47 protein-coding genes and 2 pseudogenes (1 of these 49 running past the window's edge) are annotated in these 57671 nt (G+C 58.1%); 30 read left to right on the top strand and 19 right to left on the bottom strand.

Annotation, left to right across the window (positions count from 1 at the left end; translation table 11 throughout):
- From pgsW to L2W58_RS07255, 14 genes are all read right to left on the bottom strand, one after another.
- Positions 1 to 795: the 5' portion of a poly-gamma-glutamate system protein gene (pgsW, locus tag L2W58_RS07320; RefSeq protein ID WP_236102697.1), read on the bottom strand. The gene continues 273 nt to the left of window position 1, outside the view; only the first 795 of its 1068 coding nucleotides appear in the window; it begins with the start codon at positions 793 to 795; its stop codon lies beyond the left edge, outside the window.
- Positions 792 to 1229, bottom strand: coding sequence for a poly-gamma-glutamate biosynthesis protein PgsC/CapC (locus L2W58_RS07315; RefSeq protein ID WP_236102696.1), 438 nt, complete (start codon positions 1227 to 1229; stop codon positions 792 to 794). Before L2W58_RS07315 ends, pgsW begins: the two co-directional genes overlap by 4 nt.
- On the bottom strand, positions 1229 to 2206 hold the full coding sequence (locus L2W58_RS07310) for a Mur ligase family protein (protein ID WP_236102695.1): 978 nt from the start codon (positions 2204 to 2206) through the stop codon (positions 1229 to 1231). The genes L2W58_RS07315 and L2W58_RS07310 overlap by 1 nt, the downstream gene beginning before the upstream one ends.
- 4 nt (positions 2207 to 2210) lie before the next feature.
- On the bottom strand, positions 2211 to 4313 hold the full coding sequence (locus L2W58_RS07305; RefSeq protein ID WP_236102694.1) for an HD-GYP domain-containing protein: 2103 nt from the start codon (positions 4311 to 4313) through the stop codon (positions 2211 to 2213).
- Complete coding sequence (locus L2W58_RS07300) at positions 4310 to 5383, bottom strand: ABC transporter substrate-binding protein (RefSeq protein ID WP_236102693.1); 1074 nt, start codon at positions 5381 to 5383, stop codon at positions 4310 to 4312. The genes L2W58_RS07305 and L2W58_RS07300 overlap by 4 nt, the downstream gene beginning before the upstream one ends.
- Before the next feature lie 8 nt (positions 5384 to 5391).
- Positions 5392 to 7269, bottom strand: coding sequence for a histidine kinase dimerization/phosphoacceptor domain -containing protein (locus tag L2W58_RS07295; RefSeq protein ID WP_236102692.1), 1878 nt, complete (start codon positions 7267 to 7269; stop codon positions 5392 to 5394).
- A 116-nt stretch (positions 7270 to 7385) separates the two neighbouring features.
- Complete coding sequence (gene ggt, locus L2W58_RS07290) at positions 7386 to 9083, bottom strand: gamma-glutamyltransferase (protein ID WP_236102691.1); 1698 nt, start codon at positions 9081 to 9083, stop codon at positions 7386 to 7388.
- A gap of 24 nt (positions 9084 to 9107) precedes the next feature.
- A complete protein-coding gene (locus L2W58_RS07285; RefSeq protein WP_236102690.1) occupies positions 9108 to 10259 on the bottom strand; it encodes a succinylglutamate desuccinylase/aspartoacylase family protein in 1152 nt (383 codons plus the stop codon).
- 12 nt (positions 10260 to 10271) lie between these two features.
- On the bottom strand, positions 10272 to 10418 hold the full coding sequence (locus L2W58_RS07280; RefSeq protein ID WP_236102738.1) for a hypothetical protein: 147 nt from the start codon (positions 10416 to 10418) through the stop codon (positions 10272 to 10274).
- Positions 10419 to 10431: 13 nt separating this feature from the next.
- Positions 10432 to 11718 (bottom strand): SLC13 family permease, encoded by a 1287-nt coding sequence (locus L2W58_RS07275; protein WP_236102689.1) that lies wholly within the window; start codon positions 11716 to 11718, stop codon positions 10432 to 10434.
- 13 nt (positions 11719 to 11731) lie between these two features.
- On the bottom strand, positions 11732 to 12283 hold the full coding sequence (locus L2W58_RS07270) for a DUF6305 family protein (RefSeq protein ID WP_236102688.1): 552 nt from the start codon (positions 12281 to 12283) through the stop codon (positions 11732 to 11734).
- A 139-nt stretch (positions 12284 to 12422) separates the two neighbouring features.
- Complete coding sequence (locus L2W58_RS07265; RefSeq protein WP_236102687.1) at positions 12423 to 14105, bottom strand: methyl-accepting chemotaxis protein; 1683 nt, start codon at positions 14103 to 14105, stop codon at positions 12423 to 12425.
- A gap of 158 nt (positions 14106 to 14263) precedes the next feature.
- Complete coding sequence (locus L2W58_RS07260; protein ID WP_236102686.1) at positions 14264 to 14887, bottom strand: response regulator; 624 nt, start codon at positions 14885 to 14887, stop codon at positions 14264 to 14266.
- Complete coding sequence (locus L2W58_RS07255) at positions 14862 to 16235, bottom strand: sensor histidine kinase (protein ID WP_236102685.1); 1374 nt, start codon at positions 16233 to 16235, stop codon at positions 14862 to 14864. The genes L2W58_RS07260 and L2W58_RS07255 overlap by 26 nt, the downstream gene beginning before the upstream one ends.
- A gap of 162 nt (positions 16236 to 16397) precedes the next feature.
- On the opposite strand from L2W58_RS07255, the gene L2W58_RS07250 reads away from it, so the two are divergent.
- From L2W58_RS07250 to L2W58_RS07180, 14 genes and pseudogenes are all read left to right on the top strand, one after another.
- The gene (locus L2W58_RS07250) at positions 16398 to 17237 is read left to right on the top strand and encodes a MurR/RpiR family transcriptional regulator (RefSeq protein WP_236102684.1); all 840 of its coding nucleotides are present in this window, start codon (positions 16398 to 16400) and stop codon (positions 17235 to 17237) included.
- 31 nt (positions 17238 to 17268) lie between these two features.
- Positions 17269 to 18609: an aspartate aminotransferase family protein gene (locus L2W58_RS07245; protein WP_236102683.1), complete on the top strand. Its 1341-nt coding sequence runs from the start codon at positions 17269 to 17271 to the stop codon at positions 18607 to 18609.
- A gap of 108 nt (positions 18610 to 18717) precedes the next feature.
- Positions 18718 to 19668: pseudogene (locus tag L2W58_RS07240) on the top strand (TAXI family TRAP transporter solute-binding subunit).
- 81 nt (positions 19669 to 19749) lie between these two features.
- On the top strand, positions 19750 to 21678 hold the full coding sequence (locus L2W58_RS07235; RefSeq protein ID WP_236102682.1) for a TRAP transporter permease: 1929 nt from the start codon (positions 19750 to 19752) through the stop codon (positions 21676 to 21678).
- Between the two features lie 43 nt (positions 21679 to 21721).
- Positions 21722 to 22429 (top strand): CoA transferase subunit A, encoded by a 708-nt coding sequence (locus L2W58_RS07230; protein ID WP_236102681.1) that lies wholly within the window; start codon positions 21722 to 21724, stop codon positions 22427 to 22429.
- Complete coding sequence (locus tag L2W58_RS07225; RefSeq protein ID WP_236102680.1) at positions 22413 to 23111, top strand: 3-oxoacid CoA-transferase subunit B; 699 nt, start codon at positions 22413 to 22415, stop codon at positions 23109 to 23111. The genes L2W58_RS07230 and L2W58_RS07225 overlap by 17 nt, the downstream gene beginning before the upstream one ends.
- Positions 23111 to 24292 carry a thiolase family protein gene (locus tag L2W58_RS07220; protein WP_236102679.1) on the top strand — a complete coding sequence of 394 codons (1182 nt, stop codon included), beginning with the start codon at positions 23111 to 23113 and terminating at the stop codon, positions 24290 to 24292. Before L2W58_RS07225 ends, L2W58_RS07220 begins: the two co-directional genes overlap by 1 nt.
- Before the next feature lie 308 nt (positions 24293 to 24600).
- A complete protein-coding gene (locus L2W58_RS07215; protein WP_236102678.1) occupies positions 24601 to 27342 on the top strand; it encodes a molybdopterin-dependent aldehyde oxidoreductase in 2742 nt (913 codons plus the stop codon).
- Between the two features lie 18 nt (positions 27343 to 27360).
- The gene (locus tag L2W58_RS07210) at positions 27361 to 29574 is read left to right on the top strand and encodes a pyridine nucleotide-disulfide oxidoreductase/dicluster-binding protein (RefSeq protein ID WP_236102677.1); all 2214 of its coding nucleotides are present in this window, start codon (positions 27361 to 27363) and stop codon (positions 29572 to 29574) included.
- Entirely contained in the window at positions 29571 to 29792 is a 222-nt protein-coding gene (locus tag L2W58_RS07205; protein ID WP_236099524.1) for a DVU_1557 family redox protein, read from the top strand. The genes L2W58_RS07210 and L2W58_RS07205 overlap by 4 nt, the downstream gene beginning before the upstream one ends.
- The gene (locus L2W58_RS07200) at positions 29789 to 30421 is read left to right on the top strand and encodes a class I SAM-dependent methyltransferase (protein ID WP_236102676.1); all 633 of its coding nucleotides are present in this window, start codon (positions 29789 to 29791) and stop codon (positions 30419 to 30421) included. Before L2W58_RS07205 ends, L2W58_RS07200 begins: the two co-directional genes overlap by 4 nt.
- Entirely contained in the window at positions 30402 to 30857 is a 456-nt protein-coding gene (locus tag L2W58_RS07195; protein WP_236102675.1) for a DVU_1555 family C-GCAxxG-C-C protein, read from the top strand. Before L2W58_RS07200 ends, L2W58_RS07195 begins: the two co-directional genes overlap by 20 nt.
- A complete protein-coding gene (trsS, locus tag L2W58_RS07190; RefSeq protein ID WP_327020588.1) occupies positions 30847 to 32172 on the top strand; it encodes a radical SAM (seleno)protein TrsS in 1326 nt (441 codons plus the stop codon). Before L2W58_RS07195 ends, trsS begins: the two co-directional genes overlap by 11 nt.
- A gap of 1 nt (position 32173) precedes the next feature.
- Entirely contained in the window at positions 32174 to 33181 is a 1008-nt protein-coding gene (locus tag L2W58_RS07180; protein WP_236102672.1) for a phenylacetate--CoA ligase family protein, read from the top strand.
- On the opposite strand, the gene L2W58_RS07175 is transcribed toward L2W58_RS07180, so the two are convergent.
- Entirely contained in the window at positions 33145 to 33861 is a 717-nt protein-coding gene (locus L2W58_RS07175; RefSeq protein WP_236102671.1) for a hypothetical protein, read from the bottom strand. The genes L2W58_RS07180 and L2W58_RS07175 overlap by 37 nt on opposite strands.
- 234 nt (positions 33862 to 34095) lie before the next feature.
- On the opposite strand from L2W58_RS07175, the gene L2W58_RS07170 reads away from it, so the two are divergent.
- The 16 genes from L2W58_RS07170 to L2W58_RS07095 all read left to right on the top strand — a co-directional run bounded on the left by L2W58_RS07170 (position 34096) and on the right by L2W58_RS07095 (position 53284).
- The gene (locus tag L2W58_RS07170) at positions 34096 to 34236 is read left to right on the top strand and encodes a hypothetical protein (protein WP_236102670.1); all 141 of its coding nucleotides are present in this window, start codon (positions 34096 to 34098) and stop codon (positions 34234 to 34236) included.
- A 2-nt stretch (positions 34237 to 34238) separates the two neighbouring features.
- Entirely contained in the window at positions 34239 to 34823 is a 585-nt protein-coding gene (locus L2W58_RS07165) for a flavin reductase family protein (RefSeq protein ID WP_236102669.1), read from the top strand.
- Positions 34820 to 35185 (top strand): VOC family protein, encoded by a 366-nt coding sequence (locus tag L2W58_RS07160; protein WP_236102668.1) that lies wholly within the window; start codon positions 34820 to 34822, stop codon positions 35183 to 35185. Before L2W58_RS07165 ends, L2W58_RS07160 begins: the two co-directional genes overlap by 4 nt.
- 177 nt (positions 35186 to 35362) lie before the next feature.
- The gene (locus L2W58_RS07155; protein ID WP_236102667.1) at positions 35363 to 36130 is read left to right on the top strand and encodes an IclR family transcriptional regulator; all 768 of its coding nucleotides are present in this window, start codon (positions 35363 to 35365) and stop codon (positions 36128 to 36130) included.
- 15 nt (positions 36131 to 36145) lie between these two features.
- Positions 36146 to 36793 carry a bifunctional 2-keto-4-hydroxyglutarate aldolase/2-keto-3-deoxy-6-phosphogluconate aldolase gene (locus L2W58_RS07150; RefSeq protein WP_236102666.1) on the top strand — a complete coding sequence of 216 codons (648 nt, stop codon included), beginning with the start codon at positions 36146 to 36148 and terminating at the stop codon, positions 36791 to 36793.
- A 1-nt stretch (position 36794) separates the two neighbouring features.
- Entirely contained in the window at positions 36795 to 37826 is a 1032-nt protein-coding gene (locus L2W58_RS07145) for a sugar kinase (protein WP_236102665.1), read from the top strand.
- A 71-nt stretch (positions 37827 to 37897) separates the two neighbouring features.
- Complete coding sequence (locus L2W58_RS07140; protein WP_236102664.1) at positions 37898 to 38848, top strand: Bug family tripartite tricarboxylate transporter substrate binding protein; 951 nt, start codon at positions 37898 to 37900, stop codon at positions 38846 to 38848.
- A 57-nt stretch (positions 38849 to 38905) separates the two neighbouring features.
- Positions 38906 to 39364: a tripartite tricarboxylate transporter TctB family protein gene (locus L2W58_RS07135; RefSeq protein WP_236102663.1), complete on the top strand. Its 459-nt coding sequence runs from the start codon at positions 38906 to 38908 to the stop codon at positions 39362 to 39364.
- A gap of 18 nt (positions 39365 to 39382) precedes the next feature.
- Complete coding sequence (locus L2W58_RS07130) at positions 39383 to 40861, top strand: tripartite tricarboxylate transporter permease (RefSeq protein ID WP_236102662.1); 1479 nt, start codon at positions 39383 to 39385, stop codon at positions 40859 to 40861.
- Between the two features lie 166 nt (positions 40862 to 41027).
- Positions 41028 to 44147 (top strand): efflux RND transporter permease subunit, encoded by a 3120-nt coding sequence (locus L2W58_RS07125; protein ID WP_236102661.1) that lies wholly within the window; start codon positions 41028 to 41030, stop codon positions 44145 to 44147.
- The gene (locus L2W58_RS07120) at positions 44144 to 45451 is read left to right on the top strand and encodes a TolC family protein (RefSeq protein WP_236102660.1); all 1308 of its coding nucleotides are present in this window, start codon (positions 44144 to 44146) and stop codon (positions 45449 to 45451) included. The genes L2W58_RS07125 and L2W58_RS07120 overlap by 4 nt, the downstream gene beginning before the upstream one ends.
- Positions 45448 to 46524 (top strand): efflux RND transporter periplasmic adaptor subunit, encoded by a 1077-nt coding sequence (locus L2W58_RS07115; RefSeq protein ID WP_236102659.1) that lies wholly within the window; start codon positions 45448 to 45450, stop codon positions 46522 to 46524. The genes L2W58_RS07120 and L2W58_RS07115 overlap by 4 nt, the downstream gene beginning before the upstream one ends.
- 120 nt (positions 46525 to 46644) lie before the next feature.
- A complete protein-coding gene (locus L2W58_RS07110; RefSeq protein WP_236102658.1) occupies positions 46645 to 47487 on the top strand; it encodes a transporter substrate-binding domain-containing protein in 843 nt (280 codons plus the stop codon).
- Positions 47484 to 50870: a response regulator gene (locus tag L2W58_RS07105; protein WP_236102657.1), complete on the top strand. Its 3387-nt coding sequence runs from the start codon at positions 47484 to 47486 to the stop codon at positions 50868 to 50870. Before L2W58_RS07110 ends, L2W58_RS07105 begins: the two co-directional genes overlap by 4 nt.
- Positions 50871 to 50881: 11 nt before the next feature.
- Positions 50882 to 51952 (top strand): HD domain-containing phosphohydrolase, encoded by a 1071-nt coding sequence (locus tag L2W58_RS07100; protein ID WP_236102656.1) that lies wholly within the window; start codon positions 50882 to 50884, stop codon positions 51950 to 51952.
- A gap of 78 nt (positions 51953 to 52030) precedes the next feature.
- Complete coding sequence (locus L2W58_RS07095; RefSeq protein WP_236102655.1) at positions 52031 to 53284, top strand: hemolysin family protein; 1254 nt, start codon at positions 52031 to 52033, stop codon at positions 53282 to 53284.
- A gap of 93 nt (positions 53285 to 53377) precedes the next feature.
- Here the strand turns inward: L2W58_RS07095 and L2W58_RS07090 are convergent, their stop codons facing one another.
- From L2W58_RS07090 to L2W58_RS07075, 4 genes and pseudogenes are all read right to left on the bottom strand, one after another.
- Positions 53378 to 54100: a sulfite exporter TauE/SafE family protein gene (locus L2W58_RS07090; protein ID WP_236102654.1), complete on the bottom strand. Its 723-nt coding sequence runs from the start codon at positions 54098 to 54100 to the stop codon at positions 53378 to 53380.
- A gap of 5 nt (positions 54101 to 54105) precedes the next feature.
- A complete protein-coding gene (locus L2W58_RS07085) occupies positions 54106 to 56259 on the bottom strand; it encodes a methyl-accepting chemotaxis protein (protein ID WP_236102653.1) in 2154 nt (717 codons plus the stop codon).
- A 27-nt stretch (positions 56260 to 56286) separates the two neighbouring features.
- Complete coding sequence (tal, locus tag L2W58_RS07080) at positions 56287 to 57372, bottom strand: transaldolase (protein ID WP_236102652.1); 1086 nt, start codon at positions 57370 to 57372, stop codon at positions 56287 to 56289.
- A 58-nt stretch (positions 57373 to 57430) separates the two neighbouring features.
- Positions 57431 to 57671: pseudogene (locus tag L2W58_RS07075) on the bottom strand (methyl-accepting chemotaxis protein); the annotation flags it as partial.

Here is a 57671-nt window from a genome sequence, read left to right as displayed (position 1 = left end):
AAGAACCGCAGGATCGTCTCCCATATTGGCACTTGATCCGCCTATGGAGATCACCACCTCGGGCCTTACCCGACCGATGAAATCCATCTTCCAGTCTACGACCTCTTCCTTGGAGGACGAGGACAGCACGGGAACTCCTGCCTCTCTGGCGGAGGACGTCATTATGTCTACCCCCTCGGGGGAGATACCCGATCCCACCTCGCCGCCCCCCCCCAGGGTATAGCAGTAGGCTCTCGTGCTGAGGAATCCTCTTTTTCTGAGCTCCTTCGCCATGGTGGGCCAAGGGGCCTTGGGATCGTTGCATCCCCAGGTGGAGGATCCCAGAGAGACCACCAGATGCACGTCCAGGTCGTAGAACTCCGACGCCATCAGCATGTTCAACAGCAAGCCGGGGAAGGAGGAAGAGGACATTATCACCACCGAATCCCCCGCCGAAAGCCCAAGAGATCGAAACCATCGAAGAAAGACGACGGCCCAATCGGGATGACAGGCGGTCCTCTTGGAAGGGAGGCTGCCGAGGGTAGTCGACAGAGGGCTCCACTCCAGGCCTATGAGCCCCAGGTTCCATGGATCGTCGGAGATGGAAGGGAAGGACCCGATGGACCGCCGCCAGTCGGCCACCGACGTCGCCGCCTCTCTCACGCCGGACCAGAGCCGCTCCTCCTCCATCGAAAGCCCGTCGCCTCCGACGAGATATATCAAGGCCATGACCCCTGTAAGCATCAGCAGAGACAGTACGCGACGACGGGAGCGTCTTCTGAGTCTGTCCCTGTAGTCTCCAAGATCGAAGGTCACGACAGATAACCCCCTATCGCAGACACCACGGAGAAGGCCATGGATGTGGCGAAGGCGGCGGAGAAGGAGGATGTCAGGGTCGCAAGAGGTCCTTGCCTCTGAAAATCGGCTGCCATCAACCCAGGAACCGCCCACCCCAACCACAGGGCTCCCGGATCGGAAAAACCTCCCAGGATCATCTTTACCAGAAGGGCCACCGCCATGGAGAGGGCGATTCTCTGTCGACCGTAGACGACGAAGACCCTGGAGAGACCCTCCATGACGGTCCAGACGACGAAGGCCGCCGCCAGGGCCCATAGTATCCTAACCGGGCTCCCCAGAGACATGGCCAGGACTCCGGGAGTTATAACCCCGCCGCAGGAGAGTCCGGTCCTCTCGTAGAAGTACATGCCTAGCAGGATCCCGATCAACAGGAGCCAAAGAGAGCTTTCCATCAAGACATCCTCTCCAGAATAATTTTGGCGTCCAGTGGCAGGCCGTGGACGACGTTGCCGCATCCGAAGACCAATCCCGCCCGGGACACCAGGGCTATAAGGTCCTCCGGCCTGTCGAGACCGACATAACGGGCTCCTCCACTTCGAAAAAAAGGCCTGTCCCCTATCACTATGCGGTCCCTCCAGCTCTCTTTCTCGATCCAGGGAGCGAACACCCTGAGACGGTTGCCCCTGTCCCTTCGATGGTTGAAGAGTACCGTTACGTCCTCCCTCCTCCATCCCAGAGAGGAGAAAAGCGACTCGGTCGACACCACGTCGTTGGCGGAAAAGGCGAAGGCCAGTTTTCCCCCTCCCGCGTCCAGCACGGTGAAGTCGGCCAGATCGGGAGGAAGAGATTTTATCCCCTCCGTCACCTCCGGACCCTCTACCCCCGAAAGACGACAGGCCTCCAGAGCCAAGGCTTCGTTGGAGACCCGATAAGAACGCGGCTCCGGAAACTCCGAAACCACGGTTGTCATGCAGCCCTTATCCTTCAACAAGGCCCGAACGAGAGGCCTATCCGCATCCGACCCCAAAAGGACCCTGCCTCCTAGAATCCCCTTACAGAGGGCGACGGAGGCGGAATCCTCTTCGCCTCCCCAGGCGTCCTGATGATCCGGTCTGACGTTTGTCAAGACGGTCAAGGTCGGATCGAGCCATAGGGAGGCGAGGTGCTGAAGGTCGGGAGATACGGCGCTGTTCTCCATAACCACCGCCTCGGCGTCCGACGGCATAGAGTTTATCCACCATTCCATCTCTCCGACGTGAGCTCCGGAAGATCTATATATGGGCAGCTCCCCTTGAGGCGTAAGCGTCCTAGGTACCACTCCCGTTATCCTGCCGTAGGCCTCGATCCCACCGGACACCAGGGCCCTGTGGATAAGGCGAACGACCGAGCTCTTGCCCCGGCTTCCGGTAACCAATATCCTTATGTTCACTCTATCAGTCCTTAATCTTGTCGTATATGTCGGCGAAAACGCCGTGATGTATCCTGAATATCTCCAGTATGGCGGGATCGAAGTGCTCCGGCATGACCCGGCCGTCACCGTGCAATATGATATCCCAGGTTTTCTCATGGGAGAAGGCGGACTTGTAACCCCTCTCGCCCCTCAGGGCGTCGTATATATCGGCCAAGGCCACTATCCTGCCACAGAGGGGGATATCCCCGCCCTTCATACCTCTAGGATACCCCGATCCGTCCCATTTTTCGTGATGGGTCGTGGCTATCTGTCTAGCCATCTCCAGCCATTCGGAATCGCCGAGTATATCGACGGCGTAATCGGGATGACGGCGCATCTCGTCGAACTCCTCGTCGGTCAGAGGCCCCGGCTTGGACAGTATTCCGTGGGGAACCTTAAGCTTGCCTATATCGTGGAGCTGGCTGTATATCCTGAGGTCCTCCACGTATTCGGAGGACATACCGAGATGTTCCGCCACCAGGGCCGAATATTCTCCGACCCTTATGAGATGGCTCCCCGTCTCCTCGTGATAGCTCTCGGTAAGGGTCTGCATCCTGGTGGCAAGATAGTGAAATGAGCTTCGGACCTCCCGAACCAGTTCGTGTGCCTGAAAGATTCCTCCCAGAGGCAACACGAACCTCTCCAGTACCTCCACAATGGCCCGACCGTCGCCCTTACCACTCCGTATCAATACGACGAACCCCGCCAAGCGTCCCATAAAACGGACCGGAGCGTATATCCTGGTTCTGCCCGATTCGAAGGAGACCTCCGGATCCTCCTGATCGACGAAGCGAGACATCAGATCCATCATCGAGTCCTCCGACATATCGGTTGGGACGACTCCCTCGTGTCCCCAGAGGAAGGGGCTGCCCTCTACAATGGCGATCAGCCCGGCGAACTCGCAGGAAAAACACTTTTTAAGGTTGGAGACCATCACTGTGGCGGTCGCATCCAACGAGGCGGAGGATACCACACCTCGGGACAGGTTCATCAGGTCGGCGAGGTTGTTGTTGAGATGGGTCAATTCGTCGTTGTTCTCTCTCAACTCAAGCTCCATGGCTGTGGCCTCTTCGTAAAGGGATCCCAGGCTCTCGCTCTGTTCGGTTATGACGTCCATCATCCTCTCGAAAGCCCCCAGAAGCCTTCTGTATTCCTCGAAGGGAGCGTCGTCGACTCTGAAGCTCTCCAGCGAGGAGACCATCATAGGCATGGCCTCCAGCGGATTCTCGGCGGAGCCTATGTCGTCGGCCATGTTGGACAGGTTTCTCGCCGACCTGAGAAAAACCTCCGTTATGGCATATAAAGTTCTCCCGAAAAAAAGCAAAAGAGGAATCATAGCGCCAAAGAGCACCGCAGCCCAGACGATAGAGGTCTTCGTGGCCTGGATCAACACCGCCGACTTAGGATAGACCAGCACGAGGTGAAGTCCCATACCCATGTTGACCGACAGAGACCTCAGGGTCGTCCCTCCCCACAGGCCCTCCCCGGCCCTGGGAGTGACGAGAAAGACCGGTAGCATGCCCCCTACCGTGGAGATGTCCTTTCCCCAGGAGGCCAGAACCATGCCGTCGTCGTTCACCAGCAGAAGGGAACCGTCGGTCTCCCTCTTTCCCATGAATCCGGAGAAAAAGGTCCTGCTCTCGAAACCGGCCACCAACCATCGGTCGTTTTTCCTGACGGACAGCACCAGCCTGGGAGAGGCGGGAAGAGACAGGTGGGAGCTGGGGGTCCATCTTCCACTCAGCAGGCGGGGCGGGAAGGTCTGCCCCAGCAGAGCCTGGCCTCGGAGAACCTCGAGGATGGTCCCGTCATCGGCGCAGAGCACCAACTCGCTGACCTTCATGGCGTCCAGGGTAGGTCCGTCCACGTCCTCGATGTCCAGGGCCTTCAAAAAAACCTCCGTCGTGAGGAAACGTTCGTCCAGGTTGCCAGCGGCGTCTCCCAGGAAACGCTCTCCCTCCACGTGATAGTCCGAGGACAGCCTGAGGAAGGAGAAGAAAAAGACCGAGACGGAGACCAGGACTATAACCACGAATCCCAGCAGGACGAAACGACGCCTGATAGAGGCGAGACTGACGGGCTTCAAGGCGTCACCTCCCTGTAGGATCCCTCTTCGAACAGGAAGAACCGATTCTTCGAGAAAACGTCTCCGTAAACGTCGGTATCGAAGGTCCATCCGAGAGACTCGACGGACCTGGGGTTCGATAGGGCATCCCTCAAATCCGAGCCGGAAGCCCTTGGATCTTCGTTAAAAGCCAGAGAGAGAAGAGCCATGGCTCCATAGGTATATCTGACGGAGGCCCCGAGCTTCATAGAGGTCAGGCTTCTCCAGTAGGAATAGAAGCCGCCCTCTCCGAAATCGGTAGGATCGTAGACCTCGGAGAAATAAAATTTTATCCCGTCCATATCCTCGATATGCCCGACGCTCTCGAAAAGGCTCCAACGGGACAGGAAAAGAGCCGCATCGGGCCACCTTGCTCGGACGAAATCCATCACCCAATAGGAGACGGCAGGTTCCGCATAGACCAACACCCCGTCGGGAGGGGCCGATTCGACGAAATCCAAGTTATGGCAATCATCGGGAAAACGAAAGACGCCGACTATGGACGCAGAGATCCTGGAGATTATCGCCTTGGACGACGCCTCTGCATAGGCGGGATTGTCGCCGGACCAGAAGACGGCCAGCCTCTTAACCCCCAACCTCTCGATAAGTCGGGCCATCTGCTCCGTCTCGTAGGAAAAGTCCTCCCTCGTGCGGAAGAACCAGTCGTCCATGCCGGACAGGACCGGGGTGGAGGCTATGGTCGACAACACCGGGACCTTCAAGCCTCCGTTTGCCACCTCCGCAGCGGCGATGGCCTCCTGTGAAAATGGAAAACCCACTATTACCCTGACACCATGGGACTTCAGATATTCCATCGCCTCCTTCGGATCGTCTCTATACTCCCTGGAGAGGACCTCGTAGCGAAAACTCCCCTTCCTCGAGTTATGCCAATCTGCGTAAGCCTTGACGGAGGCCAGCATCTTGGCCTCCGGTATCATGGCGTAAGGCGCCACGTTGTAGGCCACCCCTACCCGGACCACCGGATGGAGGTAGCAGTAGACGAACCAGAAAAAGACCGCCGACGTCAAAAAAAAGACAACGGCCGAGGTCACCCTCCTTCTCACCGTCGATCACCCTCTTTCCTCTCTCCGGCTCCCCTCTTGAACGGGAAGGAGACCTCGAACGACATCCCCCGATCGGACGAGACGACCAGCTCCCCCCCTATCTGCTTTACCAGACCTCTGACGACGGTAAGACCCAGGCTGTCCTCTTTATCCAGATTGTCGCAGCCGACGCCGTCGTCGGAGACGACCAAAGACACATCTCCGTTCTCGGATCCGAAGTCGACCTTTACCGTTCCACTCTCCCTGCCCTGGAAAGCGTGTTTGTAGGAGTTGGTGACCAGCTCGTTAACTATCAGACCGCAGGGTATGGCCACGTCGACGTGGAGCCTGGTATCGTCCGCATCGACATCCAGGGAGATATCCCGGCCGTCTCCGTAGGTGGTGGAGATGGTCCCGGTCAGCTCCTCAAGATAGTCGGCAAACCTTATATCGGAGAACTGAGCGTTTCTGTAAAGAAGCTCGTGAACGTAAGCCATGGCCAGGATCCTGCTTCGGCTTTCAAGAAAAGCGCTCTCCACCGTGGGGTCGTTCGTCCTGGACGCCTGTAGGCTCATCAGGCTCGAAACCACCTGAAGGTTATTCTTGACCCTGTGATGGACCTCCTGCAACAGGATATCCTTATCGTGCAGGGACGACTTCAACTCTCTGTCCGCTATGACGAAATCGGTCCGATCCTCCACCATGGCCAATAAAATCGAAGGAGCACCTTCTTCGTCCGTTATGGGCACCCTGGTGACTCGGAAGAAACGGGCGGTCAAACCGTCGGGCCCAGCGACATCGAGGGAAAGATCGGTCACCACCGGTCTCCCCGTCTCGAAGGCCTTACGGTCGTCCCGCACCATGATTTCGGCCAGTTCCGACGGGAATATATCTTCCTCCGTCATGCCCAGGGCCTCCTCGGCGGGGATCGCTAATATATGAGAGAGCTTCGCATTCCAGATGACGTAGACCCCCCCTACAGACAGGTCCTTTGCCAAGATCCCAACCGGCAGGTTATCGACTAGCGTGGATAGAAAGACACCCTGGGAGAGAAGCTGTTCCTCCACCATCCTCTGTGAGGAGATGTCCCTTATGATTCCCAAGACGGAGATGACCTTGCTGTCGTCTGGCCCCCTCTCGGGCAAAAGGCGAACCTCCACCGTGCCTCCCTCGAGCAGGGGAACCTCCATGACCTCTTGGTCTCCCTTTTGAAACACCCTCATAAGATTTTCCCTCGAAAGGGCGATACAGAGGTTCGAGAGCCCCGACTCCTCCGGGGTCCGTCCCAGCGCCTCTCCCGGATCCGCCCCCAGCAGGGACCGAACGGCACCGGAGATGGAGCGGAAACGCCCGTCCGAGCCTATCCTGAAGACCATGTCGGGCAACCCCTCCGCCAGAGATCGGAACTCCCTCTCGCTGGCCTCTATCCTCCTCGTGGCGGCTCGGATCTCCTCGGTTCTCCTGCGTACCTGCTCCTCCAGATACTCGGCCTCCTGCATCAGAGACTCCTGGGCTATCTTCAACTTGAGATGGGCCTTCACCCTGAGCAGAAGCTCCTGAGAGAAAAAGGGTTTTACCACGTAGTCGACCGCCCCCAGGGAGAGCCCTTTTATCCTGCTCTCCATGTCGTTCATGGAGGAAACGAACATAACAGGAATATGTCTCAGACCTTGATCCGATTTTAGAACCCTACAGACGTCGAAACCGGACATACCGGGCATCTGAACGTCCATCAGAAACAGATCAGGGGCCTCCCGTTCCGCAAGAGCCAGACAGGACGGACCGTCCAGAGCGACCGAGACCCGACATATAGGCGACAGAAGCTCCACCATCAGGTCCAGAAACGCCCTGGAATCGTCTACTACCATGACAAGACTCTGAGAGATGTCCTTCATCGGATCTCCTCCAAAGGGGAATTGGTCATTAGATTATAGAGGATACCGCTAGGGATAACAAAGAAGGGGATGGGACGGAAAAACCGTCCCATCCCCTTCGGAGAGAGAAATACAGATCAGTAGCCCACCACGTCGCCGTCCCTACGGGAGTCGGCTCCTCCTATGAGGGTCGATTTATCGGGATCGAAACATATCCCCTGGGCGCCCCCGAAGTAGAGGTCGAACTCGTCCCTCACCTTTATCTGATGCCCTCTGAGCTTCAGTACGTCCAGGGTGCTCTGAGGAATTCGAGACTCCAGCTGAAGGACGTCCGGTTTGGTCCCTATGGCCCGACAGGTAAACCTGGGGGCCTCTATGGCCTCATCCATGGTCATGTCGAAATCCACGACGTTGGTCATTATCTGAGCCACAGAGGTTATGATCCTCCAGGCTCCGGGAGTTCCCAGTGCCATAAAGGGCCTTCCCTGAGGATCGACCACTATGGTCGGACTCATGGAGGAAAGAGGCCTCTTTCCCGGCTCGGGAGCGTTTACGCTCTCGGGATTGGAGGAGAAGTCGTCCATCTCGTCGTTGTAGACGAATCCGAACTCCGGGTCTATCATGCTGGCTCCAAAGAAGTAGTTGACCGTCTGGGTCATGGAGACGATGTTCCCCGAGGCGTCCGCCACGGAGACATGGGTCGTGGACCAGTGCTCGTCGACGGAGGGATCGCTCTTGGGAACCTCCTGCATGGCCTTGTCCTCGTCTATCCTGTCCGCCAGGGTCTTGGCGTACTTCTTGGACTCGAGCATACCGTAGGGAATGTTGACGAAAGACGGGTCTCCGAGGAAGTTACCCCTGTCCGAAAAGGCCATCTTGAAGGCCTCCGCCATGGTGTGAATCGTCCTGGGAGAGTTGTGGCCCCAGTCGGAGAGGGGGAAGTTCTCCAGTATGTTCAGTATCTCGACCAGAGTTATGCCACCCGACGAGGGAGGACACATCGAATATATTTTGTAGTCCCTGTAGGTTCCCTCGGAGGGAAGTCTCAACACCGGCTGATAACGCTGAAGATCGTTCATGGTCATGATGCCGCCCTGGTTGCGGATGTTGTCCACCATGGAACGACCGATGGGACCGTTGTAGAAGGCGTTCTTTCCGTCCTTCGCTATCAGGCGGAAGGCCTTGGCCAGCTTGGGCTGCTTCACTACCGATCCCGCCTCAAGGGGAAGACCGTCCTTGAGGAAGGGATTGTCCTTCTCCGGAGTGAACTTGGACAGATCGCCGAAGTGGCTTTCCACAGCTCCCGCAGTTGTCGGAGAAAGGGGAACTCCCTGCTCGGCGAGCCTAATGGCGGGCTCTATCACCTCGGCCAGGGTCATCGTGCCGTAGAGGTCCAGAGCCATCTGATAACCGGCCAGGGTTCCTGGAACTCCGACCGCCAGAGGACCGTAGGCGCTTATCTTGTCCGCCTTGGCCTTCTCCGAGGAGTACATATCCTTCGTGGCCCCGGAAGGAGCCTCCTCGCGGTAGTCCAGTGCGACGACCTTTCCGGTGTCGGCCATCCGAATCACCATGAAACCGCCTCCGCCTATGCCGGAGGCGTTGGGCTCCACCACGTTGAGAGCCAAGCCCGTCGCCACGGCAGCGTCCACCGCGTTTCCGCCCTTCTTCAGTATCTCGACTCCCGCCTCGGCCGCCAGTTTGTTGGCGGCGGCCACCATTCCCTTGGAAGCGGTTACGTCCTTCACCTCGTGAGATCCGGCTCCGAAAGCGACTCCCACCGAGATCGTCACGACCGCCACAGCGGTCGCCAAACCGATTATTCGTCTCCTCACATCTTTCCCTCCTCGTTTTTCTCTCTACTTCCCGTCGAACCGATCGTCCGATAGGGGCGACAGGAAAGCTCCTATACCGCTCTCTATCATTTCCTCGTAAGATGGGATGTTCTCCACCTCTACGGCTCCGCCCTCTTTGACGTCCCCGAGCATCTCCACGAAAAGCCTTATGGCCTCCACGTGTCTGGCGGTCCTCAGGTCCAGAGGCTGATCCCCCTCGTAAGGGATGAACAGCCTTCCCAGCTCCGCCGCCTTCAGGTAGGCCTTGTCCTCACCGGTCAGCACCAGGGCCTCGTCGGTTCGACCTCTGAGTCGTCCCTGACTTGGGTTGCCCGACTCCATGAGTATGGCCATCGTGTCGGTGTTGTCGCCCCACTCTCTGTGGCTGAGGCCTCTGAAATTGACCGGCGAAGGCTCGAGCCTCATGGGGACACCTCCCATCTCCAGTTCCATTGACACCATGGCAGCCAGCTCCATGGCCCTGTCGTGAGCCACTATTGCGTTGACCACCGGGTACTCCGGAGATGCCTCGTGAAGGTCGAAGGCCAGGTCCACCTTCTCATCTCTGAGCAGCTGAATCAGCGCATATGCAACCTGCTGGGTCAGGGCATCGTCCTTCACCCCCGGATAGGCCCTGTTGAGGTTGCTCTTGGAGCTTCCCGCCAACTGTTGCCCCGACTGAGCGTGTATGTATATGTCCGGATCGGGCCACTGATAGACCGGGTTGCTCGCCCTGGAGCCGTAACGGAACCAACGGGTCCCTCCCGGAACGTCCAGATGAAAATACTGAGGCGACGCCTCCTGAGGCGAGTTATGACCCATTGCAGTCATGTTGGCGAAGGGTATCACTATGAGCTTACCCTGGGTAACCCGAGCTCTCTCGAGGTATATGATCGCCGTCATGGTACCGGCCGGTTCGTTAGGATGGGTTCCTCCCATGATCATCACAGTACCTCCAGGAACTCCGCTGTCCTGAACGTAGACGGGGGTATCCGCCGGGGTTCCCTCGAGGGGCTCGAACCAGTCGGAGAGCATCCTCTTTACGAACCCCTCGGAGGGCTTCACTGGATCGGGCTCTCTCATCGCCAGAAAACTTTGGGCCGACAGGAAAGAGAGGACGCAAACCGCCACCAGCAGGGCTACCGCCGTAGCGGCATTTCCCTTAAAAGTCTTCACGGTCACACCTCCCTACTTGACCAAAAGGAAACGGAGCACCAGGGGAACGAGCACCATGGCAGCTGTCACCTGCTTCCAGAAGGAGCGCTCCCTGAACATACAACGGGCCACGAGAGCCATCACGAACAGGACTATAGCTCTGTATATCAAGGTCATCATCCGGCTCCACCTCCTAGAAAATCAACTTCGCCAGAGGCTTGGCCATGAGTATTACGGCTATGCCCCATCCGGCTGTGAGGACCGCGGGGAACATGCAGTGCCTCAGTACCTTGAAGTAATTTTCCTCCCCTACCACCTGGGCGGCGAATATACCGGCCAAGGCGGTGGGAGGCATCAGATCGCCCAAAGACGCCACAAGGCTGAGGGCGGAGGCCACCACTATCTCGTTCTGACCGAGCAAAGCCAGCAGGAAAGGCACCCCCAGGACCGAGGCGGATCCGAAGGACGAAACCGCACCGAAAAGGGGCATGGACGTCGCTATCCCCAGATATAGGGTCCATGAAGGTAAGGCCAGGGCCGAGACAACGACGAAGCCTCTCACCCCGGTCAAGGTCATTATCTGGATGAACATACCGACCCCCATAAGTATTCCCATGACTGGAAGGGCCTCGTCGATCGCCTCCGTCACTGTCTCAAGGGCATTCCATCTGGACCCGGAAAGCAGCCCCGTCGCGGAGGCCAGAAGAAAATCGAGGGGCATGCCCAAAGACGGCCATATATGGGGAAACATCCTCTCTCCCCCCAACAGGATCACCAACACCGCCACGGGCAGGAAGAGCCTCGGCGTCAGGGCGACTCCGCTCATCCTGGCCAGTTCGGCGTCCAGCTCGGCCTCGTCCCGATCTTTCCTGACGTAGGGGTATATGAGCAGAAGGGAGCAGATCACCGCCAGAGGAAGAGTACATACCAGCAGGGGAAAGCCGAATCCCACGTAGGGGATATCGACTCCGGCCCCTATTATCATGGCCGGTATGCTTATGGGAGGGGCTATCATCCCGAACAGAGCTCCCATGGATATGGCTGCGGCGGTCTTCACCACCGGAACCCCAAGCTTTATCAGTACCGGAGCCACCAGAGCACCGGTGGTCAGGACCGCCGCGGTGGACGAGCCGGTTATCATGCCGGGGATCATTATAAGGAACATTATCCCGAGGCTCAGAAATACGGGATAGTTCCTGAACCGCTTTATGACCCAGGCGGCCACAGAGTCGAGTAGACCTATACGCTGGACCACCTTCATGAAGATCATGGCGGTGGCTATTATCAGTATGGTATCTATGTAGCCGAACTCTCCCTCGATCAGGTGTCTTATGGGAACGCCGTTTCCGGATGCCAGAGCTCCGGACATGGCCGCCAAGGCCATGGCGACGGCTATGGGGAGCTTCCAGGCGAAGGCGGAAAAGGCGAAAACCCCTATCATCAGGAGGGTGTACATTCCCTCCGGCCAAAACCACGACATAGCGTAGATCTACCTACAGGATTTCCCAGGAGGCAAGGATCTTCTCCAGAGGAGCCTTGGTCCCTCTGACGTTGGGAACGACCTCGGGATCCACCGGTTTATCTCCGAGAAGGCTCTCGAAAAGACCGTCCTGATCAGCCCCATCCACCAGAATAAGGCCGTCCGAATAGGGAACGGCGGCGGATATGAACAGATCGGACAAGGTTCCTCTGCGCCCCGGCCCTCCGACGTGCATGACCAACACCTTGACTCCGTCGGTCTTCGCCTTGTCCAACAGGGCCTCGGCTCTGGCTACCTCCTGATCCTTGTCGATCCCGGCGGCCCCCAGTCCCTTGGAGCTGCCCCCCACCACCGCTATGAGTACCTTGTGACCCGACAGGTCGTCGGCCTTCATTAGAGGATCGTAGTCGGGCTTGACGCTCAAGGACTTGAGCACTACCTTGACCATCATGGCGTCCGGGCTCTGACCCACCGAGGTCAGGGCTACGTCCTCCGCCGACGCGAAGGACCCGGTGGTCACGGTCACTATAAAAGCCGTCACGAGACCTATAAGATATCTTTTCATCTCATTACCTCCTCGAAAATATGAAAAAACTGTAGGGCGGCGAGATCTGAAATCCATCTCGCTACCCTACAGTCTAAGCTCGAATATCCAAGGAATCCATATTTTCTATCTTTTTTATCACGGCAACCCTTTATCTACGTCACTCGTCCAAGGGAATCAAGCCGGACCGATCCTCCAACACGAAGCGATCCAGCCGTTCCGTAAGCCTCCTGGCACCGTCGGCCATCTCGCCGGATCTGACCGAGACCCTCTCGGTCCCCTCCGAGATCCTGTCTGCCGACGATTTCACGACGCTCATAAGCTCCACCGATCTCATGGTAGCCTGAGTCACAGCCTCTACAGCCTTGGCCATCTCCTCCGTGGAGGCCGACTGTTCCTCCGCCTGGGACGCCAGGGTCCTCATAACGTCGTCTACCAACCCTGTCAGCTCAAGGGTCCTGTCCAAGCCGGCCTTGGCTTCGTCCACCCCCTTGGCGACCCGATCCATGGCCTCCACCGTCTCCTCGGTGGATCTTATCGCCACCGACGAATCGGCCTGAAGCTTCTCTATCATCGATCCGACCTTGCCCGCCGCATGAGCGGACTCCTCCGCCAGCTTGCGCACCTCCTCGGCCACCACTGCGAAGCCACGACCGGCCTCTCCCGCCCTGGCCGCCTCGATAGCGGCGTTTAGAGCCAACAGATTCGTCTGGTCCGCTATGGTAGTTATGGTCTCCACGAACTGAGATATGGAACGCACAGAGTCGGCCAGGCTTCTGATTCCCTCGGCCCCGGACCTAGATCTCTCGTCGGCACCTTTGATCTCCTCGAACATACCGTCCAGGCCGGACTCCACCTCTCCCGAGACCTTCACCATGGCAGCGGTTCTCCCCGCTCCTTCGGATATCTTGTCGGCGGTGGATCTCGCACTGGAGGAAACCTCCTCTATGGAGGCGTTGATCTCCTCCAAAGCGGCGGAGTTGTTCTCTATCAGATCTGCCATCTCTCCTACCGAGACCAGAGTTTCATCCATGGCGATCCTCTGATCGTCCGAAACCGACGCCAATTCCTCCGAACGTCTCCCGGTAATCGACGCCTCCTCCTCGACCTCCGAAAGAGCTCCTCCAAGCTTCTTAACCGTCTCGTCCAAGGAGGAACTGATGGAGGATATCTCGTCTCCGTCGGAATCCTCGAACCTCACGGTCAGATCGCCATCGGCCATTCTCTCTATGGTGCCAACCATGGATCCGATCCTTCTCGTGACCTTTCGGACCAACCAGAGGACCACAGCGACCGTAGCGATCAAACCACAGACTATAGCCGCCAGTACCTTTAGGGCCAAGGAATCGACCTCTTTCCTGAGATCCGATACGTAGAGCCCCGTACCGTACCACCACCCCCAGGGGGAGTAGCCCTTCACGTAGGCGACCTTTTCCTCCACCTCTCCGGAGTTCGAGTTGAGCCAGTTATAGACCAGAACTCCCTCACCGGAGCTCCTTATGATATTTACGAACTCCCGGTGGACCCAGACGCCGTTCTCGTCCTGGCTATCCAGCCTTTTTCCCCTTCCATGACCCTGAAAGGGGATGGTCACACGCTGATCCATATCGTAACCAAACAGGTAATCCTCGCCGTTATAGCGCATCTTGGAGATCTCCTCCGAGGCCATCCTCCGGGCCTCCTCTCCGGAAAGCCCTCCGGATCTCTCCATCTCTCCGTAATACCTCACGATATCGTCGGCAACGTCTACGACGGCCTTGACCGTCGCCAACCTCTGTTCATATAGAGAACCGTAGCCTACTCTGTAGACGGTCACGACTATGCCGATTCCCAACAAGAACAAGCACCGTCACCACCGGGATCGTCACCGAAAGAAACAGCCTCTTTTTCCTTTTTCTCACTCCCGTCCCCCCCTCTCAACTCTATCCCATGGACAAACCTCCTCTTAGAACATCATACACAACAAGGCGTATTATTTTCAATGTTTTTCGAATAAAAAGACTAGCGCTGCGATCCGCAGTAGTAGCTTCTGGGGCGGCCGCTTCTTCCGTCCTCCTGACGTCGCACCTTTTTGAGCTGTCCCCTTCTAACCAGGTACTCCAGATACCTATTGGCGGTGGGATAGGACACCCCCGTCAGGTCCGCCACCTCCGAGGCGGACAGATAGACCCCTTTCGATAAAAGCAAATCGTAGACCTTACGGGCCGTGTCCTCCGAAATTCCCCTGTCCCCTCCCTCCCATCGGGCAGCCCTCCTGTAGCGGGAGAGCTCCCTATGAAGGGCTATCCTGGCGGAGAAATCGGCCAGGCGGATAGGCTTCGAGACAAAATCGTCCGCCCCCGCCATTATCAGCTCTCGGGCGACATCCGGTCGCTCTTCAACGGTAAGAGCCATAAGCACCACCGACGAAGAGAGCTTTCTGGCCCTTCGTATCACCTCTAATCCGCTCATTATCGGCATATGAAAATCCACCAACAGTACGTCGATTGTATCGTCGGAGACCCAGTTCAGAGCGACCTCGGGATCGTCGGAGGTCCTCATGGACCATCCCTGAGATGACGCCATAACCTCCAACGTGTAGAGGACCTCCCTGTCGTCGTCAACCGCGCCCAGATAAAGGCTCATATTTACCACTCCTATCCTCGAAAGGCGGTGCGCTCAGCTCGACCGAGGCTCCACCGTCCGGACCGATCCCCAACTCGAACTTCCAACCGTGGGAATCGGTCACATCCCTCACGAAAGCCAGTCCTAGACCGGAGGATCCCCACCGGGATCCTCCCTTGTCGATATAGTCTCCGAACCCCGGCCCGTTATCCCTGACGAAAAGGACGATATTCCCGTCTTGGCTCTCCGAAACTCCGAAGAAGATCCTGGGATCCGAACGCCCTTCCGTCGCCCGATGGGAGTTATCCAGAAGGTTAACTAAAGCCCGGGAAAACCTTATCAGATTGACCCTAATCGAACGGTTCCTCAATTCCTCCGGTACCTTCAGACGTAAAGCCGACGACCACTCCAGCGGCCTTATCTGCGAAAGCGAGTAATCCAACACCTCCGACACAGACACGACCTGCACCGCCATGGGATCCCTTATCTCCGAGATCATCTGGTTCATCCTGGAGGCCGCCCCCTGAATCCTGTCGGAGTGACGAATCGCCATGTGGTCCGTCGAGGTCTGGGATATGACGTCCGACAATCCCATCACCGCCGTCAGAGGCCTCTTCAGATCGTGGACCAGATACTGCATCTCCCGATAGACCCGGCTCTCGGTCTGATCCTGCCTGAGCTTTGACAGCTCTCGCTCCCTTTTTCTCAACAGTCTGAGCTGGGCCAGCCTCTTCTCGTAACCGACGAAAAGTTCCGTTATTACCAATGCCATGGCGAAGCTGAAAACGAAGGACATCGCGCCGACCACGTCGAGCACCACGTCCCTGTCCATCAGTGTAGCCACCTCCTTGATCGCCAGACTGAGCTCGCCCCATCCGAAACCGTAGTCGGTCAACTTGGGGATGACGTCGAGCCATTGCATGGACAGGACCAACGTTCCCAGAACGATCGTCCTGTTTCCCGGCCTTACCACGTCCCGACTCAGATACTGGACCATAACCACGCTGATCAACGCCATCACGGCGGGACCTCCGAAATGAGGAACCGAGGGCATCCGAAAGGCCCATGCCGCCACGTAGGAACCGGGGATCCCCAGCAGAGGTATCCATCGACCCGAGCCGGGGGTATCTACGTCCCTGAAATACTGTCCCAGCAAAAACCATCCTGTGTAGAGCATAAAGGCCCTGAATGCGTTGGTCCCCACCAAGACCGTGGCCGAGACCAGGAGAAAACCGCTGTCCAGAAGCCTCACCGACCTGTCCAACATGGACAGCACCGCCCTTATGGGCCAATCGACGAAATGGGACAAAATCCAGGCAAAGAGCAACCCTGAGGCCCATAAGACTAAGGCCGGCCTTTTCTCCGACAAAACCATCACCCCTTCAGATTAAGGGTACAGCACTACAGCCCATGACGGAAGATCTTACTTATTTGACAGGCCAAAATTTTCAGGCTAAGATGACAAAAGACGGAAATCCTGCAAGAAATAACTTATATGATTTTTTTCAACTACGAAAGGGGGGCGAATGCCTTGCTCAAAGAAAAGATAATCGCCGGAATGAAGGGCTTTTCCTCCACCCAGGCCAAGGTAGCCCGTTTCATACTGGAGAACCCCAGGGAGGCCCCGTTCATGACGGCGAGTCAGATGGCGGAGTCGGTGGACACCAGCGAGTCGTCGGTAATACGGTTCGCGTCCATACTGGGCTATTCCGGCTACCCCGAGCTGAAGGAGGCCATGAAGAGCCTCTTGCTGGATCAGATGACCACCATAGAGAGGATGGCCGTCTACGACGACGACCCTAGGGAATCGCCCTGTCACAGGATAATGACTCTGGACATGCTGGACCTGGGGGAATCCCAGACCAACCTGAACCCCCAGGGCATCCGTTCCTGGGCCTCGGAGGTACTCGAGGCCCCCGCCATCTACATGGCTGCCCAGAGAAGCTCCCTCGCCCTGGCGGGATACCTTTCCTTTTATCTCAGCTGGTTTCATCCCTCGGTGCACCAGCTGAACGACACCCTCATAAGAGAACAGCTGACCACGGCTCCGAAAGGCAGCATGATGATGGGGATAAGCTTCCCCAGATATTCCAGATGGACCGTAGAGGCCATGAAGCTGGGCCGGTCTCTGGGACTGACCCTGACGGCCATAAGCGATAGCCCCCATAACCCGATGACGGAGGCCGAACCGGAACACGTGTTGACCGCCCCGTGCAGGCACATCTCCTTCATCGACTCTCTGACCGCCCCTATGAGCCTGATGAACTGCCTGATAATGGCGGTCGCGGACGAGATGGGCGACGAAGCCAAGAAGAGACTTCAGGAACTGGAAGAACTCTGGACCGAAAACCCGGTCTACACGGTCAAGTGAACCGTAAAACTATCAGGAGGTGTGAAGGGGAATGGATTTCGGCAAACTGATACCAAGGAGCTACAAAAACGAGCTCAGAAAGGCGGTTCGAGGCGAGGGAATATACCTCTACGACGAGGACGGCAAGGAGTTCATCGACGGATGTAGCGGGGCCCTCATCTCCAGCCTGGGACACGGCAACGAAGAGGTGGCGAAGGCCGTATACGATCAGCTCGTTAAGCTGGAGTTCGCCCATCCCTCCAGATGGAGAAACGACGCCACCCTTGAGGCGGCGGAGGAAGTGGCGTCCATAGCTCCCGGAGACCTGAAGAACGTCTGGTTCGTCAGCGGAGGCAGCGAGGCCATAGAGTCGGCACTCAAAATCGCCAGACAGTATTTCGTAGAGAGGGACGGCAAGGGGTCCGGCAAGACCACTTTCATTGCCCGTTGGAACTCCTATCACGGTTCCACCATAGGGACCATGGGACTGGCCGGAAGCATGCCTCGTCGGAGGGACTTCACCCCCCTTTTCCAGGAGACGCCGAAGATCCAGCCCCACTACTGCTACAGATGCCCCTACGGACAGACCTATCCGTCCTGCGGGGTGAGATGCGCCAGGTCTCTGGAGAACGAGATACTCCGCCTGGGACCGGAAAGGGTGCTGGCCTTCGTGGCCGAACCGGTGGTGGGGTCGACCGTGGGAGGGCTCCATCCTCCGGTGGAATACTGGCCCATCGTCAGGGAGATCTGCACCAAATACGACGTACTGCTCATCGCAGACGAGGTCATGACCGGGATAGGACGGACAGGCAAGGCCTTCTGCGTGAACCACTGGGACGTGATTCCCGACATCATCTGCTCCGCCAAGGCCATGGCCAGCGGCTACTCCCCAGCCGGTGCCATCTTGGTCAGTCAGAAATTGGTAGACGTATTGAAAGGAGGCTCCGGAGCCTTCCAGCACGGACATACCTACAACGCCAACCCCGCCACGGCCGCGGCGGTGACGGCAACCCTTCGGATAATGAAGCGGGACGGATTATTCGAGAACGCCGCTGCCAGAGGCGAGGAACTCATGAAGGGACTGAGGGAACTCATGGACATCCCCATAGTGGGAGAGGTCCGAGGCATGGGGCTCATGAGAGGTGTGGAGATAGTGGCGGACAAGGCCACCAAGGCTCCGTTCCCGGCGAAGACCAAGGCCGCCGCCGTGGTCACATCCTGCTGCATGGACCACGGCCTGGTGGTATACCCCGGAACGGGCATGATCAGCGGAGTGGCCGGAGACCAGTTCCTGGTGGCCCCTCCCCTGATAGTAACGTCGGAACAGATAGGAGAGATACTTGCCAGACTCCGTAAAGGACTGGAGGACGCGGTTAAAAAACTGAACGGCTAGATATCGCCAACCGAGACACTGGAGGTGGTCGAAAAAAACGGACCTGGAGAACCGACGGTAACGAGAGAGGAAATATTTCCCTAAATCCGAGAGGAGGAGATCAAGAAGATGAAGAGAAAGGCTATAGCACTTGCCCTGTTGTTCGCGGTGGCCCTTACCGGCACCGCCATGGCGAAGACGTTCATAACCATAGGATCCGGAGGGGTCGGAGGCACCTACTACCCCCTGGGAGGCTCGATGGCCGAGGTACTGACCAAGGCGAACATAGACGTCAAGGCTACATCCCGCTCCACCGCGGCATCGAAGGAAAACTGCCGTCTGGTCGCATCTGGAAGAGCCCAGATAGGCATGACCATGGGATCCACCCTCTACCAGGCCTTCACCGGCACGGAGGCCTTCGAGAAGGACGGCAAGCTTCCCCTGGAGATCCTCTTCAACATGTATCCCGCCCCGGAGCATCTCGTCACGACGACCAAGACCGGGATCACCTCCTTCGAGGAGATCAAGGGCAAAAGGGTCTCCATAGGGGCCCCCTGAAGCGGCAATCAGGTACTCGCCAGGATGATACTGGCCGCCGCCGGTATAGATCCGGAAAAGGACTTCTCCATGCAGCAGCTGACCCAGCCGGAAGCCGCTATGGCCCTCAAGGACGGCAACCTGGACGCGGTGTTCTGGAACTTCGCGGCTCCGGGATCGGCGGTCCTCGAGGTCGCTGCGGTTCGCGACGTAGTCCTCATCCCCCTTCCGGAGGATCTGGTGAAGAAGGTCGTGGAGGACAACTCCTTCCTCTTCCCCTATACCATAAAGAAAGAGGTCTACCCCGGCCAGCCTAAGGACGTCCTCACAGTGGCAGACGGTAACTACCTTGTGGTCAAGAAGGGAATGGACGAGAAGCTCGGCTACGACCTTGCCAAGACCCTCATAGACAACAGAAAGGCCTTCATGCAGGTAACCCAGCAGGCGGTCCACTTCGCCCCCGAAGAGGCCAGCGTGGGTATAATCCCCTTCACCCCGGGAGCGGTGAAATTCTTCAAGGAGAAGGGCATCGAGATCGACTAAGGGCGACAAGAAGATTCCATGTAATCGAGGGCTCCCGAAATTTCCGGGAGTCCTTATATCCCCCACTTCGGAGGTTTTCATATGAGCGAAGAAATCCTAAAAAACCCGCTTCCGGTGGAGGAACCGGACTCCAAAAAACGGACCCTCACGGGATGGCAATACACGCTGGTGGCGGGGCTGGCTTTGGCCGCTTCGTCCTTTCACCTCTACACCGCAGCCTTCGGGCTTTTCGCCGCCATGTACCAGCGCAGCGTTCACTGGCTTTTCATGGGCGTCATACTGTTTCTGATATACCCGGCATCCAAAAACCGACCAAAAGACCGCATAGACCCTCTGGACTGGGTCCTGGCGATCCTTCTCGCCATAGGATGTCTCAACATATTGCTGAACTGGCAGGAGATAGCCATCAGACAGGGGGCCCCCATAGCCTCCGACGTCTATCTTGGAGTGATAATGGTGGTCCTCGTCATAGAGGGAACCAGAAGAGCCATGGGATGGCCGCTTCCGATAATGGCGATCATATCGCTGCTCTACGCGTTCTTCGGCCCCTACTTCCCCGGGATACTGGCCCACGGAGGAATTCCCATAGGGGAACTGGCTCCCTTCCAGTACCTAAGGACCGACGGAATATTCGGGGTACCCCTGGGGGTCTCGGCCAGTTTCATCTTCCTCTTCGTCCTTTTCGGGGCCTTCCTGAGCACGTCCGGAGCGGGACAGTTCTTCATAGATCTGGCCGTCGCTCTGACAGGGCGGAGTCAGGGAGGACCTGGAAAGGCGGCGGTGGTCTCCAGCGCCCTCATGGGAACCGTCTCGGGCAGTTCCTGCGCCAACACGGTCACCACCGGGGCATTCACCATCCCACTGATGAAGCAATCGGGCTACAGAAGCGAGTTCGCCGGTGCCATAGTGGCGGCGGCCTCGACGGGAGGACAGGTAATGCCCCCTGTCATGGGGGCGGCGGCCTTCATAATGGCCCAGTTCCTCGGCATATCCTACTGGGAGATCGTCGTGGCAGCGGCCATACCGGCCACCCTGTACTTCGTATCAATAATGGCCATGGTCCACTTCAGGGCCGGCAAGATCGGCATGAAACGGCTTAGCGGAGAGGACCTTCCAAAGGCCGGCAAGGTCCTTAAAGAGGGATGGCATCTGCTGATCCCCATAATCACCTTGATAGCGTTCCTCGCCACAGGCTACTCGCCGGTGAAGGCGGTCTTCTGGTCCATAGTCTTTCTGATCGGCTGTTCCTGGATCGGCAAAAAGGAACACCGCATGACCCCCAGAAGGATACTCCAGGCCATGATAGACGGCGCCATAGGAGCGGTGGACGTGGCAGCGGCATGCGCCTGTTCGGGGATAGTCATAGGGGTGATAGGGATCACCGGAGTGGGACTGGCCTTTTCCTCCTTCGTCCTCAGCCTCTCCCACGGCATACTGCCCTTGGCTCTGATGCTCACCATGGTCGGATCGATAATACTCGGCATGGGGGTTCCCACCACGGCCCAGTACATCATAACCTCGACCCTGGCGGCTCCGGCCCTGGCGGAGATGGGAGTTCCCATGATGGCGGCCCACCTCTTCTGCCTCTACTTCGGGGTTCTGGCGGACGTCACTCCTCCCGTGGCCCTGGCCACCTACGCGGCCTCGGGAATAGCGAAGTCGAACCCGATGAAGACCGGATTCACCGCTCTGGTAGTCGCAGTGGCGGGATTCCTCGTTCCATATATGTTCGTGTATAACCACTATCTCCTGTTCCAGGGAAACATCTTCCAGATAGCCATAGGCTGCGGCTCGGCCTTCCTGTGCATCATAGGACTGGCCTCCGGCGTTCAGGGCTACTTCCTGACCCACATAAACATCGTGGAGAGAGCCGCTTTGCTAGCGACGCCGTTTTTGATAATAGCTCCCTACATGACCGCCAATCTGGTAGCGGTTGGGCTCATGGTAGCGGTGTTCATGTTCCAGAAGCTCAAGCTGTCGAGAGCCGCCCAGCTGTCGTCCGACGGATAAGAGGGAGACGAAGTACGACGTTAGAAAGGAGTTGTCCAGTCCCATGCCCATAAAAGTGGTTAAACCGGTCATGTCGCCTTCCGAGGCGGTCTCCTCCATAAAGGACGGAACCTCGATCATGGTCGGAGGATTCAACTACGGAGGTGTTCCCTACACCCTGGTGGAGGCCCTCTGCGAAGCCGGCACCAAGGACCTGCATCTGATAGCCAACGATACGGTCTACGCCGACGACAGACACCCCGACGGGATAGGACACGGTTCCCTGGTGGTGAACGGACAGGTATCCAAGGTGACGGCCTCCCATATAGGTCTCAACAAGGTGACCCAGAAGCTCTACAACGAGGGGAAAATGGAGCTGGAGCTCGTCCCTCAGGGAACCTTCGTCGAGAGGATAAGGGCCGGTGGATTCGGCCTCGGAGGATTTCTCACCCCCACAGGGGTGGGAACGGTCGTGGAGGAAGGCAAACAGGTGATGGAGATCCAAGGGAAAAAGTACATCCTGGAGCTCCCCCTGAAAGCCGACGTGGCATTGATAAAAGCCCACAAAGCAGACCGCTACGGGAACCTGACCTATTTCGGAACGAACAGAAACTTCAATCCCGCCATGGCCACGGCGGCGGACCTGGTAATAGCGGAGGTGGACTCGGTGGTGGAACAGGGGGAGATCGACCCCAACGACGTGGTCACTCCGGGAATCCTTGTGGATATTCTAGTGCTGAAGGGGGACTCCTACTATGCTTCCCGTACTTGATGGAGAACTGATACGCCATCGCATAGCCCGACGGATCGCAATGGACCTGGAGGACGGCTCGGTCGTAAACCTGGGAATAGGAATTCCCACCCTGGTATCGGACCACATACCTGAAGGGATCGAGGTCGTCTTTCAGACCGAGAACGGGGTGGTCGGAGCGGGACCTAAGCCGGAAAAGACCGACTGGCGCTTCATAGGCGCCGGAGGCAGATGTCTGACCATACTGCCTGGAGGCGCCCTTGTGGCCAGCGACTTCAGCTTCGGCATGATAAGGGGCGGCCATCTGGACGCCACGGTGCTGGGAGCTCTTCAGATAGACGAGGACGCCAACCTGGCCAACTGGATGGTGCCGGGAAAGATGGTGCCGGGAATGGGAGGGGCCATGGACCTGGTCTCGGGGGCCAGAAGGGTTATAGTCGCCACCACCCATGTAACGAAAAAGGGAGAGCCCAAGATAATACCCAAGTGTACACTGCCCCTCACCGGGACCGACGTGGTGGACACGGTGGTAACCGAGTTCGCCCTGTTCCGGTTTATCGATGGGAAACTGACCCTCTGCGAGATAGCACCGGAGGTCACCCTCGAGGACATCCAGGAACACACGGCAGCCTCCTTCGCCGTGGTGGAAGATCTGCCCACGATGAAGGGCTGCGACATGGAGAAAGAGGAGCGTGAAGCCTGATGGGCAAACCGGTAATATTGAGCGCCTGTAGAACTCCCGGGGGAAAATACGGAGGTTCCCTTTCCAAGAAGACCGCTCCGGACCTGGGGGCCATAGCGATAGCCGAGGCTATAAGACGCTCCGGCGTATCACCGGACGACCTGGGAGAGGTGATAATGGGCAACGGATGGCAGGCGGGAGTGGGAGCCAACCCTGCCCGAATCGCCATGTATCGTGCCGGCGTTCCTTCGTCGATTCCGGCCTTCACGGTGAACAAGAGATGCGGTTCCAGCGTCAAGACCGCCATGCTGATAGCAGACAGAATCCGCCTGGGGGACATAAAGGCAGGGGTCGCCGGAGGAATGGAAAGCGCAAGCAACGTCCCCTTCTTGCTGGAAGGAGCCAGATGGGGATACCGAATGGGAGACAAGACGGCTCTGGACGGCCTCCACAGAGACGGATTCATGTGTCCTCTGGCTGGGATGATGATGGGCGCCACCGGGGAGATTCTGGCAGAGGAAAACTCCATTTCCCGGGAGGAACAGGACGGCTACGCCCTGGGAAGCCACAGAAAAGCCGTGGCGGCCATAGAGTCGGGGGCCTTCAGGGAAGAGATAGTTCCCGTGACGATAAAGGACCGTAAAAAGGGCGAGATAACGGTGGACACCGACGAGATACCCAGGGCTGACACCTCTCTGGAAAAGCTGGCGAAACTGCCCCCGGTGTTCCGGAAGGACGGCACCATCTCGGCGGGCAGCAGCTCCGCCCTCTGCGACGCCGGAAGCGCCATGGTAATAGCCGACGAGGACTGGGCAAGGGCCAACGGCTACGAGCCTCTGGCGGAGATACTGGGCTACTCTCCCGGAGCGCTGGACGCCGAACACATGGGGCTTGGACCTACCGTAGCCACCCCGAAAGCCCTGGAGATGGCCGGGCTGAAACTGGAAGACATGGACCTGATAGAGCTGAACGAGGCCTTCGCGGTACAGGTCCTGGCGGTACACCGCAACATGCCCTTCGACATGGACCGATGCAACGTCTTCGGAGGAGCCATAGCCCTGGGACACCCCATAGGCGCGACCGGAGCCAAGCTCATAGCTACCCTGGTCCACGGTCTCAGACGCAGGGACCAGGAGCTTGGGCTGGTCACTGCCTGCATAGGCGGAGGCCAGGGAGTCGCCATGGTGCTCAAACGCCTTTAGTTCTAATATTCCATAAAACGAATCGACGGGGACCTCTTTAAGGGTCCCCGTTTTTCACGGACTAAACCAAGGTCAGCGAAGGTCAACTCCAAGATACGCTAAAACCTTATCAATTCACGGTGAATACAAATATACTCTGTTGCATTTAGTTCTATATATAGACACTAATTTGACAATTACCCCCTCTGGATCTATTCTCGTTAACGGGGAGATAGCTTTCTGAACCAAAGGTCTAGTTTTTGGGGTATAAAGGTAGGTGCATGTTTAGAGGGGTTCCGAATCTCACATCATCGCAGGAGGGTGGAACTATGTCGAAGTTGAGCAAAAAGCGCATCGAGGTAAACGGCGTTCAGATGGACGTGGCGGCCGACGATAACGAGATGTTGGTCAACGTCATCCGCAGGCAGCTCGGACTCACCGGAACGAAACTGGGTTGCGGCAAGGGACAGTGTGGAGCCTGCAACGTCATAATGGACGGCAAGGTCGTAAGATCCTGCATAACCAAATGGAGCAAGGTCCCCGAATGCTCCGAGATACTGACTGTCGAGGGACTCGGCACTCCGACCGCGCTTCACGCCATACAGTGGGCCTTCATAGCCAACGCCGCGGTTCAATGCGGCTTCTGCACCCCGGGCTTCATCATGGCGGCCAAGGCCCTGCTGGACGAAAACCCCTCCCCTACGAGGGAAGAGGTCCGTGACTGGTTCCAAAAGACCCGAAACGTCTGCCGCTGCACCGGCTACAGACACATAGTCGACGCCGTGATGGAGGCTGCCGAGGTGCTAAGAGGCGAAAAGCCGATGACCGACTTCGCCAAAAAACTCAACCCGGACGGAACCCTCTGGGGCTCTTCCTATCCAAGGCCCAGCGCAGCCTTCAAGGTAACAGGGCTCTGGGACTTCGGCGACGACGCCAGGGACAAACTGCCTGAAGGAGCGCTCTATGCGGCCATAGCTCAGGCCGAGGTCTCCCACGCCAACATCAAATCCATAGACACATCCGAGGCAGAGGAGATGCCCGGAGTCTTCAAGGTCATAACCGCCAAGGACGTCAAGGGAAACAACCGTATCAACGGCCTGACCTTCCCGAGCAACAAGGGAGACGGATGGGACCGCCCCATACTGTGCGAGGAGAAGATCTTCCAGTACGGCGACGCCTACGCCATGGTCTGCGCCGACACGGAGGAACACGCCAGAGATGCAGCCAAGGCGATCAAGGTCGACCTGGAGGTCCTTCCAGCCTACCTCAACGCCATGGACGCCAAGGCGGACGACGCCATAGAGATCCATCCCGGAACGCCCAACGTCTACTACGAGCAGGGGATAATCAAGGGCGACGAGACCTCGGATATCATGAAAAAATGCGCCTTCGAGGTAGATGGAGATTTCTACCTACAGAGACAGCCCCATCTGACCATGGAGACCGACGTGGGATACGGCTACTACGACGAGGACGGTGTTCTCTGCATCCACTCCAAGAGCATCGGAATCCACATACACCACGCAATGATAGTGGACGGTCTGGGCCTCGAGCCGGAGAAGCTCCGTCTCATACAGAACAACGCCGGCGGGACCTTCGGCTATAAGTTCAGCCCCACCATGGAGTCCCTCATAGGAGTGGCGGTCATGGCCACGGACAGGCCCGTTTTCCTGCGCTACGACATGGAGCAGCACATAACCTACACGGGCAAGAGATCGCCGTTCTGGATGAACATGCGCTACGGAGCGGACGAAAAGGGACAGATAAAGGCCATGGAGTCGGAGTACTACGTGGACCACGGCCCCTACTCGGAGTTCGGAGACCTTCTGACGGTAAGAGGTGTCCAGTTCATGGGATCCCCCTACGGTATAGAGAACATCAGGGGCAAGGGATACACCGTCTGCACCAACCACGCCTGGGGCTCGGCCTTCCGGGGATACGGATCTCCTCAGGCCTTCCTGGCGACGGAGGTCCTGGTGGACATGCTGGCGGACAAGATGGGGATGGACCCCCTGGACATAAGGGAGAAGAACGTTAACGTCTGCGCCGAGACCGGCGGGACCTTTCCGTCGGGACAGCCCTTCGACGCCTATCCGTTCCCCGAGATGGTCCGGCGGATACGCCCCAAATACGAAGAGGCCAAGAAGAAGGCCGAGGCCGAGTCCACCGACCAGGTCAAACGTGGCGTGGGAATCTCTCTGGGAATATACGGCTGCGGCCTGGACGGAGAGGACAGCAGCTCCGCCGCGGTGGAGATGCTCCCCGACGGGGTCAGGATCTACGACGCCTGGGAGGATCACGGCCAGGGAGCGGACGCCGGTACCAGGGGCACCGCGTCCAAGGCGCTCGAACCACTGGGTCTGAAACCGGAACAGATAAAGCTCTACAAGAACGACACGGCCAAGTGTCCCAACTCGGGACCTGCCGGAGGCAGCCGTTCCCAGGTCATGACCGGCAACGCCATAAGGGTGGCCTGCGAGAAGTTCCTCCACGCCATCAAGAAGGACGACGGCACCTACAGGACCTACGACGAGATGGTCGCTGAAAATCTGCCCCTCAAGTACGAGGGAACCTGGACAGCCACCATGTGCTCCGCCTGTGATCCCGTCACAGGACAGGGAGAGCCCTTCCCGGTCTACATGTACGGTCTATTCATGACCGAGGTCGCCATTGAGGTAGCCACGGGAAAGGCCTCCGTCGAGGGAATGACCCTTATAGCAGACGTGGGAACCATAAACAACAAGGAGGTCGTGGACGGACAGCTTTACGGAGGTATGGCCCAGGGCATAGGCCTGGCTCTCACGGAGGACTTCGAGGACATAGACAGACAGAGGACCATAGCCTCCTGCGGAGTTCCCTACATCAAGGACATACCGGACGCCCTTACGCTGGACTACGTCGAGACCCCGAGGGAACACGGTCCCTTCGGAGCCGCCGGATGCGGCGAGCTTCCTCTGACCGCACCTCACGCCTCGGTGATAAACGCAATCCACGATGCCACGGGAGCCTGGGTAACCCATCTGCCCGCAACCCCCGAAAAGGTGAAGGCAGCCATGGAGGAACTCCGTTAGAGAGGAGACGATACCGCTATGGACAACCGCCGGATGAGAGAACTGGAGGAAATGTGCATCCAGGAAGACCCTCCCTTCTGTCAGGCAGCATGCCCTCTGGGCATGGACGGCAGAGGACTCTGTTCCGATCTGGCGGCGGGAACGGTCGACAAGGCCAGAGCGAAGGTGGAGGAGGGGCTTCCCTTGCCCCTCCTCCTCTGTCGTATATGCGACGAGCCCTGCAGGACAGCCTGCCCGAAGGGACGCTCCGGAGACGCCATATCCATGGCACTTCTGGAGCGCTACTCCCTGGAGAACGGCAAGGCTCCGAGAAAGAGGCCGTCCTTCCTGTCGCCGAGAACGGACCGAATAGCCCTCGTGGGCTCCGGGTTAGCCGCCATGGCCGCCCTGGAGAGCCTGAGGGCTAAACGCTATCTGCCCCAGGTATACATCCCGGACGGAGACCTCGCCGCCCAACTGAGAGAGGACAAGAGGCTGCCTCGGGATCTGCTGGACGAGACGTTGGAACGACTTCTGGAAGGGTTGAACGTAGTGACGGAGAGCCCTTCTCTGGAGGAACTGTCCGAGTTCGGCGGGGTCGTCATAGCAGACGAATCTCCCCTGAGATACCCCGGACCGACGGACGACGTCACCTTCGCCACCGAAGTGACCGGACTGTTCTCCCTGCCCCTGCCGTCCGGATCTCCCTCCACCGAGGCCAGGAGAGGACTGGAGGCGGTCCTCTCCCTGGAGAGACACCTACAGGGGGCCTCCCTTGAATCGGGACGGACGAAAAAAACCGACAGAAACACCAGACTGAAGGCCCCGGAGGACGACACCCCATCGAAGGCGACCGTGCCAAGAGGGGAAACCTACAGCTCCGAGGAGGCCACAGCCGAGGCGGCCAGATGCCTTCTATGTCAATGTCTCATATGTCATCCCTGGTGTCTGTATCTACAGGAATACGGGGGATCGCCCAGAAAATATATAAGGACCTACCACAACAACCTCATAATCAACAAGGGAAACAGGACTGCCAACAGGATGATAGACTCATGCACCCTATGCGGGCTATGCGCCGAGGTCTGTCCCACCGGTCTGGACGTAGGTCAGGCCAGTTTGGAGTCCAGGAGAAAGATGGTGGAGACCGGTCACATGCCTCCGTCGCACCACGACTACCCCCTCAGGGACATGGCCTCCGCCCTGGAGGAGACCGATTTCCTGCTGGACCCCACCGGAGGCTCGCCCGAATGGCTTTTCTTCCCCGGATGCCAGCTGGGGGCATCCGAGCCTCGCTGGGTAAGCGAATCCTACCGCTACCTTACGGACCGGCTCGAATCCGTCGCCCTATGGGTAAGCTGCTGCGGCGCTCCCGCCAGATGGGGAGGCAGAGAGGCCCTCTACATGGACGTCATGGACCTGTGGATCGAGAGATGGGAGGGTCTGGGCCGTCCGAAGGTCGTGACCGCCTGCTCCACCTGCCACGGCCTGCTGAAGGAAAGGCTTCCGGAAGGCACAGCCGTCACCCTGTGGGAGACGATGGATAAACTGGGCCTTCCCGAGGAGGGAGACGTCTCCGCCGAGACTGTCACCGTCAGCGACCCCTGTACGGCCAGAGACGACCGGACAGCCCAAGAGGCGGTCAGGAACCTGCTTAGAAGGCGGGGGCTGGCCCTGGAGGAACATCCCCGTTCCGGCAGGACCACCGAATGCTGCGGCTTCGGAGGGCTGGTCTTCTCAGCCAACCCCGACCTGGCTAAGAGATCCGCCACCAGAAGGGTACAGGAGGCAGGACACCCTATGGTGGTATCCTGCGCCATGTGCCGGGAGCTGTACTCCAGGACCGGTCACCCCACCTGGCATATACTGGAACTGCTACTCTCCCCCGAGGGTAAGGCGCCGTCGCCCAAGCCGTTCCCGGGGTGGAGCGCCAGACGGGAGAACCGCAAGAGGCTCAAGGCCGATATGACGTCGGGAACGGTCCCGAAAGAGCCGTCCGAATCGCTCGTCATGGACGAGAAACTGAGGCAAAATCTTGACGACCGATGGATAATAGAGGAGGAGATTCTCAAGGTCATAGAGGAAGCCCAGTCGGGAGGTCCCAGGCTCAGGAGAAAGGACTCGGATGTATATCTAGCCTACTCGGTGCTGAGTGAGAGAACCCTGTGGGTAGAGTACTCCCCCGAGGGAGACCGCTGGAGGATCCACGACTCCTACAGCCATCGAATGACCATCCAGGAGGTGACGAGATGAGGCCCGATCCCGTAGCTGAGGCCTTCGCCCGGTCGGAGGAATGGATCTGCGACGAATGCGGAGTCGAGCTGGAGACGGCGGAGGTCACCCTGACCTACCTGGGAGCCTCCTTCCCTGCGAAGATACCCAGATGCCCCAGATGCGGCATGGTGTTCATCCCCTCCTCCGTCGCCCTGGGCAAGATGCTTCAGGTGGAACAGGGACTGGAGGACAAATGAGCCTCTACGAGGACCTCGCCCTAGCCGATGGAGACATGCACCCCGGCGGAAGCGAGGCCACCAGAAGACTCATAGAGTTCGGCCGTCCCTACTGCGGTCTGAAAGCCCTGGACGTGGGATCAGGCAGGGGAGACGGACTGGAGACGCTGCACCGATCGGGCTTCTCCACCTGGGGAATCGAGCCGTCCCCCATCCTGGCCGACATGGCGGCGAAGAGGGCTCCCTACTCCGCCGTCGAGATAGGAAGGGCCGAATCCCTTCCCTTTCCCGACGGTTTCTTCGACCTGGTGATCTTCGAGTGCGTCCTGTCCCTCACGGACCCATCGACCGCCCTTGGGGAGACCGTCCGGGTCCTTCGGCCCTCGGGAAAGGTTTTGATCCAGGATCTGGTAGGCAGGGCGACGGGAGAGGGATGTATCGGAGGATGCAGGACCCTGGAGGGATGGCGGAAGACCATCGAGGATGCTGGCCTTTCCGTGACCAAGCTGATCCGGACGGATCTAGAGGTGAAAAGCTACTGGGCCTCCGCCGTCTTTCACGGAAGGCCTCTGCCGTGCTGCGAAAGTGGACCGACCTCCATAGGCGAGTTTCTATGCGAGGCGGTGAATAATGGAAAGAAGGGATGGTAAGACCATGGACGCTCTGGACATGAGAACCGCCGAGCTTTCCGCCCAGGGTTACTGCTGCACCCAGGTGGTGGCTTCGGTGGCGCTGGATCTCATATGCAGGGAGAACCCGGACCTCCTCAGGGCCCTGCACGGCTTCGGAGGAGGGATGGGAGGGACCAAGGGAATATGCGGGGCCCTGTCGGGAGGGATAGCCTTTCTCGGCCTCTACGGGGGAAAGGGAGGCCCTGAGGAGGACAGGGACGAAGAGCTGTATCCCATGGTGGCCGAGCTAAAGAGCTGGTTTCTCGAAAAATGGGGAACCCTGGAGTGTTCCAAGCTGGCCGGAGAAGAGGGAGAGAGAAAGAGTTCCGTCTGCCCCGAACTGATGGCGGAAACCGCCAGAAAGTGCATATCCCTCCTGGAGAGCCGAGGGATAAACCCGGAAAATGGAAGGTAGGGAAATCGGCAGGACCGAGAGCCTCTGCCCCGAGTGCCTCAGGAGGATCCCCGCCGCAAGGGTAAGGCGGGGATCCCTGGTTTTCCTGGAGAAGACCTGCCCCGAACACGGAGATTTCTCGTCGATCATATGGCGAGGACGCCCATCCATGGAGAACTGGTACCGCAGTCTAGACCGCTCTCCCCGAGGCAACCCCCAGACATCCGAGATGGAGGGATGTCCCTATGACTGCGGACTCTGCCCGGATCACCGTCAGGGAACCTGCACCGCCGTCCTGGAGGTGACGAAGAGATGCGACCTCCGATGCCCCTTCTGTTTCGCCGACGGAAGCGAAGGCGGCTCGGACGTCCCTATGGACGAGCTGATACGACGGCTGGAAGCCCTCTCAAAAAGGGAGGAATGCGTCCTCCAGCTATCCGGAGGGGAACCGACCGTGAGGGACGACCTGCCCTATCTCGTGAAAAGGGCCAGATCCATGGGATTCGACTTCATCCAGCTCAACAGCAACGGACTCAGGATATCCCGAGACCTGCCCTACCTGGAGAAACTGGCCCGAGCCGGTCTCGACTCGGTATATCTTCAGTTCGACGGGATGGACGACTCGGTCCACCGGGCCATGAGAGGTCGCCCTATGGCGAAGGTCAAGTCGAGGGCTTTGGAGAACTGCTCCCGAACGGGGGTGGCTGCAACCCTGGTGGCGACCTTGGTGCCCGGGCGAAACCTGGACCAGATAGGAAGGATAATCCGATACGGACTGTCCCGCGTGCCCACCGTCAGAGGAGTTCACCTCCAGCCGGTGAGCTATTTCGGCAGGATACCCTACAGGCCGAAGGACGAAAACAGAGTGACCCTGCCGGAGGTCCTGGAGCTGGTGGAGTCCCAGACCGACGGTCTTTTCGCCAAAAGAGACCTGGTGCCGCCAGGGTGAGAGCACTCACTGTGCTCCTGGCATGGAGACTTCGTGATAGACGACATGGGACGGCCCAGACCGAGCCCCAGAGGAAGCTGCCGCGGGAGAGACGAGGCGGAAGGTCACCGGTCGGGAACGGTGAAAAACGTCAAGGGAAGATGGTCCCCTCCCACTGCTCCATCCAAATTGGACGGCCCCTTCGCCCTTTGGGACCGCTTTCTGGCAAAGAGGTCCCGACGGACCTTCACTCTGTCCTGCATGGCCTTCCAGGACTGCTACACAGTCGACCTGGAAAGGCTGAAGAACTGCTGCATCCACGTGGTGGGCCCCGGGGGCAGGCTGATCCCCTTCTGCGCCAGGTACTGCACCGCCTCCGACGGAACCCCACTATACCCGGAGAGATAAAATGGATGTAATAAAAGAGCTCAACTCGTCCATAGAGAGGATGAGAACCGCCCCCTACTGGAGGGAGAGACTGAGAAACTGCCCGAAGAGACTGGAATCCCCGGAGGACCTGGGATCCTTTCCACTGCTCGAAGAGGACGAACTGCGCCGCCGTGGGAGGGAGATGGTACTGGTTCCTCCGGGAGACATAGGGAGGATAGTCACACTGAGCTCCTCCGGCACCACCGGGCCACCCAAGAGGGTCTATCTGTCGCCGTTGGACCTGGAGAGGACGGTCCGCTACTTCGCCTGGGGGCTCACCACCTTCTGCTCCTCCGGCGACAGACTGGCGGTACTCTACCCCGGCGAATCCAGATGGTCCGTCAGGGATATGCTGATTACGGCGGCGAAGAAAGTCGGCCTTGTCGCCACGGCCAGAGGATCCATGGATCTTCGGGAGCTCATGGAAGGGTTGACCGAGGGCAGATGGGACGTCCTGGCCGGAACCCCGGCACAGCTGGCTGCTGTGGCTAGGGGACTGAAAGGACGACGGCTTCGAGTCCGGCTCAGATCGGCCCTGTCCTCCGGGGCCCTGTTAAGCCATCGGACGAGGGAGGCCTTCTCGGAAGTCACCGGAGCGGAGATATTCGATCACTGGGGATGCAGGGAGGGAGGCTACGGAGGAGCGCTGGAATGCCGCTTCCACAGGGGCATGCACGTGAGGCCGGGCATACTGGCCGAGGTCCTGGACCGACGGGGAAATCCCCGTCCGGACGGAACGCCCGGGGCTCTGGTCATAACCACCTACGGAGCCCACGGCATGCCGCTGCTTCGATACAAGACCGGAGACCTGGCCCTGTTGGACCGGTCCCCCTGCCACTGCGGCAACGGCTATCCGAGACTATCCGTACTGGGAAGGATCGAGGAGATCGGAACCGATCCCATGGACTGGGCAAACGATCTGGAGGGCTGGGGCAAAAGGCCCTCGTCATATCAGGGGTCGGGAAAGAGGGCCCCGAGTGCGACGTAGAGACAGCACAGAGCCATGAGGGTCAAACAGGCGGACAACACCGGCCCGGAGGCAAGCACCATACCCCATAGAGCCACGTTCGACGGAAGAGAAGGAAGGGAGCCCATGGCGGAACCCATCAGCCACAGTTCCCCCAGAGTCTCGACAAGGCCGAGAGCTCCCCACAGAAAGGCCGCCGCGACCAGCAGTCTGGAGCTGAAATAACCGGCGACCCTCCAGCCCCTGACGTCGCTTTGAAAACACATCACGGTAGAAAGGACCAGAGCTCCCAGTAGAAGGGAAAAAGACGGCAAGGGATGGAGTCTCCTCTTGATCCTTCCCGCCCATGACGTAAGGCGGGAGGCGTCGGTCGATCCGAGGAAGAAAAGAGCCCCTCCGTCGTGACGGAAATACCTCAACAGGGCCCCTGCGGTCTCCACAGGGTCGGACCCATCGGCCCTCCTCTGCCCCGCCGCCCACTCGTCGAAAAGGGCTAGACGAACCGGGACCAGGTCCTCCAGATCCGCCCTTATGGCCTCTCGGGCATCGCGACCGAGGCCGGAGGGAACGGCTCCATCGGTCAGATCGGCGACCTTGCCGGACAGGGCTATCAATATACCGGCCAAAAAGGCGGCCCATAGGACCGGGACAACCCGGTCCCTCCAGTTGTCCAGCATGGAAGTCAAGACGGATCGAAACAAGGATAAGCACCTCCCAAAAATAAAGGCCCATCCCCTTCTTCCAAGAGAGCCCAGAGCTGAAATTTTACACTATACTTGGAACTATATCATACGGGGACCTCTAAAAACTCACGTCCAAGCGTCCTCGGAGAGGTCGTCCCGGCGGAGCCCATTCGAGCCCGTATTTTCGAATTTGCCGTCGTGTAGTACGGATGGGGCGACAGGACGTCGCCCCAAGCCGAGGGGGCACAGGACGTGCCCTCCGAGGCGGTCCGTACGAAACAGGCAGATCGAAAATACGACCGGGCGAGACAGGGCGGAGACGGGACGACCTCTCCGAAGATCAGCGTTTTTAGAGACACCCATATCTCCCATCCGGAGAAAGGAGCTGTATAGCGATGAAAAAAGACATCGGAACCGTCACGCCTCTCTACCCGGCGCCGGACCTCATAGTGGCAACCTACGACGAAAACGGCGCACCCAACGGGATGGCAGCGGCCTGGGGTGGAGTCTGCTGCTCCGAGCCGCCCTGCGTGGCTGTAGCGGTCAGGAAGGAAAGATACACCTACGGAGCCATCTCGGAGAGAGAGGCCTTCACAGTCAACATTCCCTCGGAAGACCTGGTCGAGCAGGCGGACCTGTTCGGCCTATGCTCCGGCGCAGAACACGACAAATTCGCCCTGACGAAGCTCACTGCCGTGAAGGGAACCAAGGTGGACGCCCCCACTATAGAGGAGTTCCCCATATCCATGGAATGCCGGCTGATCAAGACCGTGGAGATAGGATCCCACGTTCAGTTCATAGGCGAGGTCGTGGCCTGCTGGGTGGACGACGACTGTATGGACGAAAAGGGCAACCCCTCGCCGGAAAAGGTCCGACCGGTCATATTCATGCCTCAGTCGGGCCGTTACTACCGAATGGGCTCGGAGATCGCCCGGGCCTACAAGGCCGGCAGGAGATTCCTGGAGGAGGAAAAACCATGAGGTCCGCCCACGTAGGCATCAGGGTATCGAACCTGGAGAGATCCCTCTCTTTCTACGTTGATCGGCTTGGATGCCGCCTCAGCCACAGGATAGACACCCCTACCAGCCGTCTGGCCTTCATAACCGCCGGTGACACGACATTCGAACTGGTCGAGAAGGCCCCTATGACGGAACACAACGGAGCTATCCATCTGGCCTTCGTGGTGGAGGACATGGACGAAACCGTTGAAAAGCTGGAGGAAAGCGGGATCCATCTGAACAAGGACGGAATCATGCCCTTCCAGGGAGGAAAAATCCTATTCTTCCATGGCCCCGACGGCGAGACCCTGGAACTCTGCCAGGACGTCGGAACCGCCCTCTGACGAGATGCGAACGTAAGTTTTCAGAGATATCCATAAGAGAATCTACGAAAAGAAACCCCGACGAGTTCGGGGTTTTTTCATTTGGCAAAAAGGAATATCGCTTGACGGAACAACACCTCGGAGGTAATCTTATGTCGTTCCACAAACGTCACGATCAAATCGAGAGGGATGAGATGAATGGCCGAAAACGGCGGAATCAGGGTCCTTGACAGGGCCATCGCGATACTGGACCTGATGTCGAGCGCCAGCGATAGAACCGGCATAACCGATATCGCCGAGGCCACCGGCCTTCCCAAGGCAACGGTACACAGGATCCTTCAGGGATTGGTCTCGGGAAAGGCGGTCATCCAGAGCAGCGACGGAGGGTACGTCATAGGCCCCGCCGTGTTGGCCTGGGCGGACGCCTTCAAAGCGAGATGGGTCCTCCCAAAACTGGGACAGACAGTGATCAGAAGACTCTGGGAGGGGACCAGGGAGACGGTCCACCTAACTGCCTTCGACGGCAAACAGGCCTACTACGTGGACAAGATGGAGAGCCCCCATCCGGTGGGGATGAGATCCCGAGTAGGGGCCTCTCTCTGTCTCCACACCACCGCCGCGGGAAGGGCCATACTGGCCAACCTTCCGGAGGAAGAGCTGAGGAGCTATCTGAGCTCGGCTACATGGGATCCGAAGACCGATAAGACCGTCGCATCCGAGAAAGAGCTGTTCCTCATTCTCGACTCTGTAAGGCTGAGGGGTTATGCCTCGGAAAACGAGGAAAACGAGGAAGGGATACGCTGCGTGGGGTCCGCCATCCTGAGGGGCGAGGAAAAACTCCCGGTAGGGGCCATAAGCGTATCGGTACCGGCCTACAGGCTGGAGGACGGCGACGTAGCCGCGTTGGGAGAGGCGGTAAAGGAAGCCGCCTCCGATATATCGGCCCTTCTGAACGGGTCGAAATAAGGAGGAATAAGGACTATGGCAAGCGACAAGGCCGGAATAATCCGTTCCATCGGAGAGGCCGGAGTGGTGGCGGTCATAAGGGCCGAGAACGCCAGACAGGGTATGGACCTGGCCAAGGCGGTGAACGCCGGTGGGATCCCGGCGGTAGAGGTCACCATGACGGTCCCAGGGGCGATCGACATACTGGAGACCATGGCCTCCGAGGGAGGTCCTCTCCTGGGGGCCGGGACGGTGCTGGACCCGGAGACGGCAAGGGCCTGCATCCTAGCCGGAGCCAAGTTCATCGTGGCGCCCAACCTCAACGAGGAGGTTTTGAAAATCTGCAACCGCTATTCCGTTCCCTGTATGCCCGGAGTCGGAACGGTAACCGAGCTGATAAGGGCCCTGGAGATGGGGGCCGACGTGGTCAAGGCCTTCCCCGGCGAGGTGCTGGGACCGTCTTTCATAAAGGCCGTAAAAGGGCCTGTGCCCAACGCCAGGATAATGCCCACCGGAGGGGTTTCCCTGGATAACCTGGACAGGTGGTTCGCCGCGGGAGCCTTCGCGGTAGGTATGGGTGGAGCCCTCACCAAGCCAGGAGGCGTATCGGGAGACATGGAACTGGTCGCAGAGACGGCCCGCAGAATCATGGACCGAATAGCGGAAGTAAGAGGAGGCAGATAGGATGGCCGCCATCGTCACGTTCGGGGAGATAATGCTTAGACTCTCCCCCAAGGGCAAGGAAAAACTCTTTCAGACCTCCGACCTCGTAGGGACCTTCGGAGGAGCCGAGGGAAACGTAGCGGTCTCCCTTGCGAACTACGGTGAGGACGTCGCCTTAGTGACCGCCCTCCCGGCCAACCCGATAGGAGACGCCTGCACGGCCGAATTGAGAAGACACGGGGTGGACACCTCCCTCATAAGGAGAAGCGGCGACCGGGTCGGAATATACTACGCCGAGACCGGGGCCTGCTGCCGCCCGTCCAAGGTGGTATACGACAGGGCCGACTCCTCCATCGCCCGGGCAAAACCGGGAGACTTCGACTGGGACGCCGTTCTTGAGGGAGTCCAGTGGTTCCACACCACGGGGATAACCCCCGCGGTGGCGGAGGGAACCTCCGACCTGGTCATGGAGGCTCTCCAGGCTTGTAAGAGACGGGGTATCACCGTCTCCTGCGACCTCAACTACCGCAAGAAACTCTGGAAGTGGGGCAAGCCCGCCACGGAGGTCATGACGGAGATAGCCAAATACGTGGACGTGGCCATAGCCAACGAGGAGGACTGTCAGAAGAGCCTGGGCATTCAGGTGGACTCGGACGTCACCTCCGGAAAGCTGGACAGGTCGGCCTACGAAAAACTGGGGAGAAAGGTCCTGGAGACCTACCCGAACATGAAGAGCCTGGCCGTAACTCTGAGGGAAAGCCACAGCGCCGACCACAACGGATGGTCCGCCATGCTGGCCACCAGAGGAGAGGACACCGTCTTCAGCCGACGGTACGACATAACCCCTATAGTTGACCGCATCGGAGGAGGAGACTCTTTCGGGGCCGGACTGATCCACGGAATGAGATCCTTCGAGAGCCGATCGGACGCACTTGAGTTCGCAGTAGCCGCCTCGGCACTGAAACACACGGTATACGGCGACTTCAACCTGGTCTCCCGAGAGGACGTCCTCACCCTTATGGGAGGGGACGGCTCCGGAAGGGTCCAGAGATAGACCGAGGCCATTACCCGACTCGATCGGGATAGGTGATACGAATAAATCACATATAGGGAGGAACAAAAACAATGAAACGTCTGTTGTCGCTTCTAGTAGCTCTGACCGTGGTTCTCGCAGCCACCGGCGCCATGGCGGCGGATTTCCCCGCCAAGAACGTCAAGCTCATCGTCCCCTTCTCCGCCGGAGGGGGCACCGACGCAGTAGCCCGCTCTTTGGCCAGCGTAGCCGAGAAATACCTGGGACAGCCAGTCGTCATCATCAACAAGACCGGGGGCAGCGGTGCCGTGGGAATGACCGAGGGAGCCATGTCCAAGAAAGACGGATACACCGTCACCATGGTCACCAGAGAGATAGCCTGGCTCTTCCAGATGGGGCTGGCCCAGGTGAAGCCCTCCGACTTCGACGCCATAGCTCTGGTCAACGAGGACCCAGCAATCGTCCTGGTCCGTCCGGACTCGGAGTTCCAGTCCGTCGAGAAACTGATCGAATCGGCCAAGGCCGACTCGGGCAGCGTCAAGTTCGCCAGCACGGCGAAGCCGAACTTCTACCTCCTGGCCCTGGAGCTCAACCAGAACGTTACCTTCAACCAGATCCCCTATAACGGAGCGGCCGAGGCCATCCCCGCCGTCATGGGCGGCCACGTGGACTTCACCATGGTCAACCCCGGAGAGGCCATCTCCCAGATACAGGCGAAACAGCTCAAGGCCCTGGGAGTCTGCTCCGACGCCAGGCTCGCCGGCCTGCCCGAGGTTCCTACCATGACCGAGCTGGGATATCCCATAGTCACCGGTACGTGGAGAGGCCTGGCTGTGCCTAAGGGAACCCCCGAGAACGTCAAGTCGACCCTCGAGGAGGCCTTCGCCAAGGCGGTGGCGGATCCCGAGTTCCAGGGATTCATGGACAAGAGAAAGCTGGGCATCCGTTACATGGACTCGAAGGACTTCACATCCTTCATGGAGAAAGACGTGAAGGGACTCACGGCGATAGTCGAGGCCGTCAAAAAGCAGCAGGGCAAGTAGGCCCCTATATTCCGGGGCACCTTCAAAGGTGCCCCGGATCTTTTGGAGGTATTCCACATGAAAAGAGCCGATGCAGTCACCGCCCTGATCTTCATGGCGCTGGGAGGGGCCGCACTGTACCAGACGACCTTGTTCGACCAGACCCTCATAACAGACAACTACCTGGGGGCCACCTTCTTTCCGAGGATGGTCGCCATAGCCATGATAGCCATGGCCATATCCCTTCTCTGGGGATCGAGAAAAGCGAAAGCCGAGGGAGACGGTGAACCGATGTTCGGTCCCGGGATCCTTCGCCCCCTGGCCGGTGCCGTGATAGTTGGAGCCTATTCCTGGGCTCTGGGACCCCTGGGCTTCATAATATCCACCGTTATTCTTAACCTAGCCATACTTTTGACCTTCGGAGTGAAAAAGATACCCTTGCTGTTAATGCTGCCGATTGGAGCGACTCTGATCATCTACTGGGTTTTCTATAAACTTCTGACCGTACCCCTCCCGGAGGGGATATTCTTCCTCTAGAAAGGGAGGCTTAGAACTATGATAGATCTCCTCGTACAGGGATTGGGAACCGCCCTGTCGCCCCAGGTCTTCCCCTTCCTGTTCTTCGGGGTGATGGGCGGCATAGCCATAGGGTCTCTGCCGGGACTTACCGCTACGATGGGAGTGGCCGTGCTGCTTCCTCTGACCTTCGGGATGGAGTCCACCAGAGCTCTGGTCCTTCTCGTAGGCATATACATAGGGGCCATCTACGGCGGATCCATCTCGGCGATTCTCCTTAAGACCCCCGGTACCCCCGCCGCGGCGGCCACCGTTCTGGACGGCCATCAGATGGCCAGCCGGGGAGAGGCGGCAAAGGCCCTGAGCATATCCGCCGTAGCCTCCTTCGTAGGAGGCATGGTGAGCACTATTATGCTCATCTCTTTCTCGCCGGTGCTGGCCAAGTTCGCCCTCCGATTCGGCGCTCCCGAGTACTTCGCTCTAGCGGTGTTCGGCCTCTCCATAATAGCGTCCATCTCGGGAAAACACCCCATAAAGGGGCTCCTCGCCGGGATGTTGGGGCTGCTGGTCGCGACGGTGGGGCTGGACCCCGTAACGAGCTACCCCAGATTCACATTCAATCAGATGCACCTCTATAACGGTTTCTCCATCATTCCGGTGCTCATAGGCCTCTTCGCCCTTTCGGAGGCCTTCGTTCAGATGGAGAACTTCCGTATAGACGGAAAGATAGACACGAACTTCAAGAGGGGGATCGTCTCCCTCAAGGAGACCATAGGGCTACTGCCCACGATGCTGAAATCCGCCCTGATGGGAACCATCATAGGATCCATCCCGGGGGCGGGTGCCGACATAGCCGCCTTCGTGACCTACAACGAGGCCAGGAGGTCCTCCAAGACCCCCAAGGCCTTCGGAACCGGGTGCATGGAGGGGATAGCCGCCCCTGAGGCGGGCAACAACGGGGTGACCGGAGGGGCTCTGGTACCGCTGCTCACATTGGGAGTGCCGGGAGACGCGGTGGCCGCCATAATGCTGGGAGCCCTCATAATACAGGGACTGCAGCCGGGCCCCCTGCTCTTCACCCAGAACGCCGACGTCATATACGGACTGTTCGCCTCCATGCTGGTGGGCAACATACTGATGCTCGCTCTAGGACTGCTCGGGGTTAGGCTCTTCTGCCGGGTCGTGGAGATACCAAAGAGGGTCATCATACCGGTGGTAATAACCCTGTCGGTGGTGGGAGCCTACTCGATGAACAACAGCGTATTCGACGTATGGGTGGCCCTGGGCTTCGGGGTAATAGGCTACCTGATGCAGAAGGTCGAGATGCCGGCATCTCCGGTCATTCTGGCGGTCATACTCGGTCCCATGGCGGAGAGCAACCTCCGACGGGCGGTGCTCATGTACCAGGGCCATTACGATTTTCTCTGGACAAGACCCATCACGGTGGCGTTCCTCGCCCTGGCGGCGATCTCCCTCGTTTCCTCCTGGATGAGGGCGAAAAAAGAGAGAAACATCTGACATGAAGAGCCCGTAAGGCTATATAATCGGAAGGTCTCGCCAAAAAGCGGGACCTTCTTTCGTTGACTTAACCCCGTAGAATCCATAAAATGGCCTCCGTTAACTAGTTAAAACAACCGTGGGAGACCGTCTTGGAACTCCCCAGAAAAACAGAGGAGAAGATCCCATGAGAAAGCTCATAGAGACAGCCCTAAAAAGACCGGTCACGGTGGTAATACTGACCACAGCCCTGATAGTGTTCGGGATATACGCCTTCGCCAACATGGGGATGGAAAGGATGCCCAACGTCGACCTGCCCTACGTAATGGTTCAGACCACCATGGAGGGAGCCAGCCCGGCGGTGGTGGACAACGACATCACCGACGTGCTGGAAGAGCAGATCAACACCATAGACGGCATAAAGAACATCGACTCCAGCAGCTACGAGGGAAGATCGGTGATAGCCATAGAGTTCCAGTTGGACAAGGACGTAGACGTGGCAGCATCGGACGTCAGGGCCAAGGTGAACCTGGCCAGAGGAAGTCTGCCCGACGAGGCGGACGACCCGGTGGTGGACAAGTTCAGCTTCGACGACATGGCCGTCATGACCATAGCGGTCAACAGCACCGCCGACATGAGATCCACCTCCACCTACGTGGACAAGATCGCGAGGCAGAGGCTCCAAACCGTGAAGGGAGTCGGCAACGCCCAGGCGGTCGGACTAAGGGAGAGGGAGATAAGAGTCTGGCTGGATCCCATAGCCCTACAGGCTAGGGGATTGACCGCCACGGACGTCAAGAACGCCATCAACGAGAAGCACGTCGAGCTCCCCGCCGGAAGGATAGAGTCGGAAAGCCAGGAGTTCGGCATCAGGCTGGCCGGAGAATACGGCTCCATAGAGGCACTTAGCCAGATGGCGGTGGCCCGAAGAAACGGCGCACTGGTGAGGCTGAAGGACGTAGCCCGGGTGGAGGACGGTTTCGAGGATCGACGGAGCGTAGCCACCTACGACGGAAAGGAAACCATCCTCATACAGATCCGTAAGCAGAGGGGCACCAACGAGGTGGCCCTGGCCAAGGACGTAAAGGCAATGGTGGAGAAGCTTAACGCCGCCGCTCCGAAGGGCATATCGCTGAAGATCGTCCAGGACACCTCTCGGTTCATCATAAGGTCCATGAACGGCGTCAGAGGAGACATAATCATGGGAATCATGATGACCTCGATCATAATGTTCCTGTTCCTCCGCACCATAAGGGCCACCTTCGTGGCGGTCATAACCATACCGGTATGCCTCATAGGGACACTGATCGTACTCGACGGTCTCGGAATAACCATAAACAACATGACCATGCTGGGGCTATCCCTGGCTGTCGGCATGGTGGTCGACAGCACCACAGTCGTGATGGAGAATATCCACCGTCACAGGGAGATGGGCAAGACCGCCATGAGGTCCTCCGCCGACGGAGGAACCGAGGTAGGGTTCTCCGTCCTGGCAGGAGCCGCTACCACCATGGCGGTGTTCCTGCCGGTGGCCTTTATGAGCGGCATAATAGGACGGTTCTTCTACGCCTTCGGAATAACCGTGGCCATGACCATACTGATATCGCTGATACTCTCCCTGACGCTGACGCCGTTCCTCTGCTCCAGAATACTGGGACGACAGACAGAGTCGGCCCTCACCAGAGCCATGGAGGCCCCTTTCCTGGCATTGGAGCGGCTCTACACCGGCTTGCTCGGAGCAGCCGTAAGGCATAGGCTGATAACCCTGATAGTGGCGGTGGCAATATTCGTTTCCGGACTCCTGATGGCTGGTCGACTGGGATCGGAGTTTTTCCCCAACGAGGACAGGGGACGATTCAAGATAAACTTCGAGCTTTCCGCCGAGGCATCTCTGCAACAGACGGAGGACTTCCTCCTGGAACTGGGTAACTTGGTCCGTCAGGACCCCAGGGTGGTCTACACCTACGGAACAGCGGGGTCGGGACAGGGCGGCGAAGTCTATAAAGGTACGATAACAGTTGAGCTGGTACCCAGAGACGAAAGGCCTCCCTTCTACGTCATAATGGGAGAATACCGCAAGAAGCTGGCGGTCTATCGAGACGTGGACATCACACTGGGACGTTGGGGAGGATCGGACATATCGCTGGTCCTTCAGGGAGACAGCACCGAAGAGTTGGCCGACATAGGAGAGGCCATGAAGGCAGAGCTGGAGCAAAAGAGCGTCGGCCTGGTGGACATAACCACCGACCTCAGAATGAACAAACCCAGGATAAACCTGGACATAGACAGAAACCTCGCCGACGATCTGGGTATCAGCATGAGAGACCTGTCGACTGAGATAAAGACCTATTTCGGAGGGACCAACGCCGGGAGCTTCAAAGAGGGAGGCTATCGCTACGACATAAGGCTCAGAGCCGGAGCGGAGGATCGGGATGCGCCTGAAAAGATCTCGGACATCGCGGTTCGGGGGGGAGACGGCGAGCTCGTGAGACTTCCCGGCCTGGTGACCCCAAGGATAGAGATGGCTCCCAATGTAATAAAGAGACACAACAGACAGAGGTCCCTGGAGATAGGGGCCAACACCGACGGCATATCCCCCGGCGAGGGGATCGTACAGCTCGAGGACATCTTCGACCGTTACGCCCCGTCGGACGGATCCGTAACCATGTCCCCCGCAGGGGACACGGAGAACATGAGGGAGAGCTTCGCATCTCTCACGACCGCCCTGGCATTCGCCATACTGCTGGTCTACATGGTGATGGCGATACAGTTCGAGTCCTTCATGCACCCCCTCACCATCATGTTCGCCCTGCCCCTGATGACCGCCGGTGCCTTCGGCCTTCTACTGTTAGCCGGAGTAAGGCTCAGCGTGATGAGCTTCATGGGCATAATCCTGCTGGTGGGGATAGTGGTGAACAACGCCATACTGCTGGTCGACTTCGCCAACCAACACAGGGAACAGGGCATGGACAAGATATCGGCCATAATGAAAGCCGCACCTCTGAGGCTGAGGCCGATACTCATGACCACCTGCTCCACCATGGTCGGAATGCTTCCGATAGCACTGGGACTCAGCGAAGGAGGCGAGATAAGACAGCCTATGTCCATAACGGTCATAGGGGGCCTGTTCACCGCCACCCTCCTGACTCTGGTGGTCATCCCGGTAATATACCTGATCGTCGACGACATGACTGATCGAGTGAAGAGAGTTTTCTCCAGAGCGGGCGCGATCGTCAGAGGACGCAGGATGGCAGCCTCAGGACGGCTTCCCGGACAGACATCCGAAAGGGGTAACGCAACCAGATGAAATCGAAGAAAACGATAGGTATAGCCGTAGCGATGATGGCGATACTTTCCGCCGCACCTCCCGCATCAGCGACCCCTCTGACCCTAAAGGAAGCGGTCAGAATAGGGGTGGAAGAGGGAATAGAGGTTCTGAAGAGCGTCCAGGACATGGACAAGAGCGAGGCGGGAAAGCTGGTCGCCCGATCCGCTCTCTTTCCATCTCTTTCCCTGGGAGGAAAATACAAAAGACAGGACGAGAGACACGCTCTTGCGGAGGAGGCAAACTCCTACGGCATATCGATAACTGCCACCCAGCCGGTTTACACAGGAGGAAAGGCCACCGCTTTGCTCAAACAATCCCAGGCCTACGAGAACTCGGTTCTGGAGGCGGTGACCGACTCAAAGGAAACCGTGGCATACTCGGTCATACGACAGTTCTACGACGTTCTCCACTTGAGGGAAAACGTCGCTGCCGCCAGGGACTCGATGGCCTTCGCCGAGAGTCACCTGAAGGAAGTCGTAAAGAAGGAGGCCCTGGGCGTAGCGAACCGTTTCGAGGTCACCAGAGCGGAACAGCAGCTGAGCGGCTACAGAACCCAGCTTATAACCGCCGTCAACGACCTGGAATCGGCTAAGATCGCCCTTTTGACCACTCTGAGGATGGACCCCGAGTCGGACGTGGATATCTCGGGAGATCTCGACTTCGTGCCATACATCGGCGACAGGGAGGGATCTCTCGAAAGAGCCATGGCGAACAGGCCGGACCTGAAGGCGTCACTTTCATCGCTGGAGATACAGCGACAGGAGATACAGGTGGCCGCCAGCGGGCTGAGACCTAAGGTCGATCTGAAAGCCTCCTACTCCTGGGACGACCCCAAGGAAAGCGACGGTACCGACGACGACGACTGGGAGATAGCCCTGGAGGTGGACGTCCCAATACTGGACAGAAACGTGACCAAGGCCCAGATAATGAGGGAAAAGGCCAACCTGAGACAGAAAGAGCTGGACCTCCAAAAGCTTCGGGAGGCCATAAGAAGCGAGGTCTCCCAGGCCTGGTTAAATCTCGAAACGGCTGGACAGGCGGTGGAATCCACGTCGAAAGATCTCGAACTGGCCTCGGAATCCCTTAGGTTGGCCCAGGTAGGCTACAGAGAGGGAGTCAGCACCCAGATAGACGTCCTGGACGCCCAGGCATCCTACACCAAGGCCAGAAAGGAACACGCCACGGCGGTCAGCGCCTATTCCGTCCAGGTGGCGGCCCTGGAGAGAACCGAGGGAGAGCTGGTATCCCATGTCCTGAAAGAAGACGGAGGTGAAGAAAGATGAGAACAGCTGTTGTCACAGTTCTGGCCTCCATATTGCTTTGGAGTTCCGCCGGGTTCGCCCAAAACGCCGTCGTGACCGTTCAGACGGTGGAGATAACGCCCAAGGTTGAAAGAGGCTTCTCCGAGAACAGCACCCTGGAGGCCATAGACGAGGTTACCCTCTACCCCAGGGTAAGCGGAAGGCTGATAAAGGTCTTCGTGAAACAGGGCGACTCGGTATCTCCCGGAGACCCTATAGCTGAGCTGGACCACAGGGACGTCGACGCCCAGATATCTCAGGCCAAAGCACAGATAGCCGTCGCCCAGGCACAGGTAGCCCAAGCCATGGCGGAGCTTGAAAACGCCAAGAGGGAGAGAGATCGCTATCTCAGGCTGGTCAAGGAGGGGTTCTCCACCCAGCAACAGCTGGACTCGAAGGAAACGGTCTATCGTACCGCCAAGGCGGCGGTAGATCTCAGCAGAGCCCAGGTCCGACAGAACATGGCCAACCTGGAGAAGCTACAGGTAGACCTGTCCGAATACACGCTGAAGGCGTCCATTCAGGGAATAGTGGTAAACGACTACTCCAGGACCCCGGGAGAGATGATAACCCCTCAGACCTCTCTGGCACAGATCGCGGACATCTCCAGGCTTAAAGCGGTCATCCAGGCTCCGGAAAGCCACGCCAGACTGATAGAACAGGGAATGAAGGCCTTCGTGACGGTAGGGGAGGCAAAACTGGATGGCAAGGTCTATCGGGTCAGACCCTTCGTAGATCCCAGTACCAGGACGACACAGGTGGAGGTAGCCGTGGAGAACGATGGAGACCTCAAGCCTGGCATGTTCGCCAGGGTTTTCATCGTTGAGGAAACCATGGAAAACGCCGTGATGATACCGATGGACTCGGTGATCTCCGAGGAAGACGGCTCCTTCGTCTTCGTGGTGGAAGACGGAAAGGCGAGAAAGAAGCCTGTCTCATTGGGGCGATCCGTCGGAAGGAACGTCAACGTACAGGATGGGCTTGCTAAAGGAGATCAACTGATCGTCCTAGGAGGAAGAAACCTCTCCGATGGAGACCAGGTAACGATTCGTTAAAACGATTATACCTTCAGAGAAGACGAAAGGGACGCCTTAAGGCGTCCCTTTCGTCTTCTCTGAAGAAACGAGATGTATAATGGAAGAGGTGGTAGTGTTTCCTATAGAGGAGGGATATCCATGAAACGAACGATTTTTCTCTTCCTGCTCCTGTCGGCTCTGTGCGTATCGTCCGCCCAGGGGGAAGGCCTTAAGGATATCAGGAAGAGAGGAGAACTTCGCCATCTCGGCGTGCCCTACGCTCACTTCGTGAGCGGAAGCGGAGACGGACTCGATGTGGAACTGATGAGAAGATTCGCCTCCTTCCTCGGGGTGAAATACTCTTTCGTCCCGACGGACTGGGAAAATCTCATACCAGATCTCCTTGGAAGAGATATAAAAAAAGACGGGTCTCTTTCCGACGCAAAGAGACCTATAAGAGGAGATCTTATAGCCTCCGGCCTTACGGTCCTGGACTGGAGAAAGAAGCTGATAGATTTCTCCAGCCCCACCTTCACCACCCAGGTCTGGCTCGTTACCAGGGCCAACAACCCGATAAGGCCCATAAAACCGTCGGGCTACCTGACGAAAGATATAGAGGAGACTAAAGAATTGATCCGGGGCAGGTCTCTCATGGGCTGTCCCGGCACCTGCCTGGATCCCAACCTGTACGGACTGAGGGGTCTGGCTAAAGATCTTATTACCTTCGAGGGGAACCTGAACGACCTGGTCCCAGCCCTTATCTCCGGCCGCTCGGAGCTGGTTCTGCTGGACGTTCCGGACGTCCTGGTCGGTCTGGCCTCGTGGCCCGGACAGATCAAGGTGATCGGACCGATATCCCAAAAACAGGAGATGGCAGTGGCCTTTCCCAAGGAATCCGACCTGAGAGAGGAATTCGAGAGGTTCTTCTCCGAACTGGTGGACAAAGGAGAGTACTCCCTCATGGTGGAGGAATACTATCCGTCCATAAGGGAATTCCCATGAAGCGTTCCTTGCCTGTGCTCAAGAAGGCCCTGGCTGTGTCGGTCGGGCTTTTCCTGGCCCTGATAGCTGTCCTGATAGTGGTGAACTACCGGTCACAGAGATCGTTCGAAAGACAGACGGTACGGGCTCTTCAGATACAGGCGGACAACATGGCCTCCATAATGGGCTATATACTGTTCGAGAGAAGACAGGATGCCTACGACATAGCCGAGAGCAAGGAACTCACCGCCTACTTTCAGGGACGGGACCTAGGTATGTCCAGGGAATACGGGTTGAAGGCCAGCCAGGAAAACCTTCAGGCCCTGCTGAAGAGGAAGCTCCAGAACACAACGTTCGAAAACGACATGGTCTACTCCAGAATAGCGGTCATACTGGACGACGGCAGCCCCCTCGCAGTGACCCCGGCCGTACAGGGCAACCCTCCCGATTGGCTCAAATACCGCTACACCCTGAACCCCTCGGGGCGGATCATAACCGAGTGGGAGAACGGAGAGAGCCAACTGGTCATATCCTATCCCTACTTCTACAAGGGGAACTACGAGGGACAGATAGTGCTGTGGATGACCCCGTCGGACATACTGACCAGACTCAGGGCGAGACAGAGCACAGAACCGTGGAACAACATATTCCTCACCACATGGAACGGCCAGAGGGTAACCTCGCCGTTCGAGAACCCCCATGAGGCCAGCAAGATATTCCATCACCTAGAGGGAGCGGAGAAACCGATGGAGATTAAGGTGGGAGAGGATGACAAGCCCACCAAGGTCCTGGCCGCCAAGGCCGAGGTTCCGGGAGCGTCTTTGCTCCTCTTCCTCGTGACCCCCAGAGACAGGGTCTTCGGCTCCGCCACCCCCTACGGGAACCTGATAATAATGGGAGCCTCCGCTCTGCTTCTCCTGGGAGGAGGACTCTTCCTCCTGAGGGAAAACACCCAGGCCGTTATATTGAAGGCCAGGGTCGACGAAGCTGAGAAAAACCAGATAACTGTAAAAGAACACAACGAAAGGCTGAAGACCGAGATAAGGGAACGCAAAAAAGCGGAAAGCGCCCTTCAGGGACAGCTGTCCTTCATGCAGGTTCTTTTGGATACGATCCCCAACCCGGTTTACTACTTCGATAAAAACGGCATAATACTGGGGTGTAACAGGGCCTTTTCCTCCCTGCTGGGCAGAGAGGGATGGGGAATGGTCGGCACATCCATGGGAGAGCTGCTGCCTACGAAGGTAACTGAAAAGCTAATGGACCTCGGCGAAAGGATCCTGAACGACAGCGAACCGGTCCGATTCCAGCTACCCATGGACATCGATGGCCAGGAATACCGTTTTTTCTTCAATCAGGCGTGCTTCCAGTCGAACGAGGACAATCCCGGGGTGGTAGGGGTGATGGAGGACGTCACGGCCCTCATCAAAAACGCCGTCGAGCTCAGAGAGGCTAAGGAAGAGGCGGAGAGGGCCAACAAGGCGAAGAGTACCTTTTTGGCCAACATGAGCCACGAGATCAGAACCCCTATGAACGCCGTTGTGGGAATGACCGAACTCGCTCTGGAGACCACCTACGACGAGGAACAAAGGGAATGCCTGGAGACGATACACGAGGCTTCCTGTTCGCTGATGGATATAATCAACGACATACTGGACATCTCCAAGATCGAATCGGGACACATGGAGATAGACAGCCATCCCTTCGACCTGGGAGAGATCGCCTGGAAGGCGGCCAGCTGCCTCGCCAAGGGAACCCACGGCAAGGGTCTGGAACTGAACGTCGACGTAGACGAGGACCTGGCGGAAAGCTACATAGGCGATTCGGTGAGGATAAGGCAGATAATGGTCAACCTGCTGAGCAACGCGGTTAAATTCACCGACGAAGGGGAGGTCCTGATGTCGGTGAAAGCGACGGAGAAAACCGCAAAGATGGACTCGGTCGAGATAAAGGTCGAGGACACAGGAATAGGTCTGTCCGAAAAAGACATAACCAGAATCTTCTCTCCCTTCGTACAGGCCGACGTATCCACTACAAAACGCTACGGAGGCACAGGACTGGGCCTCTCCATATGTAAAAAGCTGGTGGAGATGATGGGAGGCGAGCTAAAGGTCCAAAGCGTTCCCGGAAAGGGAAGCGTCTTCAGCTTCGCTATTCCTCTGACGGTGGAAGACCGGAACAGGCAGAATCTCCATCCCGACCTGAGATCCCGTTCGGCCCTGATAGTGGACGACAACGAGACCAACAGGGCCATTCTGAGCCGCAAGCTTTCCGCCTGGGGCATGGAGGTTCGCCAGGCGAAATCGGGCAAGGAAGCCCTGAACATGCTGACAGGAGAAAATCGGATATCGGCGGACATAATGATACTGGACTGCCATATGCCAGACATGGACGGACCCACCGTGCTCGAAAGGCTGGACCAAGCAGACGCGGTGCCGGAGGCGGCCATAATGCTCAGCTCTCTCGACGGTCCGGATGTAAAATCCAGATGCAGGGACCTCGGAATACGTTGGTTTCTGACGAAACCCATCCCGGACAGCGTCCTGAAGAGGACCCTGATAAAATCCATAACCCCGGAGGAAGGAGAATCGACGCCTCTAGAGCAAGGAGATCAGGATCTGTTCGGTGTCGGAAAATCGGTCTTGGTCGTGGAGGACAACGAATTCAACGCCAGGATAATGATAAGGACCATGGAAAGACGGGGCTTTCAGGTGGACCTGGCTACAAACGGAGTGGAGGCTCTGAAAAAGATAGACGAGACCAGGCCGGACCTGGTTCTGATGGACGTACAGATGCCGGTAATGGACGGAAAGGAGACCACCAGGGAGATCCGACGGGAGGAACTCCGATCGGGACGTCCCAGACTTCCGGTAATAGCCCTTACAGCCTACGCCATGGCGGAGGAAAAATCGGCCATACTGGAATCTGGGGTCGACGACATAGTGACCAAACCGGTCAACAGAGAGGAGCTGTTCCGGGCCGTAACTGCCCTGCTTCCGGAGACCGGAAGCACGCCTCCTTCGGTAAAGAAATCCGATGGAATCCTGGATCCCGGCAGGGTCGCGGCGCTTCTGGAAATGGTTGGGAAGGACCAGGCCATAATGGAGGAGGTCATCGGCGATTTTATTGAAAATCTACCGTCCCAGCTGGAGAGCTTGTCTCAGGCCGTGGCGGATAGATCGTCGGAGAGAACGGCCAAGGCGGCTCACGGCCTGAAAGGATCGCTTGGAACGGTGGGAGCCCTGGAATCCTGGGAGATATGCGTCCGACTTGAAAGACTTGCCAAGGAAGCCGATCTTACCGCCTCCGTCGGGGTGTTTAAAGAACTCGAACTATCTCTGAGAAAACTGACGGACGAACTGAAAAGAGGCGGCTGGAAAAAGTACGTAGAACGAGAGCGATAAGGGGGTCCACGATGGCTACGGTACTGATAGTTGAGGACGACAGGATAACCCGCAAAGTCCTGACCCTGGGGATAAAGAACCTCGGCTACAGGGTGATGGAGGCCGAAAGTGGAGAGGAAGCCCTGTCCATGCTGCTGGGGACCGACTCTGACGTCGACATGATACTCATGGACGTAGTAATGCCGGAAATGGACGGCATAGAGACCACCGGCAGGATAAGGGCCATGGGAATACCTGCGGTGATAATAATGCTGACCTCCGACGACAGCGCCGAGACGGTGAAGAGGGCCGTCATGGCCGGAGCGGACGACTACATGACCAAGCCGGTGGATCCCAACCAGCTGGCCACCAGGCTGGAACTGGCCCTGAAAGCGTCGAGCTTCTACGTCTACAGACACAACTTCGCCAGCCAGATAGAGGGCTTCGAAAGCTTCCATGCGGAAGACCGAAGATCGATGGACATAATAGCCAGCAAAAACGAAAACCTCCTCTCCGACCTGCTGAAAACCCTCAACCTCATCGCCAAGATGAGGGACAACGATACCTACGAACACACCTCCCGGGTCGGCTGGCTGTCCATGGCCCTGGCCAGAAAGATGGGAGAGCCGGAGGACGAGGTTCTCTCCCTGGGGCTGGCAGCTCCTCTCCACGACATCGGAAAGATCGGCGTCCCAGACTCGATCCTCTTAAAACCCGGAGCTCTCAACGATCGAGAATGGGAGATAATGAAACAGCACCCGATATTCGGGTGGAGACTTCTCAGCCGATTCTCATCCGGAGTCCTTATGACCGCCGCATCGGTGGCGTTGAACCATCACGAGAGATGGGATGGATCGGGGTATCCTAAGGGGCTGAAAGGCGAGGAAATCCCCCTTTACGGCCGTATCGTGGCGGTGGCCGACAGTTTCGACGCCATGGTCAGTCCCAGGCCCTACAAGGAAGCGAAATCAGTCGATTGGGGCTTCGAGGAGATACGATCGCTGGCGGGAATCCAGTTCTGCCCCAAGACGGTCGAGGCCTTTATATCCCTGGAAGAGAAAATAGAAAGACGTTACGAGATGGAAAAACAGGCTCAGATCTAGACTCCTATATCTGTCCCTGCACCTGTAATAATGAACCGATGGGGACATAAAAAGACTGCATCTTTCGGAGGATCTCTTATGGCAACTGGAACACTTTTCAGCGCTCTTATAATCTTCGTCCTTCTTTTCGCACTGTCGGCCTTCTTCTCCGCCAGCGAGACGGCCTTCTCCAGCGTAAACAAGATCAGGCTCCGCCGCTTCGTAGAGGAGGAGAGGCCAGGCGCATCCAGCGCCATGGAGCTGGCCAAGGACTTCAACCGCACCGTCTCGGCCATACTGATAGGCGGCAACATCGTGGACATACTTATAACATCCGCCGCCACCGCCGTCCTGACATCCATGTTCGGCCCTATAGGAGCGGTCTACGCCACCGTACTTATGACGATCCTCATAATACTGTTCGGGGAGATATTGCCCAAGGCCTTGGTCAAGGACAGGGCAGAACCCTTCGCCCTGGCCTCGGCCCCGATGGTGAAGTTCTTCGTGTCCGTGTTGAACCCGGTCTGCGCCCTCACCTCCAGGATAACCTCCGCCCTGAGACACGGCAGAACCGGAGGAACCCTGATACCCACGGTGACCCACGACGAGCTGCTCAGCATAGTGGACACCATGGGAGGAGAGGGAACCCTCCCCCTCTCAGAGAGGGAGCTGGTGGAGAACGCCGTCAACTTCAACGGTCTGGAGGTCTGGGAGGTCCAGACTCCCAGGGTGGACCTCTTCGCCATAGAGGTAGACGACGATCCCTCGGTAGTGACAGGACTGATAGTTGCAAACCACTACTCCAGGATACCGGTCTACCAGGGCTCGATAGACAACATAGTGGGCATACTCTACGAGAAGGACTACCTGGCCGCCGTAACCTCCGGCAAAAAACCGGTTATCCGGGACATGATGAAGCGCCCCATCCTCATAGCGGGAAGCGCCAGCCTCATGGACAGTCTCAAGATACTCCGATCCAGCCACACCCACATGGCGGTGGTGCTGGACGAATACGGCGGGACCTCCGGCATAGTGACCCTGGAGGACCTGCTGGAGGAGCTGGTTGGAGAGCTATACGACGAGCACGACGACATAAAGGAGAACGTCACCAAGATAGAGGAGAACGTCTACATGGCCAACGGGGACATCTACATAAAGAGGCTTTTCGAGGCCTTTCTGGACGTCCCATACGAGCCGGAGACCGACTCCACCACGCTGAGCGGATGGCTTCTCGAACAGTTCAAGACCCTTCCGGAGACCGGCGCGGAGGTAAAATGGGAGAACTTTACCTTCCAGGTCTCAAAGCTGTCGGGACAGAGAATACACAAGGTACGAATCACGAGAGAGCCTTAAGAAAGATCACGTCCGCTAGCAACCCTACCCGAGTAGATACCATAAAAAAAGCCCCGAGAGGAAGCTTCCTCTCGGGGTTTTCTACGATTATCGTTAAAGGTTCGAGCCTATCAATACCGCTCCGGTCATTATTATCAGAGACAGGGTTATCTTCCTGAAGACCTCCTCCGGCAAGAGCCTGGACACCTTTATCCCCAGCCAGGTTCCAACCAGCAACACAGGCACGTAGGCTCCGGTTATCGCCAGCACCTGAGCGGTCAGGACACCCTTGAAGGCGTAAAGGGAGATGGTGGCGACGTTCAACGACATGAAATACGCGGCCAGATTGGCCCTGAACTCGTCCTTTCCCGTTCCCTGATTCGTCAGGAAGAGCACCACCGGAGGTCCGCTCATGGAGAGACTGCCGTTCAGGATGCCGCTGACCATCCCGATGGGGCCCAGAGCCCAGATGCTGTAGGGAAGGGGCTTCCTCCATCCCGAGAGCATCACCATAGCCACCAGGACGATGAAGGTCCCCACGAACAGCCTGAAAGCCCTGGGATCCAAGGCCGTCAAGATCCATATTCCCAACGGCAGTGTGATCACCCCTCCAGCCAGTATGGGCAGCACCTTTCTGAAATCCAGAGAGGACCAGCAGTCCTTTAAGACCATCACGTTGAGCCCCATGCTGACCAAAACCAGCATGGGAATGACCACCTGCTGGGAGAGAAAGAACAGTAGAAAAGGCGCAGCCACCAGAGAGAAGGCGAACCCGGCACATCCCTGGACGAGGCTGCCGGCGAAGATCGCCGCACCGCCCCAGATCAGAGAGTTCACGATCGCTAGCCCTCTACCGGCTCGAGCCCTGAGGCCCGGTCCTGGCGATCCACCTTGAATACCTTGACGAGGGACACCAGATCGTCCGCCCTACCGGACATGGTCTGGGCCTCCTGGGAAACCCCGTCGGCTGCCCTAGCCGTCTCGTCCGTTGCGGTACGGACCGTTTCCATCATCTCCGAGACCTCCATGACCGTCCTGGATACCGACTCTATAGCGGAAGCCATCTCCTGAGACGAGGCCGACTGGTTCTCCGCCACCTTGGCCATCTCCTCGACCCCTTCGGTGATCCTGTCCACCTGGTTCAGGACCGTCCTTAGCTTATCCCTGGAGTTCTCCGCCTTCTCTATGACGTCCTCCACCATTTTCTCAGTCTTGCCCGCGACCGACACGGACTGACGGGCCTTATCGGTCAGCTCGTCTATGAGCTTGGATACCTCCTGGGCCGCTCCGGCCGACTCCTCCGCCAACTTGCGGACCTCCTCGGCCACCACCGCGAAACCCCTGCCGGCCTCTCCTGCCCTGGCTGCCTCTATGGCGGCGTTGAGCGCGAGTAAATTGGTCTGGTCGGCGATGGTCGTTATGGTGGTGACAAAACCGGCGATGGCGTCCACCGATTTGGAGAGATCGGAGATGTTGTCCTTTGTCTTGACGGTGAACTCCCCGAGACCGTGAACCTCGTCTATGGTATTGCCCATCTCGGAGGCGGCCTCATCGGTGCTACGCCGTCCCTCCTCGGCCGCGTCGGCGGTTTCCTTGGAGAACTTGGCGGTCCTCTCGGCACCGGCGGCGATCTCCTCCACCCCTGCGGAGGTCTGCTGCAAGGCGGCCGCTCCGTTCTCCGCCAACTGTGCCACCTTGTCCACCGCGGACTGGACCTCTGCCATGGAGGCGTTCATCTCCTCGGCCAACGCCGCCAGGGTGCCGGATCCATCGGAAAACTCTCCGGCCTGTCGCAAAATCCGCCGGACGACGTCTCTCTGCTTGGACACCATTTCCGCCAGGGCTCCGGCCATCCGGGCCATCTCGCCGCCCGACCCCACCTGGAAGTCCGATTCCTCCAGGGTTAGATCCCCGTCTCTGCCCTTCTCGGCAAAACGCACCACCGAGGCTATAGGACCGGTTATGGATCGAGACAAAAGGAAACCAAGTCCCAAAGCCAGGACGACACCGATAGCAACCGACACCATTGCGGTCCTGGCCGACTTTTTAGCCATGGCCATGCCGTTCTTGGCGGCGGAGTTAACCTCACCGTCTGTCACGGCGATGACGTCGTCCATTACGGACACCACGGCCTGTTGTCCCTGGAGCATCTCCTCCCCGTAGAAACGGGCCATCTCCTCGTATTTTTCCACCGACAACTGGGCCACATCGGAGGCCTTCTTGAAAAGCCCCCTCATGTTGGCCAGAGGAGAAAGGATTCTGCTGACGTAAGCCAGCTCGAGCCTCTCTCTCATGACATCGTTGGAGATGGTTCCCTTTCTGTCTATCAGCTTGTTTATGAAGGCCGCACCCTTGTGCAGCTTTTCATGCTGTAACGATATGAGCTTGAAGATATCGGCCAGTTTGCCGTTGTCCGTATGAAACGAGCTTAAGAACCCCCCGAGTTCGCATTTGGTGGGGTCGAGCTCCCCGGTAAAATTGGTCTGGGTAACTATGGCCTCGCTGAGCTTTATGACCCAGTCCTCGTGCTTGGACAGGAGCTTTGCCAGGTCGGCCTCGAAGGCGGTCGGAGCGGCTATGCCGAAACCGTCGAGCTCGTCGCACATGGTCAAAAACCCCTCGACGCTTCCCTTCCAGCTCTCCCAGGATGGACCGAAAGAATCCCATGCCATCTGTTCCATTGAGGACTTCGGGATGGTCGAAAAAACCTCTACGGCCCTATCTGCCCTGACGAACCCATGCCTTATGGATTCGTAGAGTTCCTGACGCCTCTCCAGCGGAAGCCCTTCCTGAAGGAGCTGGGCCGCCGACTTGGCTACCGTAAGCTGCTCCGAGTTTATCTCCTCCACCAGTTTGAGGGCCTGGACCTTCTCCGTGCCCAGCACGTTCAGAGAGCCGGAAAGGACCGACATCCCTCGATAACCTACGGTTCCGACGACCGCACATATGGCGGCCACGGCGAGAAACCCGCCGACTAATTTAGTCGATATCTTCATGTCGCCCTCCTATTTTTTAGCCTGGATCTATCTGAAGCTAGACGCCTTTTCTTCCACCGCCTTCAAGAGCTCGTCGAAGGCGGTTACGAAGGCGTCCACTCCGCTCTCTCTCAACCCGTCGCATATTCGATCCAGATCCACCCCGAGATCGGCGAGCCTCTGTCTTCTGTGAAAAGCCCCGTCCAGGTCGAAAGCGACTCTGTTCTCCACTTCCCCGTGATCCAAAAAGGCATCCATGGTCGCAGGAGGCACGGTGTTCACCGTGTCTGGACCGATAAGCTCCTCCACGTAGAGGGTATCCCTGTAGGATCGATTCTTAGTGCCTGTGCTGGCCCAGAGCATCCTCTGAGGGCAGGCCCCGGCCTTGACAAGGAGCTGCCAATCCGCCCCGGAGAATATCTCTCCCCATCTATTGTATGCCAACCTGGCGTTGTCGACGGCGATCTTTCCCATGAGATCCGAAGCCCTCTCCTCAAGAAGGGGATCGACCGCCGAGTCCATACGGCTGACGAAAAGGGACGCAACCGAACGGACCGACGATACGTCGTCGCCTCTGTCGAGCCTGGCCTTCAGACCCCTGATATAGGCCCTTCCCACCGCCTCGGTCTGTGCCACCGAGAATATCAACGTGGCGTTTACCGACACTCCAGCGGAGGTAGCCCTCTCCAGAGCGGAGATACCGGCTTCGGTTGCGGGGATCTTTATCATCACGTTAGGCCTTCCGAGAAGGGATCTAAGCCTTAGGGCCTCCGAGACGGTGCGTTCCTCGTCGTCGGCCAGGCGTGGATCCACCTCCAGGCTGACGTAGCCGTCGGTTCCTCCGGTGGCCTCGAACACCGGGGTCATGCGGTCCGCCGCATCGGAGATATCCTCCAGAGCCAGCCCCTCGTATATATCCAGATCGGACATTCCCGATTTCGCCATGGTCTTTATAGCGTCGTCGTAGCCGTCCCCTTTGGAGATGGCCTTGTTGAAGATGGCCGGGTTCGACGTCACCCCTCGGACGCCTTTTTCCATCATCTCGTCCAGCCCGCCGGAGGACAGAAGCTCTCTGCTTATATAGTCGCACCATATGCTCTGCCCCAGCTCGGCCGCCTTCCATATATTGGTCATGACCATCGCTCCCTTCGATCGTACAATATTAGACCGTACGGAGGACATTCTCAACCCTTCAGGCCTTCAAAGCGGGTTTATCTTCGACGAGTCGATAGATCGACACCAACTCCCGCAGCTCGGCCAGTTGGCTCTGCTGGTCCTCCCTTATCATCTGAAGGTTCTCCATCCGGGAGGCCATCTCCTTGGCGGCCCTCTCGGTGTCCTTGGCGGAGTCCCGGCCTCCGTTAAGCATGGAGGCTATGGTGTCTATGGCCCGGGCTATCTCCTGGGTGCTGGCGGTCTGCTCCTCGGAGGCG

The organism is Dethiosulfovibrio faecalis, assembly GCF_021568795.1.
GTDB classification, from domain to species: domain Bacteria; phylum Synergistota; class Synergistia; order Synergistales; family Dethiosulfovibrionaceae; genus Dethiosulfovibrio; species Dethiosulfovibrio faecalis.
The sequence above is the reverse complement of the archived record's forward strand: the minus strand, read 5'-3'. Positions and strand labels throughout refer to the sequence as shown.

Coding starts and splice junctions, on each gene's coding strand:
- L2W58_RS07280 (WP_236102738.1), bottom strand. CDS start 10,418: ATGATGACCTTGATATACAGAGCTATAGTCCTGTTCGTGATGGCTCTC.
- L2W58_RS07140 (WP_236102664.1), top strand. CDS start 37,898: ATGAAACGTCTGTTGTCGCTTCTAGTAGCTCTGACCGTGGTTCTCGCA.
- L2W58_RS07180 (WP_236102672.1), top strand. CDS start 32,174: ATGGATGTAATAAAAGAGCTCAACTCGTCCATAGAGAGGATGAGAACC.
- L2W58_RS07225 (WP_236102680.1), top strand. CDS start 22,413: ATGCTTCCCGTACTTGATGGAGAACTGATACGCCATCGCATAGCCCGA.
- L2W58_RS07205 (WP_236099524.1), top strand. CDS start 29,571: ATGAGGCCCGATCCCGTAGCTGAGGCCTTCGCCCGGTCGGAGGAATGG.
- L2W58_RS07105 (WP_236102657.1), top strand. CDS start 47,484: ATGAAGCGTTCCTTGCCTGTGCTCAAGAAGGCCCTGGCTGTGTCGGTC.
- L2W58_RS07245 (WP_236102683.1), top strand. CDS start 17,269: ATGGATTTCGGCAAACTGATACCAAGGAGCTACAAAAACGAGCTCAGA.
- L2W58_RS07260 (WP_236102686.1), bottom strand. CDS start 14,887: ATGAGCCTTTATCTGGGCGCGGTTGACGACGACAGGGAGGTCCTCTAC.
- L2W58_RS07150 (WP_236102666.1), top strand. CDS start 36,146: ATGGCAAGCGACAAGGCCGGAATAATCCGTTCCATCGGAGAGGCCGGA.
- L2W58_RS07095 (WP_236102655.1), top strand. CDS start 52,031: ATGGCAACTGGAACACTTTTCAGCGCTCTTATAATCTTCGTCCTTCTT.
- L2W58_RS07235 (WP_236102682.1), top strand. CDS start 19,750: ATGAGCGAAGAAATCCTAAAAAACCCGCTTCCGGTGGAGGAACCGGAC.
- tal (WP_236102652.1), bottom strand. CDS start 57,372: ATGACCAATATATGGAAGGCGGCCGAGCTGGGGCAGAGCATATGGTGC.
- L2W58_RS07165 (WP_236102669.1), top strand. CDS start 34,239: ATGAAAAAAGACATCGGAACCGTCACGCCTCTCTACCCGGCGCCGGAC.
- L2W58_RS07125 (WP_236102661.1), top strand. CDS start 41,028: ATGAGAAAGCTCATAGAGACAGCCCTAAAAAGACCGGTCACGGTGGTA.
- L2W58_RS07130 (WP_236102662.1), top strand. CDS start 39,383: ATGATAGATCTCCTCGTACAGGGATTGGGAACCGCCCTGTCGCCCCAG.
- L2W58_RS07295 (WP_236102692.1), bottom strand. CDS start 7,269: ATGAAGGACATCTCTCAGAGTCTTGTCATGGTAGTAGACGATTCCAGG.
- L2W58_RS07200 (WP_236102676.1), top strand. CDS start 29,789: ATGAGCCTCTACGAGGACCTCGCCCTAGCCGATGGAGACATGCACCCC.
- L2W58_RS07145 (WP_236102665.1), top strand. CDS start 36,795: ATGGCCGCCATCGTCACGTTCGGGGAGATAATGCTTAGACTCTCCCCC.
- L2W58_RS07160 (WP_236102668.1), top strand. CDS start 34,820: ATGAGGTCCGCCCACGTAGGCATCAGGGTATCGAACCTGGAGAGATCC.
- L2W58_RS07230 (WP_236102681.1), top strand. CDS start 21,722: ATGCCCATAAAAGTGGTTAAACCGGTCATGTCGCCTTCCGAGGCGGTC.
- L2W58_RS07195 (WP_236102675.1), top strand. CDS start 30,402: ATGGAAAGAAGGGATGGTAAGACCATGGACGCTCTGGACATGAGAACC.
- L2W58_RS07270 (WP_236102688.1), bottom strand. CDS start 12,283: ATGAAAAGATATCTTATAGGTCTCGTGACGGCTTTTATAGTGACCGTG.
- L2W58_RS07155 (WP_236102667.1), top strand. CDS start 35,363: ATGGCCGAAAACGGCGGAATCAGGGTCCTTGACAGGGCCATCGCGATA.
- L2W58_RS07220 (WP_236102679.1), top strand. CDS start 23,111: ATGGGCAAACCGGTAATATTGAGCGCCTGTAGAACTCCCGGGGGAAAA.
- L2W58_RS07210 (WP_236102677.1), top strand. CDS start 27,361: ATGGACAACCGCCGGATGAGAGAACTGGAGGAAATGTGCATCCAGGAA.
- L2W58_RS07275 (WP_236102689.1), bottom strand. CDS start 11,718: ATGTCGTGGTTTTGGCCGGAGGGAATGTACACCCTCCTGATGATAGGG.
- L2W58_RS07120 (WP_236102660.1), top strand. CDS start 44,144: ATGAAATCGAAGAAAACGATAGGTATAGCCGTAGCGATGATGGCGATA.
- L2W58_RS07315 (WP_236102696.1), bottom strand. CDS start 1,229: ATGGAAAGCTCTCTTTGGCTCCTGTTGATCGGGATCCTGCTAGGCATG.
- L2W58_RS07110 (WP_236102658.1), top strand. CDS start 46,645: ATGAAACGAACGATTTTTCTCTTCCTGCTCCTGTCGGCTCTGTGCGTA.
- L2W58_RS07215 (WP_236102678.1), top strand. CDS start 24,601: ATGTCGAAGTTGAGCAAAAAGCGCATCGAGGTAAACGGCGTTCAGATG.
- L2W58_RS07085 (WP_236102653.1), bottom strand. CDS start 56,259: ATGAAGATATCGACTAAATTAGTCGGCGGGTTTCTCGCCGTGGCCGCC.
- L2W58_RS07115 (WP_236102659.1), top strand. CDS start 45,448: ATGAGAACAGCTGTTGTCACAGTTCTGGCCTCCATATTGCTTTGGAGT.
- L2W58_RS07135 (WP_236102663.1), top strand. CDS start 38,906: ATGAAAAGAGCCGATGCAGTCACCGCCCTGATCTTCATGGCGCTGGGA.
- L2W58_RS07100 (WP_236102656.1), top strand. CDS start 50,882: ATGGCTACGGTACTGATAGTTGAGGACGACAGGATAACCCGCAAAGTC.